This is a genomic window from Pseudomonas sp. GL93, assembly GCF_003408955.1.
GTDB classification, from domain to species: domain Bacteria; phylum Pseudomonadota; class Gammaproteobacteria; order Pseudomonadales; family Pseudomonadaceae; genus Aquipseudomonas; species Aquipseudomonas paracarnis.
Genome location: NZ_NKRF01000082.1, coordinates 1 through 57,671 on the forward strand (window position 1 = coordinate 1; position 57,671 = coordinate 57,671).

General features: G+C 58.6%; 49 protein-coding genes, 1 tRNA gene and 2 pseudogenes (1 of these 52 running past the window's edge). 24 read left to right on the top strand and 28 right to left on the bottom strand.

Annotation, left to right across the window (positions count from 1 at the left end; genetic code table 11):
• Window positions 1–107: 107 nt before the first annotated feature.
• The 5 genes and pseudogenes from CER19_RS29110 to CER19_RS28620 form a co-directional block, all read left to right on the top strand.
• Window positions 108–317: pseudogene (locus CER19_RS29110) on the top strand (hypothetical protein); the annotation flags it as partial.
• Window positions 318–485: 168 nt separating this feature from the next.
• Window positions 486–1,040 (top strand): hypothetical protein, encoded by a 555-nt coding sequence (locus CER19_RS17975; RefSeq protein WP_133298341.1) that lies wholly within the window; start codon window positions 486–488, stop codon window positions 1,038–1,040.
• A gap of 66 nt (window positions 1,041–1,106) precedes the next feature.
• The gene (locus tag CER19_RS17980) at window positions 1,107–2,135 is read left to right on the top strand and encodes a DUF4238 domain-containing protein (RefSeq protein ID WP_116667391.1); all 1,029 of its coding nucleotides are present in this window, start codon (window positions 1,107–1,109) and stop codon (window positions 2,133–2,135) included.
• A 333-nt stretch (window positions 2,136–2,468) separates the two neighbouring features.
• Window positions 2,469–4,007: an AAA family ATPase gene (locus CER19_RS17985; RefSeq protein ID WP_133298342.1), complete on the top strand. Its 1,539-nt coding sequence runs from the start codon at window positions 2,469–2,471 to the stop codon at window positions 4,005–4,007.
• On the top strand, window positions 4,008–4,838 hold the full coding sequence (locus tag CER19_RS28620) for a hypothetical protein (RefSeq protein WP_133298343.1): 831 nt from the start codon (window positions 4,008–4,010) through the stop codon (window positions 4,836–4,838).
• A gap of 202 nt (window positions 4,839–5,040) precedes the next feature.
• On the opposite strand, the gene CER19_RS17990 is transcribed toward CER19_RS28620, so the two are convergent.
• Window positions 5,041–5,343: a hypothetical protein gene (locus CER19_RS17990; protein ID WP_116667393.1), complete on the bottom strand. Its 303-nt coding sequence runs from the start codon at window positions 5,341–5,343 to the stop codon at window positions 5,041–5,043.
• Between the two features lie 497 nt (window positions 5,344–5,840).
• On the opposite strand from CER19_RS17990, the gene CER19_RS17995 reads away from it, so the two are divergent.
• On the top strand, window positions 5,841–7,055 hold the full coding sequence (locus tag CER19_RS17995) for an aldose 1-epimerase family protein (RefSeq protein WP_116667394.1): 1,215 nt from the start codon (window positions 5,841–5,843) through the stop codon (window positions 7,053–7,055).
• A 116-nt stretch (window positions 7,056–7,171) separates the two neighbouring features.
• A complete protein-coding gene (locus CER19_RS18000; protein ID WP_116667395.1) occupies window positions 7,172–7,687 on the top strand; it encodes a GNAT family N-acetyltransferase in 516 nt (171 codons plus the stop codon).
• A 229-nt stretch (window positions 7,688–7,916) separates the two neighbouring features.
• Here CER19_RS18000 and CER19_RS18005 read toward each other — a convergent pair whose 3' ends face one another.
• Complete coding sequence (locus CER19_RS18005) at window positions 7,917–8,537, bottom strand: LysE family translocator (RefSeq protein ID WP_116667396.1); 621 nt, start codon at window positions 8,535–8,537, stop codon at window positions 7,917–7,919.
• A gap of 76 nt (window positions 8,538–8,613) precedes the next feature.
• Entirely contained in the window at window positions 8,614–8,862 is a 249-nt protein-coding gene (locus tag CER19_RS18010) for a DUF6429 family protein (protein ID WP_116667397.1), read from the bottom strand.
• 66 nt (window positions 8,863–8,928) lie between these two features.
• On the opposite strand from CER19_RS18010, the gene CER19_RS18015 reads away from it, so the two are divergent.
• Complete coding sequence (locus tag CER19_RS18015; protein WP_116667398.1) at window positions 8,929–9,450, top strand: DUF2867 domain-containing protein; 522 nt, start codon at window positions 8,929–8,931, stop codon at window positions 9,448–9,450.
• A gap of 78 nt (window positions 9,451–9,528) precedes the next feature.
• Here CER19_RS18015 and CER19_RS18020 read toward each other — a convergent pair whose 3' ends face one another.
• Window positions 9,529–9,885, bottom strand: a complete 357-nt coding sequence (locus tag CER19_RS18020) for a VOC family protein (RefSeq protein WP_116667399.1) — start codon at window positions 9,883–9,885, stop codon at window positions 9,529–9,531.
• A gap of 184 nt (window positions 9,886–10,069) precedes the next feature.
• Here CER19_RS18020 and CER19_RS18025 point away from each other — a divergent pair, with 184 nt between their 5' ends.
• Together CER19_RS18025 and CER19_RS18030 are read left to right on the top strand one after the other, a co-directional pair.
• Window positions 10,070–10,843, top strand: coding sequence for an SDR family oxidoreductase (locus tag CER19_RS18025; RefSeq protein WP_105226955.1), 774 nt, complete (start codon window positions 10,070–10,072; stop codon window positions 10,841–10,843).
• A gap of 67 nt (window positions 10,844–10,910) precedes the next feature.
• Window positions 10,911–11,816, top strand: coding sequence for a LysR family transcriptional regulator (locus tag CER19_RS18030; RefSeq protein WP_116667400.1), 906 nt, complete (start codon window positions 10,911–10,913; stop codon window positions 11,814–11,816).
• Window positions 11,817–11,873: 57 nt separating this feature from the next.
• Here CER19_RS18030 and CER19_RS29300 read toward each other — a convergent pair whose 3' ends face one another.
• From CER19_RS29300 to CER19_RS18135, 19 genes are all read right to left on the bottom strand, one after another.
• On the bottom strand, window positions 11,874–13,361 hold the full coding sequence (locus CER19_RS29300) for a methyl-accepting chemotaxis protein (protein ID WP_116667401.1): 1,488 nt from the start codon (window positions 13,359–13,361) through the stop codon (window positions 11,874–11,876).
• Between the two features lie 185 nt (window positions 13,362–13,546).
• Window positions 13,547–15,700, bottom strand: a complete 2,154-nt coding sequence (locus CER19_RS18040; RefSeq protein WP_116667402.1) for a TonB-dependent siderophore receptor — start codon at window positions 15,698–15,700, stop codon at window positions 13,547–13,549.
• Window positions 15,701–15,920: 220 nt separating this feature from the next.
• Window positions 15,921–16,682, bottom strand: coding sequence for a PIG-L deacetylase family protein (locus tag CER19_RS18045; RefSeq protein ID WP_116667403.1), 762 nt, complete (start codon window positions 16,680–16,682; stop codon window positions 15,921–15,923).
• 411 nt (window positions 16,683–17,093) lie between these two features.
• Window positions 17,094–17,753: a glycosyltransferase family 2 protein gene (locus CER19_RS18055; RefSeq protein WP_116667405.1), complete on the bottom strand. Its 660-nt coding sequence runs from the start codon at window positions 17,751–17,753 to the stop codon at window positions 17,094–17,096.
• Window positions 17,750–18,349, bottom strand: coding sequence for an SAM-dependent methyltransferase (locus tag CER19_RS18060; protein WP_116667406.1), 600 nt, complete (start codon window positions 18,347–18,349; stop codon window positions 17,750–17,752). The genes CER19_RS18055 and CER19_RS18060 overlap by 4 nt, the downstream gene beginning before the upstream one ends.
• Entirely contained in the window at window positions 18,346–19,104 is a 759-nt protein-coding gene (locus CER19_RS18065; RefSeq protein ID WP_116667407.1) for a PIG-L deacetylase family protein, read from the bottom strand. Before CER19_RS18065 ends, CER19_RS18060 begins: the two co-directional genes overlap by 4 nt.
• Window positions 19,101–20,099 carry an acyl-CoA dehydrogenase family protein gene (locus CER19_RS18070; RefSeq protein WP_116667408.1) on the bottom strand — a complete coding sequence of 333 codons (999 nt, stop codon included), beginning with the start codon at window positions 20,097–20,099 and terminating at the stop codon, window positions 19,101–19,103. Before CER19_RS18070 ends, CER19_RS18065 begins: the two co-directional genes overlap by 4 nt.
• A gap of 1 nt (window position 20,100) precedes the next feature.
• Window positions 20,101–22,260, bottom strand: coding sequence for a glycogen debranching protein GlgX (gene glgX / locus CER19_RS18075; RefSeq protein WP_116667409.1), 2,160 nt, complete (start codon window positions 22,258–22,260; stop codon window positions 20,101–20,103).
• A gap of 121 nt (window positions 22,261–22,381) precedes the next feature.
• Complete coding sequence (locus CER19_RS18080; RefSeq protein WP_116667410.1) at window positions 22,382–22,651, bottom strand: DUF2934 domain-containing protein; 270 nt, start codon at window positions 22,649–22,651, stop codon at window positions 22,382–22,384.
• Window positions 22,652–22,674: 23 nt separating this feature from the next.
• Window positions 22,675–25,425, bottom strand: coding sequence for a malto-oligosyltrehalose synthase (locus CER19_RS18085; RefSeq protein WP_116667411.1), 2,751 nt, complete (start codon window positions 25,423–25,425; stop codon window positions 22,675–22,677).
• Window positions 25,422–27,506, bottom strand: a complete 2,085-nt coding sequence (gene malQ, locus CER19_RS18090; RefSeq protein ID WP_116667412.1) for a 4-alpha-glucanotransferase — start codon at window positions 27,504–27,506, stop codon at window positions 25,422–25,424. The genes CER19_RS18085 and malQ overlap by 4 nt, the downstream gene beginning before the upstream one ends.
• Window positions 27,503–29,248 (bottom strand): malto-oligosyltrehalose trehalohydrolase, encoded by a 1,746-nt coding sequence (treZ, locus tag CER19_RS18095; protein ID WP_116667413.1) that lies wholly within the window; start codon window positions 29,246–29,248, stop codon window positions 27,503–27,505. Before treZ ends, malQ begins: the two co-directional genes overlap by 4 nt.
• Before the next feature lie 31 nt (window positions 29,249–29,279).
• Window positions 29,280–30,836, bottom strand: coding sequence for a glycogen synthase GlgA (glgA, locus tag CER19_RS18100; RefSeq protein ID WP_116667414.1), 1,557 nt, complete (start codon window positions 30,834–30,836; stop codon window positions 29,280–29,282).
• A 479-nt stretch (window positions 30,837–31,315) separates the two neighbouring features.
• Window positions 31,316–32,269 carry a D-2-hydroxyacid dehydrogenase family protein gene (locus CER19_RS18110; RefSeq protein ID WP_116667415.1) on the bottom strand — a complete coding sequence of 318 codons (954 nt, stop codon included), beginning with the start codon at window positions 32,267–32,269 and terminating at the stop codon, window positions 31,316–31,318.
• Between the two features lie 25 nt (window positions 32,270–32,294).
• Complete coding sequence (locus tag CER19_RS18115; protein ID WP_116667416.1) at window positions 32,295–33,296, bottom strand: alpha/beta fold hydrolase; 1,002 nt, start codon at window positions 33,294–33,296, stop codon at window positions 32,295–32,297.
• 45 nt (window positions 33,297–33,341) lie between these two features.
• Window positions 33,342–33,785, bottom strand: a complete 444-nt coding sequence (locus CER19_RS18120; RefSeq protein ID WP_116667417.1) for a YqaA family protein — start codon at window positions 33,783–33,785, stop codon at window positions 33,342–33,344.
• A gap of 3 nt (window positions 33,786–33,788) precedes the next feature.
• Window positions 33,789–34,235, bottom strand: a complete 447-nt coding sequence (locus tag CER19_RS18125; RefSeq protein WP_116667418.1) for a DUF411 domain-containing protein — start codon at window positions 34,233–34,235, stop codon at window positions 33,789–33,791.
• Window positions 34,236–34,329: 94 nt separating this feature from the next.
• Complete coding sequence (locus CER19_RS18130) at window positions 34,330–34,788, bottom strand: SRPBCC family protein (protein ID WP_116667419.1); 459 nt, start codon at window positions 34,786–34,788, stop codon at window positions 34,330–34,332.
• Window positions 34,789–34,921: 133 nt separating this feature from the next.
• The gene (locus tag CER19_RS18135) at window positions 34,922–35,917 is read right to left on the bottom strand and encodes an aldo/keto reductase (protein WP_116667420.1); all 996 of its coding nucleotides are present in this window, start codon (window positions 35,915–35,917) and stop codon (window positions 34,922–34,924) included.
• A gap of 115 nt (window positions 35,918–36,032) precedes the next feature.
• Between CER19_RS18135 and CER19_RS18140 the strand changes: the two genes are divergently transcribed.
• Window positions 36,033–36,944 carry a LysR family transcriptional regulator gene (locus tag CER19_RS18140; RefSeq protein WP_116667421.1) on the top strand — a complete coding sequence of 304 codons (912 nt, stop codon included), beginning with the start codon at window positions 36,033–36,035 and terminating at the stop codon, window positions 36,942–36,944.
• Here the strand turns inward: CER19_RS18140 and CER19_RS18145 are convergent.
• Window positions 36,941–37,846: an AraC family transcriptional regulator gene (locus CER19_RS18145; protein WP_116667422.1), complete on the bottom strand. Its 906-nt coding sequence runs from the start codon at window positions 37,844–37,846 to the stop codon at window positions 36,941–36,943. The genes CER19_RS18140 and CER19_RS18145 overlap by 4 nt on opposite strands.
• 103 nt (window positions 37,847–37,949) lie before the next feature.
• Here CER19_RS18145 and CER19_RS18150 point away from each other — a divergent pair, with 103 nt between their 5' ends.
• Genes CER19_RS18150 through CER19_RS18170 form a run of 5 tightly spaced genes read left to right on the top strand, consistent with a single transcriptional unit; the run spans window position 37,950 to window position 42,355 of the window.
• Window positions 37,950–38,510 (top strand): carboxymuconolactone decarboxylase family protein, encoded by a 561-nt coding sequence (locus tag CER19_RS18150; RefSeq protein ID WP_116667423.1) that lies wholly within the window; start codon window positions 37,950–37,952, stop codon window positions 38,508–38,510.
• Window positions 38,511–38,549: 39 nt separating this feature from the next.
• On the top strand, window positions 38,550–39,611 hold the full coding sequence (locus CER19_RS18155) for an acyl-CoA dehydrogenase family protein (RefSeq protein ID WP_116667424.1): 1,062 nt from the start codon (window positions 38,550–38,552) through the stop codon (window positions 39,609–39,611).
• Complete coding sequence (locus CER19_RS18160; protein WP_116667425.1) at window positions 39,608–40,411, top strand: ABC transporter ATP-binding protein; 804 nt, start codon at window positions 39,608–39,610, stop codon at window positions 40,409–40,411. The genes CER19_RS18155 and CER19_RS18160 overlap by 4 nt, the downstream gene beginning before the upstream one ends.
• Window positions 40,398–41,597 carry an ABC transporter substrate-binding protein gene (locus CER19_RS18165; protein ID WP_116667426.1) on the top strand — a complete coding sequence of 400 codons (1,200 nt, stop codon included), beginning with the start codon at window positions 40,398–40,400 and terminating at the stop codon, window positions 41,595–41,597. Before CER19_RS18160 ends, CER19_RS18165 begins: the two co-directional genes overlap by 14 nt.
• A gap of 11 nt (window positions 41,598–41,608) precedes the next feature.
• Window positions 41,609–42,355, top strand: a complete 747-nt coding sequence (locus CER19_RS18170; protein ID WP_371921551.1) for an ABC transporter permease — start codon at window positions 41,609–41,611, stop codon at window positions 42,353–42,355.
• Between the two features lie 74 nt (window positions 42,356–42,429).
• Here CER19_RS18170 and CER19_RS18175 read toward each other — a convergent pair whose 3' ends face one another.
• Entirely contained in the window at window positions 42,430–47,319 is a 4,890-nt protein-coding gene (locus CER19_RS18175; RefSeq protein WP_256660480.1) for a hypothetical protein, read from the bottom strand.
• Window positions 47,320–47,552: 233 nt separating this feature from the next.
• Window positions 47,553–47,684 carry a hypothetical protein gene (locus CER19_RS29120; protein WP_256660483.1) on the bottom strand — a complete coding sequence of 44 codons (132 nt, stop codon included), beginning with the start codon at window positions 47,682–47,684 and terminating at the stop codon, window positions 47,553–47,555.
• A gap of 172 nt (window positions 47,685–47,856) precedes the next feature.
• On the opposite strand from CER19_RS29120, the gene CER19_RS18180 reads away from it, so the two are divergent.
• On the top strand, window positions 47,857–48,051 hold the full coding sequence (locus CER19_RS18180) for a hypothetical protein (protein WP_014718591.1): 195 nt from the start codon (window positions 47,857–47,859) through the stop codon (window positions 48,049–48,051).
• A gap of 10 nt (window positions 48,052–48,061) precedes the next feature.
• Here the strand turns inward: CER19_RS18180 and CER19_RS18185 are convergent, their stop codons facing one another.
• Window positions 48,062–48,442, bottom strand: a complete 381-nt coding sequence (locus CER19_RS18185) for a fe2+ zn2+ uptake regulation protein (RefSeq protein ID WP_116667428.1) — start codon at window positions 48,440–48,442, stop codon at window positions 48,062–48,064.
• A gap of 242 nt (window positions 48,443–48,684) precedes the next feature.
• On the opposite strand from CER19_RS18185, the gene CER19_RS18190 reads away from it, so the two are divergent.
• Window positions 48,685–50,964: an acylase gene (locus CER19_RS18190; protein WP_116667429.1), complete on the top strand. Its 2,280-nt coding sequence runs from the start codon at window positions 48,685–48,687 to the stop codon at window positions 50,962–50,964.
• A 214-nt stretch (window positions 50,965–51,178) separates the two neighbouring features.
• Window positions 51,179–51,252: transfer RNA gene (locus tag CER19_RS18195), tRNA-Cys, on the top strand.
• 277 nt (window positions 51,253–51,529) lie between these two features.
• Here the strand turns inward: CER19_RS18195 and CER19_RS18200 are convergent.
• A complete protein-coding gene (locus CER19_RS18200; RefSeq protein ID WP_116667430.1) occupies window positions 51,530–52,492 on the bottom strand; it encodes a LysR family transcriptional regulator in 963 nt (320 codons plus the stop codon).
• A 111-nt stretch (window positions 52,493–52,603) separates the two neighbouring features.
• On the opposite strand from CER19_RS18200, the pseudogene CER19_RS29445 reads away from it, so the two are divergent.
• The 5 genes and pseudogenes from CER19_RS29445 to CER19_RS18220 form a co-directional block, all read left to right on the top strand.
• Window positions 52,604–52,679 (top strand): annotated as a pseudogene (locus CER19_RS29445) (hypothetical protein); the annotation flags it as partial.
• 122 nt (window positions 52,680–52,801) lie between these two features.
• On the top strand, window positions 52,802–54,121 hold the full coding sequence (locus tag CER19_RS18205; RefSeq protein ID WP_116667431.1) for a serine hydrolase: 1,320 nt from the start codon (window positions 52,802–52,804) through the stop codon (window positions 54,119–54,121).
• Window positions 54,122–54,454: 333 nt separating this feature from the next.
• On the top strand, window positions 54,455–55,207 hold the full coding sequence (locus CER19_RS18210; RefSeq protein WP_116667432.1) for an alpha/beta hydrolase: 753 nt from the start codon (window positions 54,455–54,457) through the stop codon (window positions 55,205–55,207).
• Between the two features lie 542 nt (window positions 55,208–55,749).
• Entirely contained in the window at window positions 55,750–56,688 is a 939-nt protein-coding gene (locus tag CER19_RS18215; protein WP_256660484.1) for a DUF481 domain-containing protein, read from the top strand.
• Window positions 56,689–56,958: 270 nt separating this feature from the next.
• Window positions 56,959–57,671 carry the 5' portion of an MBL fold metallo-hydrolase gene (locus CER19_RS18220; protein WP_218568480.1) on the top strand. The gene runs 268 nt beyond the window's last position, so only the first 713 of its 981 coding nucleotides appear in the window; its start codon is at window positions 56,959–56,961; its stop codon lies off the right edge, out of view.

A 57,671-nucleotide genomic window follows, 5' to 3' on the forward strand; every position in this document is an offset into this window, starting at 1 on the left:
TGTTTGTCATGTTTGTTGAGGGATAGGGGAATGCGGGGTGAGGGATTGGTTAGCGGGGTGGGTGAGCGGAGAGGGGATGAGGTGAGGGGGTTGGGGGGTGTGGGGGGGTGGAGGGGGTGGGGGGGGGGGAGTGTGTGGTGGTGCTGGAGGATTTGAATCGGGGGGATGTGGAGGCGATTCTTGGGGGGTTTGTGGGGGGAGGGGCGATGCCGGCGCGGGTTAGGGCGTTTGTGGATTTTTTGGTGGAGAGGCATGGGGGTTGTGGTGTGAGTTTGGATTTTTTGAGAGCGGATGTATCCGACGGATTTCGGACATAGGCGGTCATCTTGTGAATAATAAAACTAAGGGTAATTTATTTTTTGGAGCAGTAAACAAGGACGCCTGAGCTACCAGAAACCTCCCAGGCCTTCTAGTGGGCGCGCCAGCTGGAAAGAGGTAGGCGTGGGTAGACACGAGAAATGCGCATTCCGCACCGAAGGACCTACTTGAAGCAATCAGGGTCAGGCTACTGGCTTGTAGTGGCACAAGGCCGTTACCATGGTGCTCTAAAAATTAACGTTATGGTAGCTATGGATAAGCGCAAGAGGCTGTATCAAGAATTTTTCATTGCTTTGGCTTTGGGAAGCGTCCCTACCTTCATCGCTTACTGGTCAGGTGGAGTTAAGCTGCTGGACGCTGCCGTTAAGGCTCAGATGCCGCCTGATAAAGTACTTTGGTACCTGATCACTTTGCCAGCGCCTTATCTCATAGCAGTTCTCTTTGACCGCTTTGTTTGGAAGAAAACAGAGCTGATCAAAGCTCGTTCTGCATTCTGGCGCTCTACCTGGACAGAAATCGGGACAGCACTTCACTCGCTGTGGCGTGTGTTGGTAGGACTTTTCTTTGCTATCCCCGTTCTTTGGTGGTGGTATGAGCCCGAAACATTTCAGTTCTCGAAGGCTAGCTTCTTTATCGTCTGGGGATTCGCATTGTTGACACAGTGCTGGTTCTTTTCTCTTGGAAGAAGCTTGCTTGAAGGGCGTGTGCGTCAGCTTTTCTGATCCCGCTCACGAATCTTGAAGACGGCTTACTGCACTATGGCAGAGCAATGAGGATTTAACCCCGAGATGGAAAACTTCAAAAAGGACAACCACTATGTACCTCAGGCCTACCTGAGGCAGTGGACGATCGATGGTAAAATCCTTACCTACAGGCTTTTGGTGCCACATGAAAAATCCGAGATCTGGAAGCCGCACTCACCCAAAAGTATTGCGAAACACCAACACTTGTACACTTACTTTTCGGGGTCTAAAGATAGCGATGAGATAGAGCGCTGGCTTGATCGTGACTTCGAAGAGCCTGGATTCGCGGCGATCGCTAAGGTGGTGAGCGAGTCGCGATTAACCAGCGAGGATTGGAACAATTTATTCCGCTTTGCCGTAGCCCAATCTGTCAGGACGCCCGCCGGCTTGCAGCGATTTATGAAGCGCCAGGACGAAACGCTTGGAGCATTTTTGTCTGAATCGATGAAAGGGTCGGTTGCCAAAGTTAGCGAAGCGTTAGCTGCCGGTATCAAGCTTGAACCCGCCCCAGTTGTAGACCCATACAGCAAGCTTCCGCTCAAACTCCATCGTGTGAAGAATGAGGACGGCGAGGAAGGTATCGAAGCAAGGGTGTTGAACGGACGGAAGTTTTGGATTTGGCAGCTCGAACACATCCTCAAGAACACAATCCATCGCATACCAACTCATCGATGGACCATCCTGCAGGCTCCCCCTGGAATCACCTGGCCAACCACCGATAACCCGTTCACGAGACTGGGCGTCGGAGTGAACGGGAAGTTGAGCCTGGAGGGTGGCTGGGGTGTGCCAGGCACAAGACTTTTCCTTCCTCTGAGCCCCAAGCATCTTCTATTCGCTTGTGTTGGTTATCGCCCCCCTCAACGAGGCACCACGCTGAGTCTTACGGAAGCGGCATTTATTCGAACGATCATCCTCAATGGTGCCAACCGCTACGTATTTGCAACGGATATACAGGATATTGATGAGATCAGGCCACGCACTGTCTCTCGTGAACTATTTGATGCAGATGCGAAACTTTGGGAGGAGTGGCATGAAAGCCAATCAAGAGAGGAAGCACAGTATCCTGACCTCTGACGTAATTGCCCTCACACCTGAAAGCCCTGTTGGGGTCGAAAGCTGCCCCTAGCGAAAGTTAGCAATCGGCCAGAAGCTGCCAGCCATAACCGGTTCTCGCGAGCGAGGTAAAGCCCCCCGTAGATGTAAAAAATGACGGTGGATAGGTACTGGAGCGCACGTGTCGTCACTTGCTAGCGCGACGAAGTTTAAGGTTTTTCGCGAAATGGACGATATGGAAGGAACATTTTCCAATCAGTAGGCAAGGCGGAGCGCAGGAGCTGAACGGCGTTGAATGGGACGATCGGAAGGCGCCAAATCGCTAATCGTGAATAACATATAAAAGGGAAGTTTGTGTACAGAATATTATTAGAGAGTGACTATAATAAACACCCATCGTCAGGGTGGGTTTATTTATCGCCTAGCAGCTGGGATGATTATAATTTCAAGACAACATTTTCAGTATCTGTGCTCTGCCAAGGTTCAGTACTCCGCCTTGGTGAAGTAAAAATCGGGTATGAAGATCAACCGGCTGGATGGACCCGGGATGTTCTTAAAGGTAAAGAGCTACTAGGTCTTCCAAAGAATTTTTTCTCGATAGGCCAAGATATTGCCTATTATGAAATTCTACATGAGAACTTTAGCCCAAGCGATGTTAATAACATATTGGAATCAATGCGTGACGCCTCGTGGATGGATGAGGTATTACGCCAGTCCCAGAAACATGAAGTTTTCCGTTACTCACTATTAAGAACGGTGAGCCTGGCAGCTTTCCCTCAATATAAAAGAACTGCCAGAGGCCTTCCACCCCTCACCCCTTACAAGTTTTCCTATAATCACTCAAAAAACAATGGCAGCAATATATCGTTAGGCTTTAATGTTAAGCCTGGCTCAATGCCGCCAACTAACATACATGTTCTTATTGGGAGGAATGGAGCTGGCAAAACAACGATACTTAACTCTATGGTTTCAAATATTGTTGATAGAGTTCATGGTTGCGATGGAGGTTTTCTGGTAAGTGTGGCAGGAGTGTATTCAGAAATGCCCGAGCAATATTTCAGTAGCGTGGTTTCTGTCTCTTTCAGCGCATTTGATACGTTCATGCCACCCGATAATCGCCAAAATAGATCTGAAGGAGTAGCTTACTTTTATATCGGTATGAAGCGCAGAGTTATTTGCGATAATGGAGAGATTTCCGCTATAGCAAAGGGGCCCTCAGATTTCCTCGCTGAAACATTAGAGTCTATTGAGTCCTGCTGGAGCCAGGAAAGAAAGCGCAGTAGGTGGGTCGCAGCGATTAAACGACTAGAGTCAGACTTGAATTTTGCCGAGATGAACCTAGCCGAACTCTCCTTGCAGCCTTTTGAATGGGTTAAAGATAAAATTATTGAAAAAATAAGAAGCGCCAGTTCAGGCCACTTTATAATTTTGCACACTATTACGCATTTGGTTGACGTAGTAGAAGAAAAAACGCTCGTCCTCATGGATGAGCCAGAGACCCACCTGCACCCACCGCTGCTTTCTGCATTCATGAGGGCGCTGGCAGATCTCCTAATGGATCGCAACGCTATTGCTCTTATAGCCACGCATTCACCAGTGGTCTTGCAAGAGGTGCCAAATTCATGTGCTTTCGTATTGACGCGAAACGGCGATCAACAGCGGATCGATCCGCCCGAAAGAGAGACTTTTGGGGAAAATGTTGGGGCGCTCACCAAATCAGTATTTGGGTTAGAATCAATAAAATCCGGATTTCATGACATTCTAGCGAGCTCAGTACAAAGCGGACAGTCATTCGAAGAAATTCTATCTGAGTATTCCGGACATTTAGGGCTGGAAGGGCAGTTAATATTAAGAGCAATGCTTGAGTCGAAAAGTCAGTCGGGGATTGAGTGAGTGAATATCCTGCCCAAACTGAATATTGACTCGGTTGATGTTTTCGATGCCTGTGTTAGCAGCATTAAAGATCCCGGGCTTCGCGCCAAATTCGTTGACTCAAAGAACGATATTCTAGCTGAGTTTCGGAGCTATGTCGGCCACGCAGCTTTGGAGAATTTATCCTGCTTGAAGTCCTGCGAACATGGAAAAGACTGGCAAACTATAATTAAGTCTCTAACTAAAGGGCACTTCAAGCAACTTTATACACAGTGCATGGTTGGTCCCGACAGTAACGGGAGAGTTTATTATGACAAAATTCTAAATAGTATACCTCTTAGTATGTGCCCGCTGTGCGATTTGACTCATGTCGACAGTGTTGATCATTTCGCTTCCAAGTCTCGATATCCAATTTTTTCTGTTCTTGTAGACAACCTAGTGCCAGCTTGTATGAAGTGCAATAAAAGCAAGGGTGCTTCCGTAATATCAAAAAAAAATGAATCTTTACACCCATATTTTGAGCATTCAATTCTCACTAGCGAACCATGGCTCTATGCTCAGTTGAAAGGGGCCGCACTACCAGTGGCGAAGTTTTTCGTAGATCCCCCTGCGCATTGGTCACCACAATTAAAGAAAAGAATATCGAATTATTTCCAAGATTTGGAACTTGAGAGTCGATATGCAAAGCGCGCAGCATCCGAAATAGCAGACTTGCTTAGTTATAGTGGCGACTTATCGTCGAGAGCTAAGGAGTTTGCCACGATTGCTACAGTTGAGCGAGCTAAGAAAAAGAACTTATGGAAAGCAGCTTTATATGAGGCTTTGGCATCTCAATATAGCAGTACGCTATGAGCCAAAGGACTTAGCAGGTATGTAGGCTTTGCGCGAGCTTTCAACCTGGCAGCTTATTCTCCCTAGAGCTTGCTCGGCGGATCGTCAGGAGAGATACCTCATTCTCTGAGAGGCTGCTTTTGACCGATTGCAGTCAGCGAGGCGACGCTCACTCTATCCCCACGCGCTGGCCTGTTCGACTCCAGCGCGCGGAGATCATCCGCTAGCTAACGGTCTCGGCAGGCGCAACTTCCGCCTCGGAAGCCTCCTTCTGCAATCGCCGTCCGATGACATCCATCAGGTCACATCCGTCACGCAACGGTATAGCCAACAATTGTGCGAAGTCTGAAAGCACAACGCAGTCAGCGTCTACCTCACCCCGAAAGGCAATGTTCTCCAACACTTGTGTCACGGTGCGAATGCGATAGTCAGCCATCGCTTGCAGCACATCAAGCGGTGCTTCCGAATCAATGAGCAGGGATGCAGGAACCAGATCTATTCCGGTAAGGGGGATATATCTTTCCATCTGTGAATCTCCGATAAGTGCAGCGGTTAACCACCACCCAGTCGTCGCCAAACGATCGGGTGGCAGCTGTACGCAGGTTGGCGAACCGGTATCGGAGACCCGGCAGACCCGAAGGTCTCCCGCGCACAGCTGCCATTGAGGCAGCTTTGCGAATGTGCAGCAGCATTTGCAAAAAAGCGCAGTGCTTTTGCATCCGATAGTCAGGTCGCCAAACCTGATCGCCATATGGGCGACGGGGCGGACTATAAGCGTCAATGCGCTGGAGGATCAACCTTGAGGTTGTAAACGACTTCGATACGCTGAAGCTGATGACGACCCAGCAGGTAAATCAACCCATCCACTTTGTTGTCCGTCGTGCTCGCAATCGCACCGTCTCAATCTCCCAAATATTCCCTCAATCCTTTTTGATATTTCCATGCACCGTCTCGCTTTTTAAGCTTGCTGAAACGTTTAATCGAGTTTATAAAACGCCAATAACTCCAATAAAGGCCACCGCCATGACCCCGCTAAAACTCCTCGTTGCCCTCAGCGCACTCTCTGCTGCCTCCCACGCCATGGCCTGGGACTACGTGCTCCTCGACACCGACAAAGCCGCCCAGAACTGGCAGGTCACCAGCCAGCAGCTCGGCATCCAAACCGACAAACCCTTCAGCGTCACTCTGCGCACCCTGCACGGTGGTCGGCAGGAGGGCGTGAGCATCGTCGATATCGATAACGGCACGATGAAGCTCTCGGTAGTGCCTACTCGCGGCATGAACGTGTTGCAGGCGTCGGTTGGCGATGTGCGCATGGGGTGGGATTCGCCGGTCAAGGAAGTGGTGAATCCGTCCTTCATCGAGCTCAATGGCCGTGGTGGTCTGGGTTGGCTGGAAGGTTTCAATGAGCTGGTCACCCGCTGCGGCTACGAGTGGGTCGGGCACCCTGGGATCGACAACGGCGAGCTGCTGACCCTACACGGGCGGGCCGCTAATATTCCTGCGAACAAAGTCACCCTGCATATCGATGAAAAACCACCTTACGCCATCACCCTGCGCGGCGAGCTGAAAGAGCAGGCGTTCAAGAAGGTCGATTTCTCTGTTGCGACTGAACTGGTTACCGAGCCTGGCAGTGTGGTGTTCGCCCTCAACGACACGCTGACTAACAATGGCGATTATCCGAAGGAATATCAGGCGCTGTATCACAGTAACTTCAGCACCCCGTTCCTGGAGCAGGGCGCGCGTTTCGTTGCGCCGGTGAAGCAAGTGTCGCCGTTCAACGACAAAGCCAAGGGCGAACTGGCCGACTGGCAAACCTACCGTGCGCCGACCAAGGACTATGACGAAACGGTTTACAACGTGGTGCCGTATGCCGATGCCAAGGGCGATACCTTGACCGTGCTGCATAACAAGGCCGGTAGCCTGGGGGTTTCGGTTGGTTTCAATACGCAGACACTGCCGGTGTTTTCCCTGTGGAAGAACACAGATACCCAAGGGCAGGGCTATGTCACTGGGTTGGAGCCGGGGACGAGTTTTTCGTACAACCGTCGTTATCAACGGCCACTGAACCTGGTGCCTACGATCGGGGCGAAGGAACATAAGCAGTTCCGTATCAGCTACAGCTTGTTGGCGGATAAGGCGGCTGTGGAAAGGGCCTTGAAGCAGGTCAGCGAGATTCAGGGTGGGCGGGAGACTGAGGTGCGGCAGACGCCTTTGGTGGATCTGACCAAGGGGTGACATTGGCTGGAGCCTTCACGCGGGCCCGGCGTTCTTCATCGACGCCGGAATCCGCGCCCTGCAACTGTCATCGACGGGCATGCATACTGAAATAACCGTATTTCAGGAGCATCTCCATGATTCGCAGGGCATTACCCGCCGACGCAAAAGCCATTGCCCAAGTGCATATCAGCAGTTGGCAAGACGCCTACCGTGACCTGATGCCCGCCCAGTTCTTGAGCGGATTGCAAGCAACGCTTGCTCGGCGCGAAGCCCATTGGGTTCGCTCGATTGCCTCGGGTGAGTCAACGGTATGGGTTGCCGAGGTGGGCCAGCAGGTGGTTGGCTGGATAGCCGTCGGCGCGAGCCGTGACGAAGACGCCGTGCAGGCCACTGCAGGTGAGGTCATGGCCATCTACGTACTCGCTGAGCATTGGCACACCGGCGTCGGGCGGGCCTTGTGGAATGCCGGCGTGCAGGACCTGTTGGCGCAAGGCTATGAGCGTTTAACGCTGTGGGTCTTGGCCGGTAATGTACGGGCGATTCGATTTTATCGCCGGGCGGGGTGTGTGGAGGAGGTCGGGACAGAGCGCCATCTTGAGAGGGGCGGTGTGGCGCTGGTGGAGGTGAGGTATGGTTTGCCGTTGAGATAGCCTAGGTATTTACGCAGCTTGGGCATCAGTTGGATCGTTGTCGGCTGCCAGGCCGTCATCGCAGGCAAGCCAGCTCCCACATTTGGATCACGGGGCATCAATTATATTGGCGTCGGCTGCCAGGTCGTCACGGGAGCAAGCTACCTCGCCACAGGTGCAGCGTCGTACTGAAGTTAGGTGGATACCTATGCCGATGACGGTCATCTTCACAGGCGCATTCACGCCTCACTCATGCCTTACGCGCAGTCAACAACACCGCCGCGGCCGCTGACAACAAACCCGCGCAGCAGCGATTGAACAGGCGCTTGCCCTTCGGCTCGGCAAACCAGCGGCGCATATGCAGGCCCATATAGGCGTAGGCGCTGATAGCCACCCATTCCAAGGCCAGGAACATCACACCCAGCAGGGCAAATTGCGCGGTGATGGGTTGGCCGGGCACCACGAATTGTGGGAGGAAGGCGGTGAAGATCAGGATCGCTTTGGGGTTGCCCGCGGCCACCAGAAATTCCTGCCGCGCCAAGGCCCACAGGCCTACCTTGCTCGTCGCGGTTTCTACCTGCTGCTGCGGGTCTGCGCGCCATAGCTGATATGCCAAGTAAAACAGATACGCCGCGCCGAGAATCTTGATCCCGTAGAACAACAACTCCGAGGTTTGCAGTACCACCGCCAAGCCAGCGGACGCGAGGGCGATCATGCCGGCGAAGGCCAGCAGACGGCCGAGACCGGCGAGGCAGGAGGTGCGGTAGCCATAGCGGGTAGCGTTGCTCACGGATAGCAGGTTATTGGGGCCGGGGGCCATGTTCAGGGCGAAGCAGGCGGGGAGGAAGAGGGCGAGGGTGGTGAGGTCCATGGCGGCTCCGGGTTGGCAGGTCGGGGAGTCTTGAGGATAAACGCATGAAGCGCGGTTTAACACTCCGTGGCTGGGCTTATGGCCCCGCGAGCGCTTCAGGTGCCGCGCCAAACAACCGATCGGCAATTTGCCTGCCCCGTTCCAAGCCTTCCTGCGTCAACCAAATGGATTTGTTTTTGTTCACCGGATTACTGATAAAACCTTGCTCGTGGAGTCGGTTCATTATATGAAAGTCGTGGCCTTTCCATGAGTTGCCGTTATCAAAGCTGAAGGTGGTCAGCAGGGCAAGTACGGCTTCCTCAATCAGTTTTTCGTCGTATTCCATAATGGGTACTCCGTTTGGATTACACAGACCCTGTCGAGCTTAGCGCAGCATCTCGCTTGAAGCGTTATGATGCAAATCCCTGTTTTGGTCATGGACGGAAAAACCTTGGCGACTAACTCTGTCAGTCACACGTTGGGTGCACCGTCTGAACTCGATTATTACGATTGCAGGTCGGTGCCATTGCCGACTGAGATCAGCGCGCTGGAAGCCTGGAACATCATGACCGCTGAACCGGGGCAGCTGTTGCGATTGGCCTTTCGGATCAGGGATGGGATTTCTTCAAGGTTTGGCGTAAAGCGCATCGGCGGGTTCTCCGGCAATCGGCGCGTGACGGTGCAAGCGGGTGAGCAGCTTGATTTTTTCCAGGTAGAGGACTGTGCGCCGGATAGGCTGGTGCTGACTGAGCGTGACCGGCACCTGGATGTGATGATTTGCCTTTCAATTGCTGATCGTGTGCTGACGATCACTTCATCGGTGATCACCCACAACACCTTCGGGCGCCTTTACATGCTGCCGGTGGGGCCAGCGCACAATTTGATCGTCAATCGGCACATGACCCGCTTGCAGCGCAAGCTGCAACAGCTTTGAACCCAGAACAGGCTTACACAACGCAACCTGTCCTTGGTTGGAGCTGTCGAGCTTCAGCGATACAGCGAAAGCGCTGGATCACAGCGCAACGCTCCACACCGCCAGTTCATATCCATCCGGATCGATAAAGTGGAACCTGCGGCCTCCTGGAAACGAAAACGTCTGGCGTGTAATCACCGCGCCCAGCTGTTGAAGCCGCTGCTGCACACTGTCCAAGTCATCTGCGTACACGATAACCAAGGGGCCGCCCGGCCGCACAGGCTCGCCGGTGGTGAAACCACCCGTGAGCCGGCCATCGCGGAACTCGCTGTAGGTGGGGCCGTAGTCGACGAATGTCCAGCCGAATGCAGCGCCGTAGAAGGCTTTGCTGCGGGCAATGTCGCTTACGTTGAATTCGATATTGTCGATCTGTCGGTCTCTGCCACGAGTACTCATGGGGGCTTCCTTGGCCGGTGTGCAAGGCCGGAGTGTAGCGTACCTCACGTCCTTTTCATTCACCGATAGGGCCTTTGTGATTAGGCAGTATCTCTGAACAGTGCATCCAGCCAAGGTGTGCTTATCTTTGTCGAGGGCCACTCTAGAATGGCGGCGTACTTCTCCCAACTAAAGGAATGTTGTCATGCCTAATCATTCAATCAACGGCAAGGTTGCACTGATCGCGGGTGGTGCGAAGAACCTTGGCGGGTTGATCGCCCGCGATCTGGCCAAGCATGGCGCCAAGGCTGTCGTGGTGCATTACAACAGCGCTTCCAGCCAAGCTGACGCGAACGCAACCGTCACCGCAATTGAGGCGCTAGGCGCGAAGGCTGTGGCCTTGCAAGCGGACTTGACCACGGCGGGGGCGATGGAAAAGCTCTTCAATGATGCCGTCGCGGCAGTCGGCAGGCCGGACATCGCGATCAATACCGTGGGCAAGGTGCTGAAAAAGCCAATGGCTGAAATCACGGAGGCGGAGTACGACGAGATGATGGCCGTCAATTCCAAGACTGCGTTCTTTTTTATCAAGGAAGCCGGCAAGCACCTCAATGACAATGGCAAGATCTGCACTATTGTCACTTCACTGCTGGGCGCTTTCACGCCCTTTTACGCTGCATATGCCGGCAGCAAGGCGCCGGTAGAGCAATTCACGCGGGCGGCGGCGAAGGAGCTGGGCGTTCGGGGTATTTCGGTCACGGCAGTAGGGCCGGGGCCGATGGATACGCCGTTCTTCTACCCGGCCGAAGGCGAAGATGCGGTCAGTTACCATAAGACGGCTGCCGCGCTGTCGCCGTTCTCGCGCACGGGCCTGACAGATATCGAGGATGTGGTCCCGTTCATCCGTAACCTGGTGAGTGACGGGTGGTGGGTGACTGGCCAGACAATTTTGATCAATGGCGGCTACACCACCAAGTAAACGGTCAACGCGCAGGCACAGACGTGGTGAGCGCCGATTGATCCGTGCCCCCGAGCATTGAGAGCCCATGGATAGAATCGAACAGTACCGCGTCTTCGTTCAGGTCGCAGAGCTTGGCAGTTTCATACAAGCGGCACGGCTGATGAGGCTGCCACGCGCGAGCGTGTCGGCCGCCATTCAACAACTGGAGGCCAATGCCGGCACTCGACTGCTGCACCGGACAACCCGCAAGGTCTCCCTGACCGCCGATGGCACCCAGTTACTGCTGAAGGCGCGCCAAGTCTTGCTGGACATCGATGATATCGACCAACTGTTTAACAGCCACCAGGAACAGGTCATGGGCCGTCTGGAAGTGGACGTGCCCAGCCGCATAGCGCGGCGCCTGGTGATGCCTGCGTTGGCCGAGTTTCTCCGCCTCTACCCTGGGCTCCAACTCGGCCTGGGCTCCACCGATCGCGCCATTGATTTGGTACAGGAAGGCGTTGACTGTGTCATTCGTTTTGGCACCCCGCAGAACAGCAGCCTGGTGGTGAAACCGTTGGGCAAAGTGTTGCTGGTCAATTGCGCGAGCCCCGCCTACTTGGCGGAATTCGGGGTGCCCACACAGCCTTGCGATTTGCAAAATCGGCATGTCTGTATCGGCTACAGCACAAGCGCAGGCGGCCAGGAAACGGCCTGGGAATATTGCGTCGATGGCACCGGGCAGGCTGTCATGATGCCGAGCCGCGTGGTGGTCAACAATGCCGAAAGCTATATCGCAGGATGCTGTGCAGGGCTTGGCTTGATTCAGGTGCCGTTGTTCGATGTTCAGCACTTATTGGACAGCGGCGAATTGGTGGAGGTGATGGCGGCCTATCGGCCGGCCCCCATGTGCGTTTCAGTCCTGTACCCGACTCGCCGCCAACGCTCTCGTCGCCTTGGCGCGTTCATCGAGTGGTTTGCCGCCTTGATGGCTCCGCATCTGGAACCTTGATGCACTCCAGCGGTATGCCCACCTGTTCTCTCTGATTCGCCATGTTCCGGATTGGGCTCAAGGATGAAACCTGCGCCCCAACGCATCCAGCCGCACCGCGATCGGTGGCAGGCGTTCGCTGCTGCGGGCGAGTGTCTCGACGTCGTCGGCGGTGTTCTGGGCGATACTTTGCACCGACTGCAAGCGCTCGACGATCTCCAGGTTGGCCGAGGTCTGCTCGCGGGTGGTGGTGACGATGTGGCCGTTGAGTTGGTCGATGTGCGCGATGTCCTCGCCCACCGCCCGTAGCATGTCCACGGCCACTTGGCTGTCTGCCACACAGCGCTCTACGCCTTCGCGGCTGGCGTGCATGGCTTCGACGGCTTGGCGGCTGCCGTGTTGCAGGCCCTCGATGATGCTCTTGATTTCCTGGGTGGAGAGGGCGGTGCGCTGGGCCAGGCTGCGCACTTCATCGGCCACCACGGCAAAGCCACGGCCTTGCTCGCCGGCGCGGGCGGCCTCGATGGCGGCGTTGAGGGCCAGCAGGTTGGTCTGGTTGGCGATGCTGCTGATCACTTCCAGCACCGAGCCGATTTGCTCTGCCTGCACCGCCAGGGATTCCACGGTCGACTCCGTGCCGTTGATACGCGAAGCCAATTGGCTGATTTCATGCTGGGCGCGGCCGACGCTTTCCTGGCCGCGCACAATCTGTTGGCTGGCTTGGCCTGCATGCTCCACCGCCTGTTCGACCTGCACCGTAATGTGGCCCATGGCGTGTTCCATGCGCTGCATCGAGCCGGTCATCTCGCCGATCTGCGCCAGTTGATGCCGTGCGCCTTTTTCCAGGGTGCCGCTGGCGCTGGCCAGTTCCTGGCCGAGCTGGCCCAGGCCATGGGAGTCCCGAGCGACGCCGTCGATCAGGTGGGTGAGTTGCTGCAGGAAGTGGTCGAACCGCTTGGCGAGGGACACGTGGGCCTTGCCTTCACCTTGGGCGGTTTCCACGGTGAACTGCGAGGTAACGGCGAGCATCTTCTCAAGCATTTCCTGGCTCTCCACCGCTTCGGCCTGGCTATGAACGGCCAGGTAGAGCAGGGCGACGGTCTCCATCACCACATAGAAGGCGTGGACGAAGACCATGGTCCAGCCGCCGTGATGCTCCATCACAAACACCGGGAAACCCTGGTGTTGCAAGGCATGGAACACCACGTGATGCACCGCGATGGTCAGTGCCGCCACCAGGATCGGCAGCCAGTCACGGTAGAAGGTCAGCACCGCCAACAGCGCGAAAATGCCGAAGTGGGATTCGATCACCCCGTGCGCCTGGTTGATGTGCAACGCCGCCATCACCATCAAGCCGGCACCCAGTGCACAACGCATCACGCGGGTGCCGCCAATCACGCGGTACAGCGCCGTGAGCACCACGCCGGTGCCCCCACCGACGATCACGGCCTGCATGAGGGTGTCGTGCCAGAACGCCAGGCCGAGGGAGAACAGGAACATCAGCCAGATCAATGCCAGCATGATGCGGTCGGCCTTGCGATAGTGCTCGAGAAAACGGACGGGCATTCACTCTTACTCCATGAGAGGGGGGGCGTCGAGGTCAAACAAGCACGCGGTGTGCCACACAGGCGCGTCGCTGTGGAGTGAAGCAGATGTTCAGGATTGTTGCCGGTTACCCACGCGTTATCGGCACGCGGGCGCGGGACTTTAAGAACGGCTGCCCGAGCGGGCAGCCGAGGTAGCGATGGGGCTCAGAAACTGTACTTGGCAGTCAGCATCATATTGCGGGGGCTACCATAGGAGTCGCCGCCATAAGTCACTGAGTTGGAGATGGACTGGTAGTAGTGGCGATCGAAAATGTTGTTGGCGTTGAGCTGCAAATCCAGGTGCTGATTGACGCGGTAACCCGCCATCAAGTCGGTAACGGCGTAGCCGCCTTGCTGGAGCCGGTAGTTGCTGCCATCCGCTAGTTTGATGTCGTTGTACATGCGGCTCTGCCAGGAGATATTGCCGCCGACTCGCAGTTTTTCCAGCGGGCCCTGGAAGTTGTAGCGGGTGGTCACTTTGAACAGATGTTCCGGGATGTCGGTGTCAAATTGCTTGTTGACCTTCTGCGGGTTGGCGTCGTCCTTGATGGTGTGGGTGCGCGCATAGGTATAGCCGCCGCCGACCTGCCAGTTTTCGGTCAAGGCGCCTTGCAGTTCGAAGTCGATACCCTGGCTGCGGATTTCGCCCGAGGCTTCGGCACACGACGCCTGCGGGCAGTTGGGCACCACCACGGCCACAGCGCGGTTTTCCTGGTCGACGCGGAACAGCGCCACGCTGGCATTCAGCGCGCCACCAAAATATTCGCCTTTGACGCCAACCTCATAATTTTTACCGACGATGGGCTTGAGCGGACTGCCGGCTGTGCTCTTGTCTTTTTGCGGCGTGAAGATGTCGCTGTAGCTCACGTATACCGAATGCTGGTCGTCCAGGTCGTAGATCAGGCCGGCGTAGCGGGTGAGGTTGCGGGTGACCTTGTAGTCGCCTGCGGCATCATGGTTGTCGTAGTCGTACCAGTCCAGGCGAGCGCCGAGGATCAGCTTCAGCGGGTCGGCCAGGCTCAGGCGGCTGGTCAGGTAGAAACCGTCCTGGGTGGTGACTTCACGAACGTTGTTGGTGCGGTTGAAGTTCGGTTTGCCCGCATTGATCGGCCAGTTGAGGTCATACGGGCTGTAGTTGTGGGTGGTCATGTCGTAGATGCGCTTGCTGGCGCCCACCACCAGTTCATGGGTACGGCCGAAAGCCTCGAACGGGCCACTGGCAAAGGCGTCGAGCCCGGCCTGGTTCTCATCGTAGCTGGCCTGGTACACCGTGCGGGCGAGGGTGTTGTTGGTCCAGCGCGATTGGTAGGAGCCGGAGAACAAGGCGTTCTGTTCGGCATAGTTGGCGTTGACTTGCAGGCTCCAGTCATTGGCCAGGCGCTGGCGCAGCTCAGCGAACAGGGTGTTGATTTCCTGGTCTTTGTTTTCCCAGTCGGTGCCTGGGTTATAGGAGCGCGACAGGCCCAGGTGGCGGCCATCCAGGCCGACCATCGAAGCGCCCCAGAAGTAGTTGGTTTTGTCCTTCTGGTTCGAGTAACCGAGGGTCAGAGTGGTGTCTTCGCTCAGGTCGGCTTCGGTGACGGCGTAGAACAGGCCATGATCCTGCTCGGCCTTGTCGATAAAACTGTTGGCATCGCGGTAGGAGGTGACGACACGGCCGCGCCAGGTGCCGCTGTCATTGAGGGGGCTGGAGGCGTCGAGCTCGCCACGGTAATCGTCCCAGCTGCCGACGGCGCCGGTGAGGGTGACTTTCTGCTCGTCCAGTGGCCGCTTGCGGATCAGGTTGATGGCGGCCGAAGGGTTTCCTGCGCCGGTCACCAGGCCGGTAGCGCCGCGCACCACTTCGACGCGGTCGAACATTGCCAGGTTTGGCTGGGCGCCTACCGAGGCACCGTTGTAGCCGCTGGGGATACCGTCATACATGAGGTTGTCGATATCAAAACCGCGTGCAGTAAAGGCCTGCCGCCCAGGGCCGTTGGAGTAATTGAGGAACAGCCCCGGCGTGGCGTTGACCACGTCGTTGATGCTGGTCATGGCCTGGTCATCCATGCGCTGGCGCGTGATCACGGTGACGGCCTGCGGAGTTTCACGCAGGGTCAGAGGCAGTTTGGTCGCGGTCTTCATCGAGCCGGTGGTGTACGACTCGCTGCCTTCGGTGGTTGCGCCAAGCTGTTGCCCCGAGACCTGGGTGGCGCCCAGCTCAATGGTGGCCGGTGCTTCGGCGTCGGCGGCAAGGGCCGCATTGGAGGTGGCTAGAGCGATAGTGATCGCCATCAGACTGGGTGTAAAAACGTTGCCGTTGCGTTGTTGCACAGACATGAAAGTAGGGCTCCCAAGTGCCGTCCGTGGCGAATAATAAATCTGTTGATAATTATTCGCATCAGTCTGGCAGATTGAATCTGTCGGGAAAAGCCCGAACTCTGTAGGAGCGAGCTTGCTCGCGAAAAACATCAGGTTAATGCGGGCTGTCTGGTTAAACGCGCCGTTCTTGATTTTTTCGCGAGCAAGCTCGCTCCTACAGGGTGGGGTAGGGTGGTGTTCAGGTGAACAGGATTTCGTAGGGCTCGCGCATGCGCTCCAGCAATATCTGCGCGAGCATCGGCGGTAAGCCTATTTGCGGGTCGCCCACCAACTGGCTGGCGTAGGCATGGGCGGCGTGCAGCTTGCGCGCGACGGTCCAGGTGTCCAGGCGGACCTTACGCGCACGCTGCCAGGGCATTACCGCGCTTTCCCGGGCCGGCCAATGCCAGGCCCAGATCGGCAGTTCATACAGTTGCGCCCCTACCAGGCTGCATGCCTTGGCACTCGCGCGGCCGACGGCGTCGTGGTCGTCATTGCCGTCGTTGCGCCAGGTGGTAAACACCACGTCGCCGGGTTGCAGGTAGCGCGCGATGAATTGGCTCATGGGCTGTTCACGGGCGGCCAGGGCGTCATCACAAAACCCGCCACGAATCCATTTCAGGCTGTGCAAGGGCATGCCTAATCGGCGTAGGGCCTCGGCGCTTTCCTGGGGGCGCACCACGCTCAAGCGACTGGCCGGCCATACTTGCGAGCCGGGATGGCTGGCGCTGCCGTCGGTGATGGAGATCAATTGCAGCGGATGCTCGTGAGTGCTGAACAGTTGCAGCAAACCGCCACACGCCAGCACTTCATCGCCCGGGTGCGGTGCGATCACCACGACGCGAGCGCCGGGCGGTACCAGGGTGTTCGGGGAGATGATGGGGATTTGCGCCAACTGCGGCGCAGTGTTCCAGATTTGCACGGGGCCGCGACGGCCTTCGCTTAAGGAGGCAGGCTTCATGGGGTGTCACATCCTTGTCGGTTGATACCGGGTCGTGCTCCGTTGACGGGACGACGCTCTTGTCTTCACCGCAGGCTCCGCTGAGGTGAGTGCGTGGCATACCACTATTGGAGTGCTGTGCGAGGCGTTAGGAGCATAGACAGGCATGGGTATCTGCACAACTTTGATGGGATGTTTGCTGGGCTGACGTCATCGCAGGCAAGCCAGTCAGTTAAGGCTTTTGTAGGCGCGAGCTTGCTCGCGAAAAACTCATAGGCGCCGCGTTCATTCAGAAAGCACGCGTTATCGTTGCGGTTTTTCGCGAGCAAGCTCGCTCCTACAGAGGGCGATGTACGCTTAACTGACTGGCATTACGGCTTGCCTGCGATGACGGCGCCCCAGCCAACGGGGATCTTGGATCAGTCAGCTGTTTTACCCAGCCCGCATCAAGCTCTTCAAGTAATCACCAAACCCACCCTCAGCCCGGCAATCCAGCCGCGCACTGGTTACCACTTGTGGTGCATGGCTCCAGGCAATGGAGGCACCGCAACGCTCCAATTCACGCACCAGTTGTACATCCTCGTGGCATTCCAGCGGTTCAAACCCACCGGCCTCTACATAGGCGCGGGCACTCACGCCCAGGTTGGCACCGTGGATATGCCGATGCCCGTCGCGGGCCTGGTAGGCCTGCTGATAGCGTATCTGCGCGGCCGGGTCGAAGTCTTCGCTCCAGGCGTCCACGGTGACTGTGCCGCACACCGCGTCGCAACCTTGAGCCAGTTGGGCCACCAGCCAGTCAGGGGCGACGCGACTGTCGGCGTCGGTACAGGAAATCCACCGCGCGCCATGCTCCAGCAAGTACCGGGCACCCACGCCACGGGCGTGGCCAACATTGCGGGCCTGCACGTGCAGGCAATGCACCTGGTGGGCCTGGGCAATCGCCGCGCTGGCATCGCTGCAACTGTCGAGTACTACCAGAATCTGTACCGCTTCACCCAGCAAGCCCGGGTGGTCGGCGGCGATCCGCGCAGCCCTCAGGCAATCATCCAACAAGGCTTCTTCGTTATGTGCCGGGATCAGAATACCGATCATCGTAAACCCTCGTGGCGAGCGACCGAGGTGCCGTCGAGGCTCCACAGGTCGAGCAGGAAATCCGCGTCTTGGTATTGCACCAACGGCGCTACACCCAGACGCTGTTGGAGCACGGCGTGAACCTGTTCGGCGGTTTGCGGGCAACCATCAATGGGCGCCCGCCAATGGCAGGCCAGAAGTTGCCCATCAGCGCTCAAGGCGCCAAGGGCGCAATCGATCAGGCGATTAAAATCATCTACATCAAGGTAGTAACAAAGCTCACTCAATACGATCAGTTCGAACTGCCCGCTGGGCCATTGTTCCGGCAGGCGACGCTGCTCCACGCGCGCATGAACAAAACGCTCCAGCCGCGCTTGTGCCAGCCGCACCGCAGCGCTGGCGGTGTCGCAACACAGCAGGCGCTCACAACGCGGCGCCAGCTCGGCACTCAGTTCGCCATTGGCACAACCCGGCTCGAATATCGACGCATAGCGCGGCCGCGTCAGCATAGCCAAGGTCATGGCGCGCTTGCGTTGTTCGTACCAGCGCTGGCGAAAAGCCCAAGGGTCGTCATTGCCGGCAAACAACTGGTCGAAGTAGGGGGTTGCCACACTCATACGAACACCATCTCAAAAGGTTGCAGCAAGCGCTCCACCACATAGGGCGCCAGCACCGGAGGCAGGCCGATTTGCGGGTCGCCCTCCAACTGGCTGGCGAAGGCGTGAATCGCATGACGTTTGCGTGCCACTTGCTCGGCGGTCAGCGGGATCTTGCGCGCCCGATGCCAGGGCACCTTGTGGTCTTCGGCAGTGGCCCAGTGCCAGGTCCACACCGGTAGTTCACACAACACTGCGCCGATGGCCTTGGCTGCCTTGGCGCTGGCGCGGCCCACGGCTTCATGGTCGCAATGCCCATCCTCGCACCACGTCGCGAACACCACGTCGTTGGGCTTGAGGTGGCGCTGGATAAACTCGCAAAGCTGGGTTTCGCGCTCGGCCACATGGCTGTCGGCAAACCCGCCGCGCAGCCATTTCAAACTGTGCAGCGGCAAGCCAAGGCGGTGCAAGGCCTGCGCCGACTCCTGCGGGCGTACCACACTCAGGCGCTCCACCGGCCAGCGCCGCGAGCCAGGGTGGCTGGCGCTGCCATCGGTGACGGAGATCAGCTGGATAGGGCGATCCAGCGCAGCCAACCCTTGCAGCAGGCCGCCACTGCCCAGCACCTCGTCATCCGGGTGAGGGGCGACGATCACCGCTCGATGCCCTGGCGGCACCAACTGCGCCACACTGATGTGCGGCAACTCGGCCAATCGTGCGCTGTTTTGCCAGTGGCTCAACGGCGTGCCCTGGCCAACAATCGGATTGGGCCTCATAGCGCCCATCTCCCTGTGGGCTCGCCCGCGACCTGCTCACCGAGGGCGGCCAAGTCGCGTTCGGCATGACTTTGCCGCACATACACCGGTAAATCGGCCATCAACTGGGCAAAGTGCGGGTCCTTGCAGTACGGCCCGGCGCCGACGGCACGGCCTACATGCTGGATCACTTGCTCGACCGTGTCCTCGATACAGGCGCGCGTCCGTTGCGCCAGTTGCCGCGCATCAGCGCGAGGCTCGCGGTCGATCTGCGCGGCGCTGGCGCGTAACACGCAGGCAGCGCTGTTCAGGGCGCTGTCGACCGCGCCGAGGTGGGCCAGCGCATGGGGCTCCGCACGCTTGGCACACTGGGCGCGCAGCACTTCGCCCAGGCGTTGCGCGGCGCCGTACCAGCACGCGGCGATGCCGACCCCACCGTGCCAGAAGCCCGGGCGAGACAGATAGTCACCCGGGCCACCCACGGCAATTCCCCTGGCGGCGCTGAACAGGATGTCGACACTACCGGTCGCCGCCATGCCCACCGCCTTCCAACCCTCATCCGTCACGGTAATGCCCGGTTGATCCATCGCCACGGCCACCAATTGTTGGCGGTCCTCTTCGTCCCAGGCCGTCAGCAAACCATGGCTGACCACCGCCGCACCGGAACACCAGGCCTTGCGCCCCTCGACGAGCAGCCGCTGGCCGTCGCGACGCACGCGCACCTTGGCAGTCGGCGGCTCGGCGGCCCACATGCCCCAGGTGCTGCCCAGCGGCGGCAGGGGGCTGTCGAGTTCGGCAATGATCGCCAGCGCATCGGTATGGCCTTCGAACAACTTGCACAGGCGCAGGTCATGCCCGGCCACCTGGGCCAATTGGCTCAGGCGGGCCAGGGTCTCGCCGCTGCCCGGCAACGGCAGTTGATCAAGGCCTTCTTCTTGAAGGGCCCTCAGCGCATTACCCAGGGCTTGCGTGTCGGCATAGCCCCGGTAGCCCTGAAGGAAACCGTGCAACGCCATTTCACACCTCGCCTTCGTGCTGCAGTTCAAACAGCAGCAGCGAGCGGCCGGTGACCGCGTACTCATGCTCGAAATCAAAGCGTTCCTGGCCACGCACCGCCGGGTCGTTGGTGTCGAGCAGGCAGGTCCAGAACTCACCCTCCGGCACGGGCGGCAGGCGGAAATTGACCAGGTCGTGATGGGCGTTGACCACCAGCAGCAGCGTGGCATCGGCCCCGGCACGGCGAATCCCGGTTTCCTGGGCGCGGCCATCCATCAACATGCCCAGGCAGCGGCCCTGGCTGTCTTCCCATTGCTCGGTGGTCATTTCGTTGCCATCCGGCGCGAGCCAGGTGACGTCCTTCACGCCGATGTCTTCGTTGTAGTCGCCCACCAGGAAACGCCCGCGCCGCAGGATCGGGTACGCCAGGCGCAGCTTGATCAAGCGTTTGACGAACTTGAGCAAGGCCTTGCCGTCATCGTCCAGGTCCCAGTTGACCCAGCCGATCTCGCTGTCCTGGCAATAGGCGTTGTTGTTGCCGTGCTGAGTGCGAGCGAACTCGTCCCCGGCGACGATCATTGGCGTGCCTTGGGCCAGCAGCAAAGTGGCGAAGAAGTTGCGCATCTGGCGCAGGCGCAGCGCGTTGATCTCCGGGTCGTCGGTGGGGCCTTCGACACCGTGGTTCCAGGACAGGTTGTTATTGCTGCCATCCTGGTTGTTCTCGTCGTTGGCCTCGTTGTGTTTGTCGTTGTACGACACCAGGTCGTGCAGGGTGAAACCGTCGTGGGCGGTGATGAAGTTCACCGAGCTGTACGGCCTGCGCCCGCGGTGGTTGAACATCTCGCCCGAGGCGGTCATGCGCCCGGCGAAATCGGCGAGTTGGCCGTCGTCGCCTTTCCAGAACGCACGCACGGTGTCGCGGAAGCGGTCGTTCCATTCCACCCAGCCTGGTGGAAAGTTGCCCACCTGGTAGCCACCAGGGCCGCAGTCCCAGGGTTCGGCGATGAGTTTCAACTGGCGCAGCACCGGGTCCTGGCGGCAAGCCACGAGGAAACTGTGGCGCTCATCGAAACCGTCGCGGTAGCGCCCGAGGATGGTCGCAAGGTCGAAGCGGAAGCCGTCCACGTGCATCTCGGTGGCCCAGTAGCGCAGGGAGTCGGTAACCATTTGCAGCACGCACGGGTGGCTCAGATCCAGGGTATTGCCGGTGCCGGAATCGTTGATGTAGAAGCGCTTGTCGTCGGGCATCAGGCGATAGTAGGAGGCGTTGTCGATGCCGCGCATCGACAGGGTCGGGCCGCGCTCGTTGCCTTCGGCGGTGTGGTTGTAGACCACGTCCAGAATCACTTCCAGCTTTTGCTCATGCAGGTGCGCGACCATCTCCTTGAATTCGGCGATCTTGCCGCTGGCCAGGTAGCGTGGGTCGGGGGCGAAGAACGCAATGCTGTTATAGCCCCAGTAGTTGGTCATGCCTTTTTCCAGCAGATGCTGGTCGTTGACGAAGGCGTGCACGGGCAGCAACTCGACCGAGGAAATGCCCAACTGACGGATATGCTTGAGCACGTCATCTTCCATCAAGCCGGCGCAGGTACCCCGCACTGACTCACCCACCGAAGGATGGCGCATGCTGATGCCGCGCAGGTGGGTTTCGTAGATGATGGTGCGGTCCCACGGCACCCGTACCGGTTGGTCGTTGCCCCAGGTGTGCGCCGGGTCGATAACCTTGCACTTGGGCACGAAGGGCGCACTGTCGCGTTCATCGAAACTGAGGTCGTCGTCCGGGTGGCCGATGGTGTAGCCAAACAGTGCTTCGGACCATTTGAGTTCGCCCACCAGTTGCTTGGCGTAGGGGTCGATCAGCAGTTTGTTGTGGTTGAAGCGATGACCGTTGGCCGGGTCATAGGCACCGTATACGCGGTAACCATAAATCAGTCCGGGGTGTGCGTCGGGCAGGTAGCCGTGAAAAATCTCATCGGTGTATTCGGGCAGTTCGATACGCTCCAGTTCGACCTCGCCGGAATCGTCAAACAGGCACAACTCCACCTTGGTGGCGTTGGCGGAAAACAGCGCAAAGTTCACACCCAGGCCATCCCAGGTGGCGCCGAGGGGGAAGGGCAAACCTTCACGGATCCGCGACGGCTCATGAACCGGCGTCGCTGTGGTGTTGTCGGGTTTGCTCATCGAGTTGCTCCTGCAAAGGGTCTTTTTTCGGGCCGAACGCCGCCGTACTGACGGTGCTTCAGCGCATGGCATGGACGGAAAAGGGCCTGCAGCGCGCAATGCGTGCTGCAGGCCCGAGAAATCATGGGGCGGGCGGTTTGGGTTTCTTCGGGGCGGCGGGTTTCTTTGCCGCAGGCTTGGCGGTGGCCGGCGCAGCAGGTTTGGGTTTGGCTGCAGCCTTGGGCGGGGTTTTCGGCTTGGCGGCCGGTTTGGGCTTGCTCGGCGTTAGCGCCTCGGCTTCCGCCAGCTTGCGCGCCATCTCCCAGTGGCGATCATGGGCGCCATCGGGCTTGCCTTCAGACTCCCAGATCTGATGCGCCAATTCGCGAATGCGTTTGTCTTCTTTACTCATCACAAACTCCTCACAGAAAATTTTCAGCTTTCTTGATTATCAGGATTGATAAAGACATTGACCGGGAGATCCCCCAGGGCAGCGCTGATCAACAGCTCCTTGTTGGGTGTGACTACGCCCGTTTGAAAAAGTCCCTTCCAGTTTTGTGCAGGGGCGGCGAACGGTAATTTCACCCGCGTATCGCCCCAAACCTGCGCATTGATCTGGGGAAACATCCCGTTTTCAAGCAACGGATAAGACCAGCGCGGCACCACGACCAGCAATTGCTTGCCTTGATGTTCACGGTAAAACGCAACCACGCGCTCAGCGTGCTGGCCCACCACTTCCAAGGGTGTATAGCTGCCATGGCGCAGCAGCTCGGGGCAGGCTTTGCGCAGGCGCAGCACCTGGGCGATCACTGCCTGTTTGATACGCCCGTCACGCCAGTTGAACAACAGTTCGCCGATGTCCGGTGATGCCTGCAATGCACGGTGCCGCGCAGCGAAATCCACCGGGCGACGGTTGTCCGGGTCGACCAGGCTGAAGTCCCAGAACTCATCGCCCTGGTAGATATCCGGCACACCCGGCACGGTCAGGTGAAGCAAGGTTTGCGCCAGCCCATTCAGGGCGCCGGCGGGGGCGATGGCCTGCGCAGCGCTGTCCAGCGCATTGCGCAGCGGCGCACCGGCCTCGCTGAGGAGCAGGCGCTTGAGAAACCCTTCCACCGCCTGTTCGTAGGCGTCGTTGGGAGCGTTCCAACTGCTCTGCAACTTGGCCTCGCGCAGGGCTTTTTGCTGCCACTGCCAAAGGCGTTGCTGGTACGCCGCCAGATCGGGGTTGGGCTCCAGCGGCCAACTGCCCAGCAGCACCTGATAGAGGATCAGCTCGTCACCCGCCGAGGGGCTATCGGCGCTCTCGCGCAAGGGCTCGGCCAGGCGGCGCCAATGCTCGACCTGTTCGGCATACCAGGGGGCGCACTCGCTGAGCACCGCCAGGCGCGCACGGGTGTCTTCGCCGCGTTTGTGGTCATGGGTAGCGGTGGCCAGCAGGTTATCGGGGAAGGTCTTCAGGCGCTGTTGATTGGCTGCATGGAAGTCTGCCAGCGGCGCACTGAATTGCTCGGTGCTGAAGCCCACATCGTTACGCGACAACAACACCGCCGAACGATAGAACGCGGTGTCTTCCACAGCTTTGGCGGCGGCGGGCGAGGTCAGTTGCTGAAAGCGTACGCAGGCATGCTTGAGCATCTTGCGCGCGCGGCCCACCGGGCGATTGCGCCAGGGCTGGCCGCCCAACCATTGTTGCAGGTGGTCGAGCACCGGCCAGTCGCCTTCGTTGAGGGTGCTGCGCGCACCCTCCATGGCGTGCTGGAACACCTTGTCGTCGGCCGCACTGCGGCCCTTGGCGCTGATATAGGTGCGGTACACCGGGAAATGCACAATCAGTTCCTGCAAGGCGCGGCGGATGGCGCCCAAGGTCAGGTCGCGGGTCATCACGTCATCGCGGGCCACTTGCAGCAGGGCTTGGGCCACGCTTTCGAAGTCGCCGCCCAACGAGCCATTGAGGATCTGCTGGCGCGCCAGCCGCGCTTCTTCGCTGAACGCTGAGGGCCGTTCGCTGTAACGCGTCCACATCTCGGCCAGCGGTGCAAAACCTTCGGGATGGTGTTGCAGCAATGACAACTGGTTCATGAACTCATAGCCGGTGGTGCCGTCCACCTGCCAGTCTTCACGCAGGGTTTCGCCTTCGCCAAGGATCTTTTCGACGAAGATCGGCAAGTGGCGTTCGGGTGACAGCGCGTCCACACGCCGACGCAATTTGCGGCAATAGCCACGCGGGTCGGCCAGACCGTCGATATGGTCGATGCGCAGCCCGTCGACCAGCCCCGCGCTGATCAGCTCGAAAATCTTGCCATGGGTGGCTTCGAACACCGCCGTGCGTTCGACCCGCAGGCCGCCCAATTCATTGACGTCGAAGAAGCGCCGCCAGTTGATGTCGTCCGCGGCGGTGCGCCAACTGGCCAGGCGGTAGGTCTGTTGTTCCAGCAGGTGGTGCAGGCGCTCGAAGCCCTCGGGCTGGCGACTGTCGAATGCGGCCAGGCGTTGTTTAATGGCTGGCAGCACCTCGCTGGCGCGTTCGACCAAGGCTTGTTTGAGCGCGGCGGCTTCGGCGTAGGCGTCGTGCTGGTAGGCGAGGGCGGCGAAACGTTCGGCCAGCGGTTTGAGACGCTCGTCGCTGTTCAGGATCAGGCCGTAGTCCCTGGGGCAAATCGGAAAACGGTGTTCGTAATGCTCGACGTAGAAACTCCCCAGGGCGGCATCGAACTTGAGCGGCAACGTACCGTTTTGCAAGGCTTCGCCGTAATCGCTGCCGAGGAAGGGCATTAGCAGTTGGCCCTTGAGCAGCGGGTCGGGGGAGTGCCACTGGATGTCGAAGAACTCGCTATAGGGACTCAGGCGGCCCCATTCCAGCAGATCCAGCCACCAAGGGTTATCCGCGCCGCCCACGGCCATATGGTTGGAGACGATATCGAGGATCAACCCCATGTCGTGCTCACGCAGCGCGGCGACCAGGCGACGCAACGCCGCTTCGCCCCCCAGCTCTTGATTGACGCGGGTCGGGTCGACCACATCGTAGCCGTGCATGGAGCCGGCGCGGGCGCTTAACAGCGGTGAGGCATACAGGTGGCTGATGCCCAGTTGGGCGAAGTACGGCACCAGCGGCACCGCGTCATCGAGGGTAAAGCCTTTATGAAATTGCAGGCGCTGGGTGGCGCGCAGGGGCAGTGCGTTCATCGGTCACGCTCATAGGCTTGGTTGCGCGCCACGGCCAGTAGTTCGAGGCGACGCGCGGCGCTGTCATTGTCGAGCAGGCTGGCGGCTTCGCCGGGCAAGCGTCGGCGCCAATTGGGGTGGGTGTCGAGGGTGCCCGGTAGGTTGGCTTGCTCCTCGATGCCCAATGCATCTTCTAAGGGCAACAACACCAGTGGTGCGCGGGTGTGGCCCAGGTAGCGCACGCTGGCGTCGATCATATGGTCGGTGTCGTTGCGGATTTCATCGATGAAGTTCTGCGGGTCCTGGCTCAAGGCTTGGCGCAGTGCCTGGCGTTCGCGCAGGCGGTGTTCGCTCCATTGGTCCACGGTGGGCGCATCGATCAGGCCCAGCTGGATATTCCATTCGATATCGCGGCTGTGCCACCAGCCATTGAGGGTCGGCAAGTCGTGGGTACTGGTGGTGGCCAAGGCGTTGTCGGGCCAATCGAGGATGGGCTTGAACTGGCCGTCATGGTTCTGTTCGAACAGCAGCACACGCATGCCCAGGATCGAACGGGCGCTGAGCTTTTCGCGCAGGCCGTCAGGCACGGTGCCCAGGTCTTCACCGAGGACGATGGCCCGGTGGCGATGGGATTCCAGGGCGAGCAAACGCAGCAGATCGTCCACCGGGTAGTACAAATAGGCGCCTTCGCGGGGTGACGCACCCAGAGGGATCACCCACAGGCGTTGCAGGCCCATCACATGGTCGATGCGCAAGCCGCCGGCATGGGCGAAGTTGGCCCGCAGCATTTCGATAAAGGCGCGATAGCCATTGCGCTTGAGGCCCTCTGGGGAAAAGGCAGAGATGCTCCAGCCTTGGCCTGCGCGGTTGAGAATGTCCGGTGGCGCGCCCACGGTGAGGTCGGCCAGCAGTTCATCCTGGCGGCTCCAGGCCTGGCTGCCGCCACCGTCGGCACCCACCGCCAGGTCGGCGATCAGGCCAATGCCCATGCCGCTGCCACGGGCGGCCTGTTGTGCGCGCTCAAGGCTGCGGGCGATCAGCCATTGGGTGAAGGCGAAATAACCGATTTCGTCGCGGTTGTCCTCGGCGAACTGCGCCAGGGCCGGGCTCTGCGGCGTGCGCCAGGCTTCGGGCCATTGGCGCCAGTCCAGGTCCTCACCGGCGGCAGCACGCTGGGCCTGTATGGCTTCGAAGCGGCAGTGGTTTTCCAGCGCTTCGCCGCCGGCCTGGCGGAAGCTTTGAAAGTCGGCATGCTGGGGATGGGCGCCGTGGCGGAAGTCTTCATACAGTGTGCGCAGCAGGCGTTGCTTGGCCTTGGCGGCGGCCGGCCAGTCGATCAGCGTGAGCTGTTCCAAGCCATGCAGCTCGTCAGCCAAACCGGCCGCTTCGATGGCGTTGCCCACCTCACGTTCACCGAGGATGCACGCCGGCGAAGCATACAGGCTGTTGAGAAACAGGCGGCTGGAGGGTGAATAAGGGCTGAAACGCTCGGTGTCGGCGCTGAACATCGCGTGCATCGGGCTGATTGCCACAGCGTCGGCGCCGCGCTCGGCGGCGGAACGCACCAAGTGCTCCAGAGCCAGGGTGTCGCCAAAACCACCATCGCCGAGGCGGCGCAAGGCATAGAGTTGGGCGCTCAGGCCCCAGGCGCGAGCGGGCTGGCTGTCGACGGCGTCGGCCACGCTGTAGCAATGGCTGGGCGCGACGGCCAGGGTGAAGGTTTGCCCGTCGATATGCACCTGGTGATAACCGAGGGCAATCACGCCAGGCAATACGGCCTCGCCGTCCAGGCGCAGCTCCAGGGTTTCGCCGCTTTCCAGGCTGACGCGACACGGGGTATCGGGGGCGAAATAATGCGCCAGGTCCAGGCCCGCGCCACTGTCGGTGGTCATCAACGGCGGCAGGTGGGTGTCTTGCTGCGCCTGCTCAAGTTGCTGCAGGCTGGCGTCGATTTCGGCATCGCTGTCGGCCGGGTGCCCAAGGCCTTTGAGGACGGCGCGCAGGGCGTCAGGTTTCACATGTTGCGGGCGACCGTTGGCATCGATCCAATCGACGGCCAGGCCCGCGCGGCTGGCGAGAATTTCCAGGTTCGCTTCGCTCAAAGAATGTCTCCAACAGGGGATAAGCAAACGCGTGCGCTCAAGGGCGGTAAGTGCGCACCTTGCTGGGCAGGCGTTTGGAAAATAATCGGGTGGGGTGCCGGATGGTCCAGGGGCTGCTCACTCAGGTTCAGGTCGATCTGCAGCACACGGCCGTTGCCCAGACGCCAGCGCGCGGTGACGGCATGGTCAGCCAGCACGTGCGCGCCGAGCGCCACAGTGCCGGGCAAGTGCGGCACTAGGTGCGCGTGACGCAGGCTCAGCAGGTGACGGTAGAGCTGGGTGTGTTCGTTCTCGACGAAGGAGGGCACCGATTGCAAAAAGGTTTGCAACGCGTTGGGGTCGGGGATGCGCTGGCGTTGCTCGGGGTCGTGAAACGCCGCGAAGTCGGCAAATTCATTGCGCCGCCCCTCACGCACGGCCTCGGCCAGTTCGCCATGATGGTCGGTGAAAAACAGGAAGGGCTCGGCGGCATTTACTTCGTCGCCCATGAACAGCATCGGGATCATGGGGCACAGCAACAGCAGGGCGGTCGCGGCTTTCAGGGCCTGGGGCGAACACAGCTGGTGCAGGCGCTCGCCCAGGGCGCGGTTGCCGACCTGGTCGTGGTTCTGGAGGAACGCGACGAAGGCGCTGGGGGGCAGTTCCGCACTGGGTTCGCCGCGAGCATGGCCATGGCGTGTCGTCTCGCCCTGGTAGATGAACCCCTCGGCCAGGCAGCGCGCCAGCTTGGCGGTGGGCTGCTCGGCAAAGTCGCTGTAGTAGGCGTCGGTTTCACCGGTGAGCAGCACGTGCAGCACGTTATGAAAGTCATCATTCCATTGGGCGTCGAAATCGTGCTGCAACAGGCTGGCCTGGTTCAGTTCGTTTTCCAGCATCAGCCACACGTGGCGCCCGCCGTCCACCTGCTGGCGTACCCGTTGGGCCAGCTCCTGCAGAAACCCAGGGTTATCGATGGCGTGCACGGCATCCAGGCGCAGGCCGTCGAAGCGGTATTCGAGCAGCCACATCATGGCGTTATCGAGGAAGAAATCCCGCACTTCACGGCGCTCGAAATCAATGCCGGCACCCCAGGGTGTGTGCACGTCCTCCTGGAAGAACCCCTGGGCGTACTGGCCCAGGTAATTGCCGTCGGGGCCGAAGTGGTTGTAGACCACATCGAGGATTACGGCCAAACCGTGGCCGTGGGCACTGTCGATCAGTTGCTTGAGTTGCTCGGGCGTGCCGTAGGTGGCGTGGGGCGCATAGGGCAGCACGCCGTCATAGCCCCAATTGCGTTCGCCGGGAAATTGCGCCAAAGGCATTAATTCAATCGCGGTGACGCCCAGTTCGACCAGGCGTGGCAGGTGTTTCTCCACGGCAGCGTAGCCGCCCATGGCGCCGACGTGGAGCTCGTAGATCACCGCCGTGTGCCAGGGGCGGCCTTGCCACTGGGTGTGGCGCCATTGGTAGGCAAGGGGGGCGACCACTCGGCTCCAACCATGCACATCCAGCGCCTGGGCCCTGGAAGCGGGGTCGGGCACCGTGTTTTCGCCATCGATATTAAAGCGGTAAAGCGTACCAGCAGGGCACGCGACTTCGACTTCGAACCAACCACCGGCCTGGGGCAGCATGGCGATGGGTTTACCCTGTTCCAATTCAACGCTGACATAAAATGCGTCTGGCGCCCATAACGCAAAGCGCGTGCGGTGCGCGTCCAGCATGATTGCGCCGTGGGGCCAGGTTTCCAGAGTCCGTAACGGCATCTATGAAGACCTCCCTTAGTTGTTCCAGTCGCTACTTGTTCGATTTCCCCAGGGCCTTGGCCACCAGTCGTTCATACAGTTCGGCGTAGGGTTCCACGGCCTGGCACCAGTTGAATGGCTGGGTCATGGCACGGCTGCGCATGGCATTGAGCAGACCGGGGAAGGCGAACACCTTGAAGGCGCGGCGCAGCGCCTCTTCGTAGCTTTGCACGGTGGATTCATTGAACAGGACCCCGGTGACGCCATCCTCAAGGGTGTCCGCCAGCCCGCCTGTGTTACGCGCCACCGGCAACGAGCCGAAGCGTTGCGCATACATCTGGCTCAGGCCGCAAGGCTCATAGCGCGATGGCATCAGCAGGAAATCGCTGCCGGCGAACATGCGGCGCGCATCGGTCTCGTTGAAGCCAATGCGTACACCCACCTGGCCCGGGAAGCGCAGTGCCAATTCGCGCATGGCCTGCTCTTCTTCCGGCTCGCCACGGCCGATGATCGCAATCTGGCCGCCGTTTTCGACGATGAAACTGGCAACGGCTTCGGTCAGGTCCAGGCCTTTCTGGTAAACCAGGCGCGACACCACGGCGAACAGCGGGCCACTCGATGGCTGCAGCTCAAACAGCTCGCGAACATGGGCGGCGTTGATGGCCTTGCCTTCCCAGTCGCCGATATTGAAGTTGTGGGTCAGGTGTGTGTCGGTGGAGGTTTCCCAGCTCTCATCGATGCCGTTGGGAATGCCGCTGAGCAGGCCTTGCTGGGTCTTGCTGGCGAGGAAGCCATCCAGGCCACAACCGAATTCCGGGGTGGTGATCTCCTGGGCGTAGGTGGCGCTCACGGTGGTGATATGGCTGGAATACGCCATGCCCGCCTTGAGAAACGACATCTTGCCGTAGAACTCCATGCCTTCCTGTTGCAGAGCGTGGGGCGGAATGCCCAGCTCAGGCGTCGAGGCCAGGCTGACCACGCCTTGGTAGGCCAGGTTATGAATGGTGAACAGGGTTGGCGTACGTGACCCACGCCAGTGCATATACGCCGGAGCCAGGCCCGCAGGCCAATCGTGGGCGTGCACCAGGTCTGGGCACCAGTGGATTTGCGCGAGGTTGGCGGCCATGTCGGCGGCAGCCAGGCCCAGGCGGGCGAAGCGGATATGGTTGTCCGGCCAGTCGCGGCCGTTGTTCGCGCCGTAGGGCGTGCCTTCGCGCTCATACAGTTCGGGGCAGATCAGCACATAGATGACCAGGCCGTCCGCAAGGTCCATACGCCCGATCTTGCACGGTGGCAACGCGGCATGGCCGCCCAGTTCACCGACGATATGAATCGGGTTGTCGCTTTCCATCACTTGCGGGTAACCCGGAATCAGCACGCGCACATCATGCAGGTGGGCCATAGCGCGGGGCAGGGCAGCGGAGACGTCGCCCAGGCCACCGGTTTTCACCAGGTCCGCGAACTCGGATGTGACAAACAAGACTTTCTTTCGATTCGGATTCTGACTCACGACCGGCCGCACAGTGTTGGGCAGGTCGGCCAAAGACTTTGGCCCTCCTACCGGCTGACTAAAACGCTCTCCCTGAGTATCTACCGCGGCACTGATCATAATGCACTCCCATCTGTTGGTTGGCTAATGGCCCGCTGCCATTGGCTCCGAGTGGCCGCATCCTGCGGCCAGGCACACAAGCGCTATACAAGCTGGCAAGGCGTATGCCAGTTGCAATGTCGGCTTTAAAAGATTGGATGAACGGGCATTCGGCCTGAAGCGCGTACGCTCGCCCTTACCTAAAACTTGACCAGCGGCAGGTTTCGAAAGTTTAGATTTTTTGCGGGGTTTTTGTTTTGGAACGGACCCATCGGTCATGAGTCTAGGACAGATCCCAGCGCCTGCTGGGTTTTCATGCGGATTTTGTAGGACAAAAAACTTTTAACGATATGCCGCCCTGCCTCTATAGGAGCGAGCTTGCTCGCGAAAAACCCAAGGGCGCTGCGTAAAACCAGAGCGACCGCGTTATCGTTGGCGATTTTCGCGAGCAAGCTCGCTCCTACCTAATCATCAGGCGATAGGTGCACTTTAATGGTGCGTCAGATGAGCCCGCGAATGGGCACACCATTGGCCCAGGCTTGGATATCTTCAATCATCTGCTGATAGAACTGCCGGTAATTCTGCTCGCTCACATACCCCACGTGTGGCGTAGCCAGCACATTAGGCAAGCGGCGAAACGGATGGTCAGCCGGCAGCGGCTCCTCGGCATACACATCCAGCGCCGCCCCGGCCAGCCGACCGCTGCGTAACGCTTGCACCAGCGCCTGCTCATCCACAATCGGCCCGCGTGCGGTGTTCACCAGCCGCGCGGTGGGTTTCATCCAGCCCAACGCTTGCGCATCCACCAGGCCACGGCTGCGATCGCTGAGCACCAGGTGGATGGTCAGAATATCCGCCTGTTCAAACAGCTCGCGCTTGCTGACCCAGGTCGCCCCCGATTCAGCCGCTCGCTCGGGCGTGAGGTTTTCACTCCAGGCAATCACCCGCATGCCGAAGACCTGGGCGAACCTTGCGACTTTCTGGCCAATGCTGCCCAGCCCCAGGATGCCCAAGGTCTTGCCATGCAGATCGCCGCCCAGGCCGACCTGCCATCCGCCCGCGCGCAGCGAGTTGGCTTCGGCGAGCAGATTGCGGGTGGAGGCCATGATCAGGGCCCAGGTCAGCTCCGGTGCGGCATGTTTATAGCTGTCGGTGCCGCACACCTGGATGCCCAGGGCCTTGGCTGCGGGAACGTTGATGGCGGCATTGCGCATGCCGCCGGTCACGAGCAGTTTGAGCTTGGGCAGCCCTTGCAGCAGCGCCTCGTCAAAGGTTGAGCGTTCGCGCATAAGGCAAATCACCTCGAACCCTTTCAAGCGCTCGACCATGGTGGCGGTATCGGCGGGATAGTCGTGGAGAAAATGCACCTTGCCCACGCTGTCCAGCGTCGACCAATCCACCACCTCGCTAGCCACGTGCTGCCAATCATCCATCACTGCGATCTGTATCGACATGCCCGTGTGCCTCCAAAAGTGGGAATTAAAGGGCCTTCAACCCCTGCAACAGGGCTTTATGAAACTGTTCCGGCTCTTCCATCTGGGGCGCATGGCCCAGGCCGGGGAACTCCACCAACGTAGCGCGGGGAATCACCTTGGCCACCTGCTTGCCCAGTACCTCGTAATGACCGATTTTGGCCTTGATTGCCGGCGGCGCCACATCTTTGCCGATGGCAGTGGTGTCGCTGGTGCCGATCAGCAGCAGCGTGGGCACCTGCAGATCCTTGAATTCGTAGTACACCGGCTGGGTGAAGATCATGTCGTAAATCAACGCCGAGTTCCAGGCAACCTGCAGATGCCCCGGGCCTTTGTTCAGCCCGACGAGCATATCCACCCAACGCTCGTATTCAGGCTTCCAGCGCCCGACGTAATAGGTGGTGCGCTCGTAGTTGCGTACACCTTCGGCGCTCAGTTTCAGCTCGCGCTGATACCACTGATCGACGCTCTGGTAAGGCACGCCGAGGGCTTTCCAGTCTTCCAGGCCGATGGGGTTCACGAGGCCAAGCTGTTCGGTTTGCTGGGGGTACATCAATGCATAGCGCGTGGCGAGCATGCCGCCGGTGGAATGGCCGATGATCGTGGCCTTTTGGATGCCGAGCTTTTCCAGCAGTTGATGGGTGTTGGTCGCCAGTTGCTGGAAGCTGTACTGGTAGTGGTCCGGCTTGCTGGAGGTGCAGAAACCGATCTGGTCTGGGGCGATGACGCGGTAACCGGCGTCACTCAGCGCCTTGATCGAACCTTCCCAGGTGGCGCCGCAGAAGTTTTTGCCGTGCATCAGCACCACGCTGCGACCGTTTGGAGTACCGGTGGCAGGGACGTCCATATAGCCCATTTGCAGAGATTTGCCTTGGGATTGGAAGGCAAAATGATTCAAAGGGTAGGGGTATGCAAAGCCCTGCAACTCAGGCCCGTAGGTGTCAGCTAACACGGGCGCCGCGCTGACCGAAAACAAACTGGCTACGCACAATGTACGGATCAAAGGCATGGGTTTTGGCTCCGAGACAGATGCCCGGATGCTCTTTGCTCGCGATTAACGGGGGATTAACGCCCACTGCAACGTCAGTGCTGCGAGTACGCCATACCGCAGGCTTTTCGCCAGGGTTACCAGCAGTAGAAAACGCCACAACGGCTCACGCATCACCCCAGCCACCAACGTCAGCGGGTCACCAATGATCGGCACCCAACTGAGCAACAACGTCCAATGCCCCCAGCGCGCGTAATGGCCGCGAGCTTTATCCAACTGCCTGGCGCTCACCGGGAACCAACGCCGTTCCTTGAAGCGTTCCACCGAGCGCCCCAGCAGCCAATTGACCAGCGAGCCCAGCACGTTACCCAGGGTGGCGATGCCCAGCAACAGCCATAGGTGGTAATGCCCGCTGAGCAGCAGGCCCACCAACACGGCTTCCGATTGCAGGGGCAATAACGTCGCGGCGCCAAATGCCGCGACGAACAGCCCCAGGTAACCCATCAACACCGGTCAGTGAGCCGGGTAGTGCGCTACCACTACGTCTTTGCCGTCTCGGGTCAGGCCAATGATTTGATACGCCTCGCTGCGTCCGGCCACTTCCATGCCTGGCGAGCCCAAGGGCATGCCCGGTGCGGCAAGGCCCAGCAGGTCGTTGCGTTTGCGCAGAGCCAGGACCTGCTCGGCGGGTACGTGGCCTTCGACGAATTTGCCGTCGATGACCGCGGTGTGGCAGGAGCCAAGGCGTGGCGCCACGCCCAGGCGTTGTTTCACCGCGCTCATGTCGGCTTCAACATGGTCGTTGACCTTGAAACCGTTGCTCTCCAAGTGGCTGATCCACTTTTTGCAGCAGCCGCAGTTGGCGTCGCGGTGGACGTCGATGGGGATCAACTCGGCGGCCTGGGCCAGGGTGGTGGTCAACAGGGCACTGAGCAGGGCCAATCGCAATGGGGTTTTCATCGTGGGGTCTCACTGAAGGCGCGGCAATAAGCCGGGCATTCTCCCTGCTTTTGCAGGCATGTTTGCAATGTGACGCCGTGGTAATGTTTCTAAATTATACGAAACCCTGATTTTCCAGCCGCTGCTTGAGCCGGTCCAACGCAATCGTCGACAGCGCGACCATGCGTTCATGCAAAGACGCCAGTTGCAGTTCGGTCTCGTAGGTCAGCACCCGCTTGAACAGCGTGCCGCCCTGATGAGCGCGCAAGTAGTAATGAATGGAACCATCAACCGCCAGGGAGGTGAACACGGTTTTGAACTCGCTGGGGCGGCGGGCGATTTGTACGCGGTAACTCATGGGGACGCGTATGCCCAGCAGGTCGATGATTTCGGTAAAGCGCGTGCCGACCGGCAATGAACCGGTGGTGCCGGTGTCGGCGCTAAGGGAGGTGGGGTGCCACTCGTGCCAGCGGTCGGGCTGGGTCACATAGTCATAAACCGCCTCAATCGGCGCCTGGATGAAGCGTTCCTGACTGATCTGCTCCAAGCGGACCGAATGCTCAGTCGCGTGCATGACACACCTCCTGTGTGGCGGTTTATACACTAGGAGCTGTGAGGATAGCCTGACGCCCGCGCTTTGCACGGGCGTCGGCAGGCCGTTCGTCAATCCCGCTGAGAACGGCCCGGACAAGGGTTTCCAGCAGGCACTAGATATCCAGCATGGCCAGCACTTCCTTGGGATAACGCAGGCCTGCGGTTGCATCGGCAGGGAAGATTGCATCCAGCGCAGCCAGTTCATCCTTGCTGAGAGTGATCGATACCGCCTCCACATTCTCTTGCAGATAGGTGCGCCGCTTGGTGCCGGGAATCGGGATGATGTAATCGCCCTGGGCCAATACCCAGGCTAGCGCCAGTTGCCCGGCGGTGACACCTTTGTCTGCCGCCAGGGTCTTGACCTGTTCTACCAGCCGCAGGTTTTTCGCAAAGTTTTCACCCTGAAAGCGCGGGCTGAAGCGTCGGTAATCATCGGCGCCGAAATCATCCGGGCTCTTCAAGGCGCCGGTGAGAAAGCCTCGGCCCAGCGGGCTGTAAGGCACAAACGCGATGCCCAGGCGCTGGCAGGCAGCGAGGCAGCCATTGTCTTGCTGGTCGCGGCTCCACAGCGAATATTCGCTTTGCAGGGCGCTGATGGGATGGACCTTATGCGCCCGCTCCAGGGTAGGGGCAGATGCCTCGCTCAGGCCCAGATAGCGCACTTTGCCCTGTTTCACCAGGTCGGCCATGGCACCCACGGTTTCTTCGATGGCCACGTCGGGGTCGATACGGTGCTGGTAGTACAGGTCCAGCGTATCCACCCCCAGGCGTTGCAATGTGCCGTCGATGGCATTGCGGATATAGTCGGGACGGCCATTTACCCCGCGTACTACTGGGTTGGCAGGGTCGCGCACGATCCCGAATTTGCTGGCCAGGAAGACCTGGTCACGCCTGCCGACAATGGCCTTGCCGATCAATTGCTCATTGGTGTGCGGGCCGTACATGTCAGCGGTATCGAGAAAGTTGACGCCCAGCTCCAGGGCGCGGTGCAAGGTTGCAGTGGCTTCGGTGGTATCGGTGCCGGGCGTGTAGAAATCGGTCATGCCCATGCAACCAAGGCCAATGGCAGACACATGCGGGCCGTTTTTACCGAGTTGTCGAGTGTGCATAGGGAAACTCCTTGTGACGAGGGGGCCATTGTTACCCTTGAAAAAATGCAGATAAACCCGCTAAAAGTGCTATCACCGTTCGTAATTTCTAAATAATCCTCACAGGAGCATTCTCTTGGATCGTTTTAACGCCATGCGCGTGTTCACTCGGATTGTCGAGTTGGGCGGGTTTGCCAAGGCCGCCGACAGCCTGCAATTGCCACGCGCCTCCGTGACAATTCTGATCAAGCAACTGGAGGCCCATCTCGGCGTGCAACTGCTGCAGCGCACCACGCGCCACGTCAGCCCAACCCTGGATGGCACGGCGTACTACCAACGTTGCGTGCAATTGCTGACCGACCTGGAGGAAACCGAGGCGGTGTTCTCCACGCGGCGCCAGAACCCCCGGGGCACATTGAGCATCGATATGCCCTCAGGCATTGGGAGCTTGATTGTGATTCCGGCTTTGCCAACGTTCACCGCCTTGTACCCACAGATCGAGTTGGAGATCGGCCTCAATGACCGGCCAGTGGATTTGATTCGCGAGGGCGTCGATTGTGTGTTGCGCGGTGGCCCGGCCTTGGACGAATCGCTGGTGGCGCGGCCCTTGGCGATGATGGAACAACTGACCCTGGCCAGCCCCGCGTACCTTGAGCACATGGGCACGCCCACTTGCCTGGAGCAGTTGGCGGGTCACCAAATGGTCGAGTATGTTTCCAGTGCCAGCGGTAAACGGTTTGGCCTGGAATTTCTGCTGGGCACTGAGTTGCGCCCGGTCAACCTGCCGAAGGTGGTTGCCGTGAACAGCTCCGCCGGCTACTTCGCTGCGTGCGAAGCAGGCTATGGGCTGATCCAGGCACCTCGTTATCACGCCCTGCGCCAACTGGCCGAAGGCACGCTGGTGCAGGTGCTGCCGGATGTGGCAGTGCCGAAAATGGCGCTGACTGCGTTATACCCGCCCCATCGGCAGTTGTCACAGCGGGTGCGGGTGTTTGTCGATTGGCTGGTGCAGTTGTGCGCCCGGCCCGGCACCGGTTTACAAGGCTAGGCTTGCGCCCTGCGATAGGCGCCAGGCTGTTGCCCGGTAACTCTATGAAAGGCTCGGGTAAACGCCGCCACCGACTGATACCCGGCCGCCAGCGAAACCTCGGCCACGGTCTGGTCCGCCTTGAGCAACCCACAGGCGTGGCGCATGCGGATCATCAGCAGTACTTGCCCGGGTGACTGCCCGCACAATTCGCTGAAGCGCTTGAAAAAAGCCGAGCGCGACAACCCGGTACAGGCCGCCATGCTTTCCAGGCTCCAGGGCCCGGCCGGGCGTGCGATCAATTGCTCCAGCAAATGCGCAAACGCAGGTGCCCGGCCCAGCGCCGCCAGGCCGCCAAGCTCAGTGTTGTCGAGCACTTGCTGACGCAATACATACAGGAACAGCAGGTGGCACAGGCGCTCCAGCAGCGCGGAAGAGGGCGCTGGCGTGCGTGCGCATTCGTGCAGGATCAATTCGAACAGGTTGCGTGCAGCCGTCAGCGACGGGTCGCCGGCGCGCAGGATGATCCAGCTGGGCAGGGTGTCGACGATCAGTGTCGACAAGCCGGATTGAAAGTGAAAGAAACCGCAGACTAATCCCACACCGTCGGTGGCCGTGCTGTCGAGGGGCAGCATCGCGCGGCGTGGGCACTCCTGGGCGCCGGCTGCCGTGGGTTGGCCGGACAGGCGAAAGGCAAAGTCACGCAGCAGAAACACCGCGTCACCATTATTCAGGTGTTGTGGCCTTGGATCGCCGTCGATATGCAGCCAGCATTCGCCTTGCACAATCAAATGGAAGCTCGCCTGTGCCAGGCCGTGGGTGCTCGCGTGCCAGTCACCGCAATAGCGGCCGACGTGAAACAAACTGGTGTTGAGTTCGAGGCTATCTAATAACCAATCGACAAGTACATCGGACGAATTCATCTAATGGAAAGACTCAAGAGCAAGTAATCGCTACTTTAGCCTATTGAGCGCTTTTTTTAGAACCAACAGACTGGGGCATTCAAACCCAACAGGAGACCACTCCATGTCCCGTGTACCGTTGCTCACGCCTGAAACCGCCCCGGAAGCCGCCAAACCCTTCCTGGAAAACGCGCTCAAAGGCTCGGGTTTTATTCCTAACCTGCTGGGGGTGCTGGCCAACGCACCGGCTGCGCTGGAAACCTACATCACCGTCTCCGGCTTGAATGCCAAGGCCGAGCTGAGCCTGGCCGACCGTGAAGTGGTGCAACTGATTGCCGCCACTACCCACGGTTGTGATTTCTGCGTCGCTGGCCACACTGCGGTTGCACGCAACAAAGCCAAGTTGCCTGAGGCGGTGATCGAGGCCCTGCGCCGCCGGGGTGAGTTGCCTGATGCGCGCTATGAGACACTCGCCGCGTTTACCCGTGAAGTGATCGCCACCCGTGGGGATGTGAGTGATGCGGGCTTTGAGGCGTTCCGCGCCGCCGGCTACACCGACGGCCACGCGCTGGAAGTCATCCTGGGTGTCAGCCTGGCAACCTTGTGTAACTTCGCCAACGTGTTTGCCCGCACCCCGCTGAACCCGGAGCTGGCGCAATACCGTTGGGAAAAACCGGCCAACTGATTTGGCGTTGGCCCACCTGCTGTAAAAGGAGAAACATGAATGCTTGACCCAATCTTGAGCCGTTGGCTCGATGTTCAAGCGCAGGCCCTGGACGTGGGCAGTTGCGATCCACAGGAAGTGCTGCCACGGTTGGCAGAAGCCAATATTCTGAGAATCGGCGTGCCCACCCAACTGGGCGGCCTGGGCGGTGATGTGGCGGGTGCGGTCGAGGCCATCGCCAATGTGGCCAGCCATTCCCTGGCGGCGGCGTTTGTGTGCTGGGGCCAGCGCTCGTTTATCGAGTACTTGCTGCAGAGCCCCAATCAGCGCTTGCGCGAGCAACTGATGCCAGACCTGCTCAGCGGCAAGTTGGCCGGCGCCACCGGGCTGTCGAATGCGATGAAGTTCCTGTCGGGTATCGAGACGTTGCAGATCAGCGCCGAGCCCAACGACCACGGTTGGACCCTCAACGGTCGCCTGCATTGGGTGACCAATTTGCGCAAGAACGGCTTTGTCGCTGCGGCGGCCATCGAGCATGCGGGCGGCGGCACGCCGTTTATCCTGGCGATTCCGGATTCGGTGGCCGGGTTGCAGCGCTCCCGCGACCTGGAGCTGCTCGGGCTGCAATCGAGCAACACCGCAGCGCTTGGCCTGGAAGGTGTGGAGCTGAGTCGCGAGTGGTTGTTGCACGAGGATGCGCGCACGTTTTTACCGGCGGTACGCCCGGCGTTTCTGGGCTTGCAGTGCGGCATGTCGATTGGTTTGGCGCGACGTTCCCTGGCTGAAGTAGCCCACCATTTGGGCGCCAGTCGTACCGTGTTGCGCGACGAGTTGGAAGCCCTGCGCGTGACGCTGGATCATCTGGTTAGCGAGCTTAAAAGCGGGCTGTTGGCCGGGCGCTTTACCGCCGAGCCGATACCGCTGTTCAAGCTGCGTATCGCTCTGGCCGAAACCGCCGCCAGCGCTGTGCAGCTTGAACTGCAAGCCAGCGGTGGCAAGGCCTACCTGACCGCCCACGGGAGCGGCTTCGCCCGGCGCTGGCGCGAGTCGGCCTTTGTGCCGATCGTGACGCCCAGCCTGGTGCAACTGCGCACCGAGCTACACCGCCAGGCCAATCTATGAGCCAGGCGGTATTGACGGCCCAGGACATTTGCCTGGGGTATGGCAGCGGGCCTGTCCTGCAGGGGTTCGACTTGCACCTGCAACCGGGTGAAGTGGTGTCGATCCTGGGCCCCAGCGGTGTGGGCAAATCCAGCCTGCTGCGGGTGCTGGCCGGCTTGCAGGTACCTCAATCTGGCTATGTGCAGGTATTGGGCGAGCCGTTGAGCGGCCCGCATCCGCGTGTGGTGGTGGCTTTTCAAGACCCGAGCCTGTTGCCTTGGCTGACCCTGGAAAAAAACGTTGCCTTCGGTCTGGATTTCGCTCGCCAACCGCACTTGAGTGTTGAAGAACGCCGCCGTCGTGTTGACCACGCCATTGCAGCGGTAGGGCTGGAACCTGCGCGCCAGCAGTTCCCGGCGCAATTGTCCGGTGGCATGGCCCAGCGCACGGCATTGGCTCGCTGCCTGGCGCGTCAGCCCCAAGTGTTGTTGCTCGACGAGCCCTTCGGCGCGCTGGATGAAGTGACTCGCGCCGATATGCAGCACCTGTTGCTCAAGGTCAATCGTGAGCAAGGCTCGGCGGCCGTCTTGATCACCCACGACATCGACGAAGCGCTGTTATTGTCGGACCGCATCCTGCTACTGGGTAACCGCCCGGCACGCACGTTGGGCGAGTGGGCTATCGACCTGCCGCACCCTCGGGAAGAGCAGGTCGAGGCCATTGGCGCGCTGCGTATCGAGATTTTGAAAACCTTACGGCAGGCGAGCCGCCCTCAACCCAACCCCCTTGAACAACAGGAGTTTACCCATGTGTCTGGATGACCTGACCCACTCGCGCCGTGACTTTCTCAAACTCTCTGCCGTGCTCAGTGCCGCGGGCGCCTTGCCTCTGTTGAGCAGCCTGCAGGCGCGCGCCGCCAATGAGCCCGACGCGCCGGTCCGCATCGGCTACTTGCCCATCACTGACGCCACGCCACTGCTGGTTGCCCACAACAACGGCCTGTTCGAAGCCGAAGGCATCAAGGCCGAGCGCCCAGTGTTGTTGCGCAGCTGGGCCCAAGTGATCGAGGCGTTTATCTCCGGCCAGGTCAACGTGATACACCTGCTGTCGCCAATGACCGTATGGGCGCGCTACGGCAGTAAGGTGCCGGCCAAAGTGGTGGCGTGGAACCATGTGGGCGGTTCGGGCTTGACCGTATCCCCTGGCATTACCGACGTGAAGCAACTAGGCGGCAAGTCGGTGGCGATTCCGTTCTGGTACTCGATCCATAACGTGGTGGTGCAGCAACTGTTCCGCGACAACGGCCTCACCCCGGTCACTCGCGCCACCGGCAGTTCGATTGCTGCCAATGAGGTCAACCTGATCGTGTTGCCGCCCTCGGACATGCCTCCGGCTTTGGCCAGCAAACGCATCGATGGCTACATCGTCGCCGAGCCGTTCAATGCCTTGGCAGAAAACCTCAAGGTCGGTCGCGTGCAGCGCTTCACGGGTGACGTGTGGCGCAACCACGCGTGCTGTGTGGTATTCATGCACGAACACGATCTGACCAATCGCCCGCAGTGGTCGCAGAAGGTGGTGAACGCCATCGTCAAGGCCCAGGTATGGACCCGCGACAACCGCGAAGAGGCGGTGAAGCTGCTGTCCAAGGATGGCCCGAACCGTTACACGCCCCATGCTGAACCGGTGTTGAGCAAAGTCCTGGCGCCGGCGGCCAGCGACCGCGCCACCTACGTGGCCGACGGCGCGATCCAGCATGCCAACTGGGACGGGCATCGCATCGACTTTCAACCGTACCCGTTCCCCAGCTACACCGAAGAACTGGTGCGGCGCCTGAAGGACACCTTGATCGAAGGCGACAAGAAGTTCCTCGCGGACCTGGACCCAGCCTTCGTGGCCAAGGACCTGGTGGACGACCGTTTCGTGCGCAAGGCGATCGAAGCCGTGGGCGGCATGCAGACCTTCGGTTTGCCGGACGGTTATGAGCGGCACGAGGAGATCGGCGTTTGAACAACAGCAGAATCCTTGGCTGGTGGCTGGGGCTGAGTGGCTTGGCGGGTTTGTTGGTGCTGTGGTGGCTGGGCGTGAAAGTGTTCGGCGAGGCCGATGGCCTGTCGGCGCGCTTTTCCCTGGCGGCCACCGCCAGCAGCTTGTGGGAATTGCTCGGGCGGGGTGAGTTGTACCTGCATATCGCCGTGAGCCTGAAGCGTATTTTCGTCGGGCTGTTTATCGCGTTGTTGGTAGGCGTACCCCTCGGGTTGCTGGTGGGCAGTTCGCGTAACCTGGAGGCGGCGACCACGCCGGCGTTCCAGTTTTTGCGGATGATTTCGCCACTATCGTGGATGCCGATCGTGGTGATGCTGATGGGCGTGGGCGACCAGCCTATCTACTTCCTTCTGGCCTTTGCCGCCGTCTGGCCGATCATGCTCAACACCGCAGCGGGCGTGCGTCAGCTTGACCCGCGCTGGTTACAGTTGAGCAAGAGCTTGAGCGCCACGCGGTGGGAGACATTGCGTCGGGTGATCATTCCTGGCGTCGTCGGGCATGTGCTGACAGGCGTGCGCCTGGCCATCGGTATCCTGTGGATCGTGCTGGTGCCGTGCGAAATGCTTGGGGTCAGTGCGGGACTGGGGTATTACATCCTCGACACCCGTGATCGCCTGGCGTATTCGGAGTTGATGGCGATGGTGGTGGTGATCGGGGTGCTGGGGTTTGCGCTGGATGCGTTTGCGCGTTGGTTGCATCGGCGGTGGGTGCATGGGGGGTGAGCACTGAAAGGTCGCCATGTGATGTAAACGGCGTGTCCCGTTGGGGCGTGTTGCCCCAACGGCTAACCTGATACTTATGCTTTTATGTCAATTTGCAAATCACCCACGGTGTCATCGCGGCCGGAGATTCTCTTGGACGTATCGCGCTGCACACCAGCCTTACGCCCCACACTCTGCGCGACATCGGACTTTTGATAGACGCCAATACCGATGCCACCGGTTAACTCAGCGATACCAGGAACACCCTCGGCGGTATTCATATGCGAGCGGCCGACCAAAACGACAGTTTTTCCTCCAAGTTCTTTCTTCATGACTTGCCTGGCACCGTAATAATTGACTTCCTCAAGACGCTGCCGGGACAACGCGGCATAGGCGGGGGAGTCTTTTGGAAGTGTGCTCAGACCCTTGAAATAACCAGGGGTGTCTGAGTGCCGTGTCAGATACACATGCTCCAGCGGCATTAATTCTATTCCCCACTTATCGGCTTCCAGTTGCAATTCTTCAAAGATTTTCTCGCCCCCGGGTCTTTGCCGTACAGAGTTTAGGAACGAGCGGTAGTCTGGCAGGCCGGACGGGTCGAGTGTCACACCTTCCAAGTAGATGGCGGTCACGCCATTTTCTTTGAATGTTTTCATCCCATCGCGCATCGCAATCAGGCTCGCAATTTCATTGTGGTTCTCTCCCAGCACCAGCACATCGGTTTCCTTCAACGCTTTCTCAAACGTTTGGTTGGGCGTTAGGGCATCCTTGATATCGGGAATAGCAGCAGGGGGTGGGGTCTTGCCTTTTGCCGCGTCTTGTAAGTAACCACTTTTCTCCAGCGTGAACTTCTCACGAGTGGCCCGAATTCTATTGGGAGTGAAATGATCAAGGATGAGAGCGCCATTGGTTTTTCGGCTTGTCGCGTATTCGTCGTCGGGCAAGGGGACTCTGGCGACAGGCTTGCTGGGACGGGACGCTCTGCTCAGTGGATTATGACGTACCCCCGTGCGGCTGCCTGTGGCACTCAGGTTAGGCGAAGGCGGCATCAGTAGATCGACTGGAGAAAACTCTATGGCCGCTCCATAGGGCTTCTGTGTTGTTGCGTCGTAGGCGTACCATTTACCGTTGTGCTTGACGGCAGAGCCGTGCACCACCTGTTCGCCCACCTTGAGGGTCCCCGTTGCAGCGGCCTCATAGCGGTTTGCGGCGCGGATCAGCGCATCGCGGTTTGCGCTGCCCTTGAGGGAACCCACCGCGCCAGCTAACGCTTCTGCGCCTTCATAAGTGATTTTGCCCGCGCCTTTTAGCAGATCGCCCACGCCGTTCAAGGGGTTCAGCTCCTTGAGCAGGGACGGCACCATGACTTTCGTCACCTTGAGTGCCTTGCTCGCCGCCGATGCAGTTGCACCTAGCACTTTACCTAGCTTGGCCGCCAGGCCGATGCCGGCGGTGACCAAACCGAAAATATCCAAGGTGACGTCAGTGATCCCCTCGCCGTAGTTGCCGTCCATGAAATTGACGATTGCGGAACGGAAGGGAATAAGGTTGAGCAAAAACTCTTTGAAGTTCGTCAGCTTTTCATGATTACGCTCAAAGGTCGTGGTCCCCGCAGCGGCTTTTTTGATGGCGGGATTGTCCAGGTCCAACGCCTTGAGCACGGACTCGGCGATATGGTGAGTGCGTGGGCTCAGGAACATATACGGCTGGGGTGCCGTGGAGGGCTGTTCGCGATCCAGCTTGCTTTCCTTCAAATCATCCAGGTCAATCCATGAAAACGGCACAGGGTTGGCCGGGATACTTGCGAGAATCGATTGCCCGCTGTCAACGATCTTGACCTTGTCTCTGTCCGGATAAAATGGCTCTTCCCTGATTATCTCGTTGGAGAACTTGACAGGGGCCGCCGGTGTTTTTCTGTTGCCCCGGCTTCGGATAACGCCGTTTACCGTATCGAACTCATAGGTGGTTGTTTGTCCATTGTTTTGCGCGGTGACCAGTACGGTAGGGTTGGTGTGAAACAAGGTGTCGCCTTCGAAAGGGATCATGCCCACCTTGTAGCTTTTTTCTTGAAAATAATTGAGCTTGCCCTGGGTCAAGTTTTTTCTGTCTTCGGGCGGCAGGTTGCCGAGTGCGTTGAGGAGAGCTGTTTTTTTAGCGGTCTTATGATTGTCCAAGGCGGTAGAAAAGGCATCCTCAAACGCTCGTTGAATATTGAATGGCGCACTGTGGGTGAAGGCAATGACCGCATCAAGGTCCACGCCGGTATTTTCTTTCGTGAGTACCCAGCGACCCTCCATGACCAGTTCTTCCATGACGATTTCCACCAGTGAGCGCGGCGCGCTGGGCATATCGCCATTGTATCTGGAGAACATCTTGAGCTCGAAGTCCATGCCGGGGCCGAATGTCTTCACGAGCAGGTCCAGCGCCATTTGTTTACGGCTTGGAAAACTCCCGCCGATGAGCGATGAGGCTTCTATCAGCTTATCGAGTTGTGCTTTGAACAGCGCCTGGGCTTTTTCCAGGTCGGCTGGCTCATACAGGGCATCGTCTTTCGCTGGAAGAATGTCATTGGCCACGGCCCAATCCAACATCACTGCGGCTTGCGCAGAGGCGGGCACGGCGCCAGCAGTGTCGGCGGTGATCATCACCTCGGCATAGGACAGGGCGGCCACGCGGCCTGGAGTCTTGGCTTCAATGGCGGCTACTGCAATGCAAAGGTTCGCCCACGCGGCGCTGCCGTAAACTACCGAATCAGGAATGTTCTTGACCAGCAATTGCGGCGCCGTGCGTCTGAGTAACAGATGTGCGGCCGCGTCAGCGAGCTCAGGGGATTCGCGCCCCGTGTCAATCAAGTGTTGGCGCAGGCTGTTGGTGATGGTCGAAAGCGGTTTGCCCCAATGACTTTTCTGCGCTAGGTCGAAACCTGCCACATGGTTTCGCACAGGCGCCGTCAACGACTCGGGATCCAGCATCAATTGGATCGCCGCCAGCGCATAGTCGTTTGCGCTGGTGTTGGTGGCGATACCATTCATTTTGGTTTGCATGGCTTGGCCTAGAGCCTGGCCATCCTTGGAGCTGATCAGGGTTTCGAGCACCTTGACCGGGTCCGCCAGTGCCTGCTCGGAGAAACTCAGGCTTCTACCCAGATGTTCCAGTACGCCGCGCTTGGGATTCTCCTGCGGTAAGTCGGGATCGCTGCTGGCATGTTCGACGGCGGCCGTGCGCAGCGTGTCTTGTTGGTTGACATCCAAGGGGATCGGCCAGGACAGGCCTCCTGCGAAGTTGCCCAAGGGGTGTTGCTGTGCGCGTGCTTTTGCGCTTTGCGCCAAGGCCAGCAAGTCGTCCACGGTTTTGGGCAATGGCAAGCCGTTTTCAAGCAGGAAGGCTTCGAGGCTTACGGACATACCAGGTGTCCGTATATAGGCTTGGTAATGGGCCGAGTCTGGCGCGATATTCATCGGCGTTTTTTTCAGCAGGGCCGACACCTCACGTTCTGTTGGGCTTTGCGGCAAGGCCTGGGCAGACTCGTTGAGTTTTTGCGCCAGGTATCGCCAGTTTTTCTGATCACCCAGGCTTTGATCCAGTGCCTGGCGCGCGTCGAGGCTGTTCGCCCGCTCGTCCAGCCATTGTGCACGCGCCAACAGGGCGCTGTTGCCGTCGAAATGCGGTCCCAGGTCGGCAGCCTCAGGCAGGCCCATCTCAGTCAGTAGATGCCCCCAGGGGTCGACAAGCGTCGGTTCAACGTTGTTCGACTCATACAACGCTTGCAGTGCGTTGCTCACCTGATGCCGCTGGCGCTCCAGCAACTGCGGCACGCCTGTGGCAATGACGTCGCCGGTCACTGGGGAGAGGTCCTGGCTCAAGTGGTTTTTCCAGTCATCCTTCAAGCCGTTTTGAACCTCCACCGGCACACTCTGCAGTAGCTGCGCTGCGGCCTCGGGGTCGTCGTTAATGCGTTGACGCAAGGTCGCAAGTGCCTTGGCCGGGCTGTCGAATGTTTCGTAGCCATCGCGAGGTGTGTAAAGCACCGTCAGCCCTTGCTGTTGGCCAGGACGTAAGGTTCGGTCTGTCTGTGCGCTATTGAATGGGCGTGTCGCCGACGATCCATCGCTGCTGGTGATCAGGAAGGCCCCTGCCAGCAGGCTGCCCTCTGGGCTTGGCGTATCCAATTTGAGCGGGTAGACACCGGGCCTTTCACCATCCTTCATCGCGCCTTCCCGAGCCTGCAGGGTTGGATACTCAAGCGCCTTGTCGATCAATGATTTGGCGGCGGGCGTTAACGCACCGTCTTCCACGCCCAAGGCGGCCAGGGTGGATAGCATCTCCCGGTGAATACTGAGCAATTCGTTCTGGGGTGACTCGGGGTTGAGTTCGCCTGTGCGTGGCTCGGTCCAGAATCGGGAAAGGCTCAGGGGCAGTTCTTTTTCGATGGTTTGTGCAATCGAAAGGAGGGTGTCGCGAGTGTGCAATTGCTGGCTGCTTTCGCTTGGCGAGGCGCTGGTGTAGAAGCCGACTTCCGTGCTGGCGGTACTGGTCGAGGCCTGGGCGTCGGGAGGTGCCTTGAGCTGGCGCAGTGCATTGAACAGGGCTTCGGTGATGCTCTGCACCGAGATCAATGTGCGTTGGCCGTGTTCATCAGTGTGATAGCGATGCACATACAGTGACGAGGCGTCTACAGGCGGTGTAGTGCCGAAGCTGCGGTTCAATTGCTGCTCGATAACGCTGCTGAGCGTCGGCTGGCGCAGCAGCAGTGCCTGGATGTCTTGGTTGAGTTGTTGGTATTGATTGAGCAACAAACGTTGATCAGTTATTTGAAGGCCCTTGATCAGGTCAGAACGAATCGCGCTGACCGGCGTGATGGCATCCACGTCTGGAACGGTTGTCGTCTGGGCCGTCCCTGGCATCGGCCGGGTGTGGGAAGGGGGGGCTATTTCATCGCTGGAGACGTTTCGGCGCAGGCGATGGTGGGCGATACCTGAAATCAAGTGAGTTATTCCAATGGCATTGGCCCACGCGTCCTGATGATAATCCGAGGGGTGATTCTTCCTTGTTTGGGCCTCGAATAATTGGGGTGAGAGCGTCGGAAGGTTCCGAAGGCGCCCGGGGAATGTTATTAACGAATATGTACCGCGTCGGTGCAGCAACACGAGGAAAGTGAGCTTGCTGCACACGGTGAGCACGCAGGGGCAGGTCGTTAGGGCGGAGTACTGCGGGGGGATCAGCGACGTTCGTAACCTCGGCCGCCATCATCGTGGCGATCATGCCAGCCACCGCCGCGCGGGAAGAAGAAACAACCGCCCAGGCTCAGCATGATCATCAAGGGAACCAGCAGGATGAGTCGTCGAAGCATTTCACAATTCTCCAAGGGGCTTCAAAGGTCTGTCAGGCGTAGGACAAGCCAAATCCGTTCATCGCCTGTAACATAAGACCCCGCCGACGCCGTGCCATCCCCGTAATTGGGTATGTGCTTGGCATGCGCGGCGATACACAGTGGATACATCCTTCAGGTCCAGGAATTCGTCATGACCCAAAAGCAACGCTTGAAATACTCGCTTCTGATTGCCCTGGCTGTACTGGGCGCGATGTTTGGCCTGTCTTATCTGCAGAACACTGGCGTGATCAGCGAGAAAACCTTCCAGTACCTGGCCATCGCGATTGCCGTGGTCGTCGTGGTGATCAACGGCATCATGCGCCGCAAGGTCAAGCCTAACTTCTGACGCGTGTCAGTCAGGCACGACCTTCGAGTACCTTGGCAGCCTCTTCATGGAGGCTGTAGCTCTTGTCGGCGTTCAGGGTGATGACGCCCTCGCTGCATAGACGCTTGAGTACCTCGCGCACGCTGAGAAACGACAACGGAATGCCCAGCTCCAGCAGGTGGCTGTGCACGCCGCGTACCCCGAGGGTGCGCTGGTTGTCGGCAGCGGTGAGGAGGGCGTCGATGACCTTCAGCCGAATCAGGCTGGTGCGCAAACCGAAACACTTGAGCAAATGGCGGATGCGCTGGTTGCCTTGCTGTTCGGGCGCGTTGCCGAACGCTTGTGTGCTATTGCCATAGTGGGTATCGGTGGCCTTTGAATGTCCATCCGTGGGCACTTGCGGGTTATACATGCAAAAACTCCTTTTCTTTTCAGAGCCTGATCAGGAAAAGATGGTGCTCTTGAGTAATAAGACGAACGAGTGACGCAAATCATGAAACGATGAATGTAGAAAATTTGTCGGTATCAGATTTGTCACCTTTCAAGCGCTGACGATATACAGCCTCGTGCGGCTAAATTATTCCGGTCGATCTGCGTTCTTACGGTGGGGTAACCATCCCTTGTGAGGGTGTTCAATTTGACTGTGGAGTCGGCGTGATTATTTCCAACGGGTTGTCCAGAGTGGGCGTGGCAGGGCTGTTGCTGGGGTTGAGCCTGGCCGTGTCGGCACGGGAACAAGTAACGCAGGCGTCGGCGGATATCCGGCGTACCAGTTATGGCGTGCCGCATATTCGCGCCGTTGACGAGCGTGGCCTGGGGGTGGGTATGGGGTACGCCTATGCCCAGGACAACCTGTGCCTGTTGGCCAATGAGGTGACCACGGTCAATGGCCAGCGCGCCAAGTTTTTCGGGCCGGACCAGGCGACCTTGGAAGAGCGCAACAACCTCGCCAGCGATGTGTTCTTCAACTGGCTGAACACACCCAAGGCAGTGGCGGCATTCTGGAATGCCCAGACCCCGCAGATGCAACAGCGCCTCGAAGGGTATGTGGCCGGCTACAACCGTTACCTCAAGGAGCAGGGTGCACCCGCACAGTGCCAGGCCACGTGGGTACGGCCCTTGGTAGTGGAAGACTTGGTCAAGTTGACCCGTAGGCTATTGGTGGAAGGGGGCGTCGGCCAATTCGCCGAAGCCTTAGTCGGGGCTGCACCCCCCCAAGCCACCGCCGGTGTCCAATCCAGCGCCAAAGCCTTTGCACTGGCCGCAGCCAACCAACAACGCTTCACGCTGGACCGAGGCAGCAATGCCGTTGCCGTGGGCCGTGACCGCTCATTCAATGGCCGTGGCATGCTGCTGGCCAACCCGCATTTTCCTTGGGTGGGCGGCATGCGTTTTTACCAGATGCACCTGACCATCCCTGGCCAGCTGGATGTGATGGGCGCCGCATTGCCAGGGCTGCCCGTGGTGAACATCGGCTTCAACCAGCATGTGGCGTGGACCCACACCGTCGACACCTCCAAGCATTTCACCCTGTACCGCCTGACCCTCGATCCCAAGGACGCCACCCGTTACCTGCTGGACGGCAAATCCGTGCCCCTGGATAAAACGGCCGTTACGGTACAGGTCAAGCAAGCCGACGGCAGCCTCAAGGCGGTGACCCACAACGTCTACAGTTCGCAGTTTGGCCCCGTGGTGCAATGGCCGGGCAAGCTCGACTGGGACAGCCGCTACGCCTTCAGTCTGAGGGACGCCAACCTGGGCAACGACCGGGTGCTGCAACAGTGGTACGCCATGAACCGCGCCCGTAGCCTCAAGGAGCTGCAAACCTCAGTGCATACCCTGCAAGGCATCCCCTGGGTCAACACCCTGGCCGCCGATGACCAGGGCCAGAGCCTGTACATGAACCTGTCGGTGGTGCCCAACGTCAGCGCCGCCAAACTGGCAACATGCAGCGACCCACGGGCCGGCCTGCAAATGATCGTGCTCGACGGCGCCCACAGCGCCTGCGCCTGGGACATCGACCCGCGCGCGGCCCAGCCGGGTATCTTCCCGGCCGACCAGTTGCCCCAGTTGCAACGCGGCGACTACGTGCAACACTCCAACGATTCCGCCTGGATGGCCAATCCCAAGGCGCCGCTAAGGGGCTTTTCGCCGGTGATTAGCCAGGACAACATTGGCCTCGGCCCGCGTGCGCGCTTCGCGCTCCAGCGCCTGCAAGCTCTTGAGAAGCAGCCGATCAGCGTCACCGACCTGCAAGACATGGTCATGGACAACGAGGTGTACCTGGCGGGCCAAGTCATGCCCGACCTGCTGACGTTCTGCGCCAAAAACCTCGGGGCCGATGCCGCTGCACTGCAACCGCTGTGCACCAGCCTGAAAAACTGGGACCAGCGCGCCAACCTCGACAGCGGCGTGGGCCTGGTGCACTTCATCAACCTGATGCAACACCTGCAGCAAATCCCCGACGCCTGGCGCGTGGCCTTCGATCCGGCCCATCCCCTGACCACCCCTAGCGGCCTCGCCATTGACCGCGCCCCGGTCGCCAAGGTATTGCGCGAAGCCATGCTGGCCTCCAGCGCTGAGGTCAACAAACTGGGGCAGACCCGTTGGGGCGATATCCAAGTCTCTGGCCAAACCCCCATCCACGGCGGTCCTCAAGAACTCGGCGTCTACAACGCCATGCAAACCGTGCCCCGCGCCGACGGCAAGCGCGAAGTCGTCAGCGGCACCAGCTACCTGCAAATCGTCAGCTTTGACGACAAAGGCCCCAACGCGGTCGGCGTACTGGCATTCTCCGAGTCCAGCAACCCGGCGTCTGCCTATTCAAAGGATCAGACCCAAGCCTTCTCCGAGAAAAAACTGCGCCCATTGCCCTTCACCGAGGCCCAGATCAAGGCCGACCCGCAGTATCAAATCCATACGGTGAAGGAGTAGGGCAGAGGCGCAAGCCCTTGATGCCAAGGCAGAATATTTTTTGAAATCAAGGGGTTGCAGGCCTAGGCAAATGAGTACATAATGGCGCCCATCGAACGCAACGAAGCATTAAAAACTTCAATGTATTCAATGAATTAGAGTAGAGGCAGGCTTCACGTAGCCCACTCAAGTTTGTATGCGGTGAATGTCAGTAACAAGGGCATTGATCGTTTGAGGCCGAGTAGCAAAATGGTTATGCAGCGGATTGCAAATCCGCCTACGCCGGTTCGATTCCGACCTCGGCCTCCACTCTTAGAAGCCCCGTAGATTAACGTCTACGGGGTTTTTTATTGCCTGTGATTTGAGAAGTGTTCCGCAACCCTACTCATTGTTGATCGCAATGAGGGGGCAGAACAATGCCAGGGGAGGGTGTGGTTGGCCTTTTGCTCCAGCAGATTGATCCATGTCGAAAGCAGCCTCCAACTCCCCCCAGCCCTGCATACAACGGAGGGGAAAGAGAGAAAGTCCGGTTCTCATGCGGGACAGCGCGTCTTTTGCTCAGATGGAACTCGACCGTAGTCTGAAGTTAGTCTGAGATGACCGCTGGCTGAGTTACGACAGGCAGGCGTCTTTCTGCCTCGTCGACAATCAGTGCGATGGTTTTTCTGGCGATGGGTGACAACGTGCGGCCGGCATGAAACACGATGGTTTCCGGGATATAGCGCAGATGTATGGGGATCGCGGGCTGGATTTTTTGGATTAGATCAATCAGCACCCCACTCTCCAGATCAGGCGCTAGCCAAGATTGCCAAGTGAGCAGTAGGGCGTCGCTAGTCAGCGTGGCCTGACGGAGGCAGTTCAGCTCATTGCACACCAACGTCCATGGCAGTAGCGTCGTCGAGGGCATTCCGAATAGCGCCCGGGCGTGCACGTCGTCCGTGGTCACGGCAGCCCACGGATAGGCGAGTAGCTGCTGATACGTCACCGGCTCGGCTTGTCGAGCCAGTGGGTGCTCGTGGCGACAGAAGATAGAGGCCGGTTGTGGCGGCAAACTCCGAACGTCAAAGCGTGGGTCCACACCCTGCTCGACCCGTACGCTCGCTACGACAAACTCAATGTCTTCCTGTGCCAGTTGGTTGGCCAGGTGATGCCAGTAATTGACCTCAGGGGTCACCACCAGCTTGGGCGCGTTCTTGCGCAAGGCCAGCAGCACGTTGGGAAGGGTGGTGTTGGCAGTCATCATGCCGACTCCGAAGTTGAGTTCACCTCCCTGCCCCCCGGCGATGTCGCTGGCCTCCGCGACTAACTTGTCGGCGCACGCCAGCATCTCGCGCGCCCGAGCAATGAGCTGGTGACCGGCGCATGTCAGCGTCACTGAGCGGGTGTCCCGATCAAACAGGCGTACCTTTAGGTCTTTTTCCAGTGATTGGATGCTACGGCTGAACGCCGTCTGCGAGAGATGGGCTCGCTCCGCGGCCCGGGAGAAGTGTAGTTCTTCTCCAAGCAAGACCAAGTGACGAATTCGCTTCAAGTCAATTAAGTTGCTCAATGCATCAATCGCTCTTCATATTTGCATTGGACGGTTGTACCTCACTCCCAGAAACTTCGCCAGAGTTTGCGCTTGGTTGGCAGCCTGTCCGTGTGCGTTTCGATGTCCTGAAACGATGACGGCCGGCTCAACTTTAAAAGGTGAAACCTTCTCGAAGATCTTCAAAGGCATTCACGATCTGCAATTGAGTACAGAGCTCCGTGGTGATCTTGCGGCCTTAGACCTAATTGGTTCCCGTGAACGAACAAGGCCTGCCGGCCACCCGATTGCGATGCAATCCGAGTAATCAAGCGTGCGAAGGAGACAAACATGCAAGTGAAAATAGACGCTCTGCAAACCTTGTTGGGCAGCGCGACCCTGTCATGTGCCCAGGCTCAGGCTGACGTCCAGCCGCAGTTCCTCAGCGCCGACGCCAGCGATCCACAGGTCATAGGCTGGATGCAAGGTTCACCGCCGGTGCCGGAAAAGGTCGTGCGGTTCAGCAGCATCCTGCAGTTCCCGCAGACGCGCTGGTCGTTCTCGCATCTGCGCGAGCTGTTGCCAAGCGTACAGGTCGCGCGTGGAAAGGGAGCAGCCAGCCCGTTACCTCGCGCCGAACGCGAAGAAATCGATGCCCTGGTCTTCACTCCACTGGGCAGCGACCGCACTATGACCTGGGAACAGTCACTGAAGGCCAACTACACCGATGGGATCCTGGTACTGCACCGTGGGCAGGTGGTCTATGAACGCTACTTCGGCGCGTTGACTGATCAGGGCCAGCACATTGCGATGTCGGTCACCAAATCTTTTATCGGCACCTTGGGGGCGATGCTGGTCGAGGAAGGTAGTATCGACCCACAGGCGAAGGTCAGCCACTACGTTCTGGAGTTGAAGAACAGTGCATTTGGCGATGCTACGGTACGCCAGGTAATGGATATGACAGTCGGTGTTCGCTACTCGGAAGACTACGCCGACCCCAAAGCGGAAATCTGGGAGTACTTACGAGCCGCCCATATGACACCGCGGCCGGAGGGATACGCCGGCGCTACCACGGTGACCGAATACCTGATGAAACTGCGCAAAGAGGGCGAGCACGGTCAGGCCTTTGCTTACAAGACGGTCAATACCGACGTATTGTCTTGGGTGATCCAGCGCGCAACGGGGAAACCCATCGCGGTCAATCTACAAGAGCGCATCTGGAGCAAGCTGGGCGCCGAGCAGGACGCCTACTTGATCGTCGATGAGGTGGGTACCGCGTTTACCGGTGGCGGTTTCAACACCTCGTTGCGCGACTTGGCCCGTTTCAGCGAGATGATGCGCCTGGACGGCAAGTTTAATGGCCTGCAGATCGTGCCCAAGAGCGTGATCGCGGATATTCGCGGGGGCGCCAGCCAGCAAGACTTCGCGAAGGCGGGCTATGAGCTGCTGCCAAACTGGAGTTATCGCGACATGTGGTGGGTGTCCCACGACACTCATGGCGTCTACTCGGCGCGTGGGCTCCACGGACAAAGCATGTATATCGACCCCAAGGCGAAAATGGTCATTGTGCGTTATGCCTCGCATCCCCTGGCTCGCAGTTCGAACTTCGATCCGACTACCTTGCCCGCCTATCGAGCGGTAGCCAATCACTTGATGGCGAACTCACTATAGTGCGATGAAAAGCGATAATAGCAGGCATTGAAGAATGGGCGGCAGTGTTCCGCGATGTACCGTTCGACAATACTGACTCGTTTCGCAATAACGAATACCGCTTAGACCGGCTGATCAGCGCAGGTCTGAACGATTACTTATTCAATTTTTATATTTATACTGGGTGATACTGTGGGCTCGCTAACTAATCCTCAAAAACCTAGTTTTAGAAGTCGCGCACTTATAGCATATCTCTTGCTGGTCAGGCGAAAATCAGTTTATGGCTCCTTGGACAAAGTGCTCAAGAGTTTTCGAAAATCACGAGAGCAGGGTCCTGCAAGACCAACTATTAAAATGCACAAAAAAATTTCTATCGAACTCCAGATAGTTGATGGTATCGAAATCTACAGGCTAGCCCCTAAAGATGGCCAAGCAAACTCTAAACATATTTTCTATCTTCATGGTGGTGCTTACGTTTGGCCTATCACATTTCTGCACTGGCGCTTCCTTCAAACGTTAGTCGAAAGATATGGCTATATTATCATAGTGCCGCTTTACCCTCTTGCACCAGAGACTAAATGCAAAATCGTTATTTTTCGCATGTTGTCTATATATAAGCTCGCTTGCTTTAACGCTCGATGTCACGCAATGAATGTAATGGGCGATTCAGCTGGCGGCGGCCTTGCAGTTGCCCTCTGCTACGCGTTGACAGACATCGGATGTATTCAACCTACAAAACTAGTATTGATCTGCCCATGGATGGATGTCACTTTGAGTAACGAGTTGATATCAAGAACGGAGAAGTCAGATCCAATGCTCTCCGCGAGAGGTTTAAGAGCGGCCGGCATGATGTATGCGGGAGGTCTCGGCACGGACCACGACTACGTAAGCCCGATTAACGGAGATCCAGAAAATCTACCTCCGATCCTTATTTTCGCTGGCACGCGCGACATTGCTCACCACGATGCAATCAATTTCTCTGAGAAAACGTTGGCACTCGGAGGTGAGGTTCAGTTGCATATAGGGCGAGGAATGATTCACGTATGGCCAATCTTCCCGATACCTGAAGCGAAGCAAGCCATGGATAAAATAGCTTGTTTCCTTTAGCGTTAGTGCGAATGCCAACTGTCAGTTAAATTTGGCGTTCATGCAGGAGGTGGGAAAGCACACGTGAAAAAGTTAATTTTATCGCGGCGTTAGTTTGGCGCTTTAATGGCGCCCGTGTAAATTGGGTTTTTACCAATCGCTGTCCAGCTTCCACATGGATTACCTTATAAGATGATGACTATTCATCGTGCATCGCCGGCACCAATTTGGCAGCAATCAAAGAACGCACAGGCATTGTTCGCTTTGCCGATAAGCTTGCCTTTGAGATGCAAAGAGTGAGCGCATTCAATAAATATCCCCCTGGCTAAATAGCTTTATTTAGACACTAAGATCTCGCGGCTATCGACGGCATTGAAATAGCGATGCTGACTTCATGCTGCAGAGCGAACGGAGGGCGGTTCTTCGTAACGTAAAGCACGGTAACTGTACTATATGGTAGGTATCCCAAGCGCGGTAGGTTCGTCATGCGATTAGCGGCGGTGATGTTGTCGTGCTATGTCTCCGTGAGCGTTCTTTCACCATGCGCATCTGCGGACAATGTAATGCTGAAAAATGGTGACCATATCAGCGGAGACATCATTTTGATGGAGGGCGCAAATCTTGTTCTAAGTACGAGTTACGGAGGCGATATAACGATCAGTAAGGACCAGATTCAAACTTTGGAAAGCAAGCAGCCGCTCATGGTAAGGCAAGTGGGCCAGTTGCAAGGAGCGGTTGCATCGATTCGGGCCGGTCCGCGAGGTAATGTGCAGCCTGCTGTAGGCGTTGGTTTGAATTTCGTCGACCTTAATAATATCGATCAGATTATGAAACCCCAACCCAACCTCAAGGCTGCAATCTGGAAGGGGAATATTGACCTTGCGCTTCATGCTGAAAAGGTTAAGACAGAGAAGGATAATGTTAACCTGGCAGCACAAACAAGTTTTGTCAGTGGCCCTTGGCACCATAGCGCGATTGCTCACGTCCGCGAAGACGACGATGAGGTTGCAAGTACGGCAAACTGGAGTGCCGAGTACTCTGTGATTCGTTTTCTCACCGATAGATGGCTTTGGGAAGGCGGCTTGAGTTACAAAAAAGATCAGATCGAAAACCTAAAAACTAGGCGAAAAATTGGCACCGGTCCCGGCTACCAATTCTGGGACGATCAATTAGGCAACCTTACCGTTGTTGCACTGCTAAATCGTATGCGATTCGGGTACTCAGGCGGTGGCAGTAATACGTTTTACTTCACATCTGCCCGCTGGGACTTCAAACGATATCTAGTCGGAAGAAAATTTGAATTTTTCGCATCGGGTGAGCTGGGAAGGCCGCTCAGTGATATAGCATACTATGCTTATGACTCTGAGCTAGGTTTGCGCTACAGCGTCACAGAATGGGCTTCCTTAAATTTGAAGTACGAACACGCGGTAGTCGCGGGTAAGTCCGATAATAGCAACTTGGACAGTGCTAGATATACAGCCGGTTTTGGTGTGAACTGGTGATGTATATTTTGGCTGCATCCACGATACTGAGGCCGGGCGTACTATTTCCTGGCAACCATCGAACGCTACTTTTTGGCGATGATCACCGAACGATTTTTATCCAAGCAATAGCGACAGCTAAAAGCCAAGGTCGCAAGGTGTAATTAGCAGACGCTTACAGCGTAACCTAATGCCTCTCGTCTTATTCAGGCGGGCGGCTTAGATACAAAAATTTAGATCCGCCTATGCAGGCGAGCGTTGCCTGTCCATTTCAATATCGGGAGATGAAGCGTGAGTCGTAGCAAAAAAATGTTGGGCTGTGCATTTGTTATTGCAGTGGTGGCAGGGGCGCTCTGGGGGGCATGGAAATTTTCATCACCCTCGGTTCAACCCTTTGCTTCGCTAAGACCGCAAGGCGGTCAAGGATCTCAGGACTTGACGGTGCGTTTTCTGGGGGCTGGCACATTGAGCTTCGATGATGGGGAGACAGCAATCATGGAGGACGGTTTTTTCTCACGGCCCAGTATTTTTTCGGTGCTACTGACGCCTATACAGCCTAATGAGCAGCGCATCGATGCGAGTTTGCGCAGCGCTGGCATTTCCAAGCTTGCAGCGATATTCGTCGCGCACTCGCATTACGACCATGTTCTGGACAGTGGCTTGGTGGCTCTCAAAACAGGCGCTACCGTATTGGGTACAAAATCGACTGCCAACGCCGTTCTGGGTGCCGGATTACCTCCTGAGCGTATCAAGGTAATCAATGACGGAGATTCTTTTTTGTTTGGTCAATTTCAGATCAAAGCCTTCGAGACCCCGCATTCACCACATCCCACCTCACCAGGCTTCATAGATCATCCGCTGCACACCCCTGTCCCGGAGGGGGATTTCAAAGTTGGCGAAAACTTCTCATACCTGATCACTCATGGCAGCCGCCGTCTTCTGGTGATCGCCAGTGGTAATTACAGTCCAGGCAAGTTCAAGGATGTCAGGGCAGATGTGGTGTT

Coding starts and splice junctions, on each gene's coding strand:
- CER19_RS17980 (WP_116667391.1), top strand. CDS start 1,107: ATGGAAAACTTCAAAAAGGACAACCACTATGTACCTCAGGCCTACCTG.
- CER19_RS17990 (WP_116667393.1), bottom strand. CDS start 5,343: ATGGAAAGATATATCCCCCTTACCGGAATAGATCTGGTTCCTGCATCC.
- CER19_RS17995 (WP_116667394.1), top strand. CDS start 5,841: ATGACCCCGCTAAAACTCCTCGTTGCCCTCAGCGCACTCTCTGCTGCC.
- CER19_RS18000 (WP_116667395.1), top strand. CDS start 7,172: ATGATTCGCAGGGCATTACCCGCCGACGCAAAAGCCATTGCCCAAGTG.
- CER19_RS18005 (WP_116667396.1), bottom strand. CDS start 8,537: ATGGACCTCACCACCCTCGCCCTCTTCCTCCCCGCCTGCTTCGCCCTG.
- CER19_RS18010 (WP_116667397.1), bottom strand. CDS start 8,862: ATGGAATACGACGAAAAACTGATTGAGGAAGCCGTACTTGCCCTGCTG.
- CER19_RS18015 (WP_116667398.1), top strand. CDS start 8,929: ATGATGCAAATCCCTGTTTTGGTCATGGACGGAAAAACCTTGGCGACT.
- CER19_RS18020 (WP_116667399.1), bottom strand. CDS start 9,885: ATGAGTACTCGTGGCAGAGACCGACAGATCGACAATATCGAATTCAAC.
- CER19_RS18025 (WP_105226955.1), top strand. CDS start 10,070: ATGCCTAATCATTCAATCAACGGCAAGGTTGCACTGATCGCGGGTGGT.
- CER19_RS18030 (WP_116667400.1), top strand. CDS start 10,911: ATGGATAGAATCGAACAGTACCGCGTCTTCGTTCAGGTCGCAGAGCTT.
- CER19_RS29300 (WP_116667401.1), bottom strand. CDS start 13,361: ATGCCCGTCCGTTTTCTCGAGCACTATCGCAAGGCCGACCGCATCATG.
- CER19_RS18040 (WP_116667402.1), bottom strand. CDS start 15,700: ATGTCTGTGCAACAACGCAACGGCAACGTTTTTACACCCAGTCTGATG.
- CER19_RS18045 (WP_116667403.1), bottom strand. CDS start 16,682: ATGAAGCCTGCCTCCTTAAGCGAAGGCCGTCGCGGCCCCGTGCAAATC.
- CER19_RS18055 (WP_116667405.1), bottom strand. CDS start 17,753: ATGATCGGTATTCTGATCCCGGCACATAACGAAGAAGCCTTGTTGGAT.
- CER19_RS18060 (WP_116667406.1), bottom strand. CDS start 18,349: ATGAGTGTGGCAACCCCCTACTTCGACCAGTTGTTTGCCGGCAATGAC.
- CER19_RS18065 (WP_116667407.1), bottom strand. CDS start 19,104: ATGAGGCCCAATCCGATTGTTGGCCAGGGCACGCCGTTGAGCCACTGG.
- CER19_RS18070 (WP_116667408.1), bottom strand. CDS start 20,099: ATGGCGTTGCACGGTTTCCTTCAGGGCTACCGGGGCTATGCCGACACG.
- glgX (WP_116667409.1), bottom strand. CDS start 22,260: ATGAGCAAACCCGACAACACCACAGCGACGCCGGTTCATGAGCCGTCG.
- CER19_RS18080 (WP_116667410.1), bottom strand. CDS start 22,651: ATGAGTAAAGAAGACAAACGCATTCGCGAATTGGCGCATCAGATCTGG.
- CER19_RS18085 (WP_116667411.1), bottom strand. CDS start 25,425: ATGAACGCACTGCCCCTGCGCGCCACCCAGCGCCTGCAATTTCATAAA.
- treZ (WP_116667413.1), bottom strand. CDS start 29,248: ATGCCGTTACGGACTCTGGAAACCTGGCCCCACGGCGCAATCATGCTG.
- glgA (WP_116667414.1), bottom strand. CDS start 30,836: ATGATCAGTGCCGCGGTAGATACTCAGGGAGAGCGTTTTAGTCAGCCG.
- CER19_RS18110 (WP_116667415.1), bottom strand. CDS start 32,269: ATGTCGATACAGATCGCAGTGATGGATGATTGGCAGCACGTGGCTAGC.
- CER19_RS18115 (WP_116667416.1), bottom strand. CDS start 33,296: ATGCCTTTGATCCGTACATTGTGCGTAGCCAGTTTGTTTTCGGTCAGC.
- CER19_RS18125 (WP_116667418.1), bottom strand. CDS start 34,235: ATGAAAACCCCATTGCGATTGGCCCTGCTCAGTGCCCTGTTGACCACC.
- CER19_RS18130 (WP_116667419.1), bottom strand. CDS start 34,788: ATGCACGCGACTGAGCATTCGGTCCGCTTGGAGCAGATCAGTCAGGAA.
- CER19_RS18135 (WP_116667420.1), bottom strand. CDS start 35,917: ATGCACACTCGACAACTCGGTAAAAACGGCCCGCATGTGTCTGCCATT.
- CER19_RS18145 (WP_116667422.1), bottom strand. CDS start 37,846: ATGAATTCGTCCGATGTACTTGTCGATTGGTTATTAGATAGCCTCGAA.
- CER19_RS18150 (WP_116667423.1), top strand. CDS start 37,950: ATGTCCCGTGTACCGTTGCTCACGCCTGAAACCGCCCCGGAAGCCGCC.
- CER19_RS18155 (WP_116667424.1), top strand. CDS start 38,550: ATGCTTGACCCAATCTTGAGCCGTTGGCTCGATGTTCAAGCGCAGGCC.
- CER19_RS18160 (WP_116667425.1), top strand. CDS start 39,608: ATGAGCCAGGCGGTATTGACGGCCCAGGACATTTGCCTGGGGTATGGC.
- CER19_RS18165 (WP_116667426.1), top strand. CDS start 40,398: ATGTGTCTGGATGACCTGACCCACTCGCGCCGTGACTTTCTCAAACTC.
- CER19_RS29120 (WP_256660483.1), bottom strand. CDS start 47,684: ATGCTTCGACGACTCATCCTGCTGGTTCCCTTGATGATCATGCTGAGC.
- CER19_RS18180 (WP_014718591.1), top strand. CDS start 47,857: ATGACCCAAAAGCAACGCTTGAAATACTCGCTTCTGATTGCCCTGGCT.
- CER19_RS18185 (WP_116667428.1), bottom strand. CDS start 48,442: ATGTATAACCCGCAAGTGCCCACGGATGGACATTCAAAGGCCACCGAT.
- CER19_RS18205 (WP_116667431.1), top strand. CDS start 52,802: ATGCAAGTGAAAATAGACGCTCTGCAAACCTTGTTGGGCAGCGCGACC.
- CER19_RS18210 (WP_116667432.1), top strand. CDS start 54,455: ATGCACAAAAAAATTTCTATCGAACTCCAGATAGTTGATGGTATCGAA.
- CER19_RS18215 (WP_256660484.1), top strand. CDS start 55,750: ATGCTGAAAAATGGTGACCATATCAGCGGAGACATCATTTTGATGGAG.